Below are 57,073 nucleotides of genomic sequence, written 5' to 3' on the forward strand. Positions count from 1 at the left end.
TGGCGGCCGGGGAGATCGACTGCGTCGTCTCCGACCACTCGCCCTGCACGGCCGACCTCAAGGTCGGCGACTTCGGGCAGGCGTGGGGCGGTATCTCCTCGCTCCAGCTCGGGCTCCCCGCCGTCTGGACGGCGGCCCGGCGGCGCGGCCACACCCTCCACGACGTGGCCCGCTGGATGTCCACCGGCCCCGCCGCGCTCGTCGGTCTCGACCGTAAGGGCGCCATCGAACCCGGGCGCGACGCCGACTTCGCCGTCCTCGCCCCCGACGAGACCTTCACCGTCGACGCCGCCGCCCTCCACCACCGCAACCAGGTCACCGCCTACGCGGGCAGAACGCTGTACGGCGTCGTACGGTCCACCTGGCTGCGCGGCCGGAAGATCGCCGACCACGGCACGCCGACCGAACCCACCGGCCGACTCCTGGAAAGGCAGGCCCGCGCATGACCGCGCCGATCCCCCGCTTCACCGGCGACGCCGCCCCTTACGGCGGCGGCGACCCGTACGCCGACTACCGGACCGCCGACCTCCCCTTCACCCATCTCGTGGACCTGGCCGACCGGCGGCTCGGCGGAAGCGTGATCGCGGCCAACGACGAGTTCTTCGCCGAACGCGAGAATCTGCTGAAGCCCGAGACCCCGCGTTTCGACCCCGAGTCCTTCGGCCACAAGGGCAAGGTCATGGACGGCTGGGAGACCCGGCGGCGGCGCGGGGCCTCGGCCGACACCCCGCATCCGGCCGAGGACGACCACGACTGGGCCCTGATCCGCCTCGGCGCGCCCGGGGCCGTCCACGGCATCGTCGTCGACACCGCCCACTTCCGCGGCAACTACCCGCGCGCGGTGAGCGTCGAGGCCACGGCGGTGGACGGCACCCCGTCCCCCGAGGATCTCCTCGCCGACGACGTCGTATGGACCGAACTCGTCCCCCGTACGGCGATCGGCGGCCACGCCGCCAACGGCTTCCCGGTCTCCGTCCGCCGCCGCTTCACCCACCTGCGCCTCAAGCAGCACCCCGACGGTGGCATCGCCCGCCTCCGCGTCCACGGCGAGGCCGCCCCCGACCCGGCCTGGCTCACCGCCCTCGGCACCTTCGACCTGGTGGCGCTGGAGCACGGCGGCGCGGCCGAGGACGCCTCCGACCGCTTCTACTCCCCGCCCGCCAACTCCATCGGGCCGGGCCGCTCCCGCCGGATGGACGAGGGCTGGGAGACCCGGCGGCGCCGCGACACGGACCACGACTGGGTCCGCTACCGCCTCGCCGCCCAGGGGATCATCCGCGCCGTGGAGATCGACACCGGCTGCTACAAGGGCAACGCACCGGGCTGGGCGGCGCTCTACGGCCTCGACGCGACAACCGGCGCGGACCCGGCCGACCATACGGCCCCGGCCTGGACCGAACTCCTGCCCCGCACCCGCCTCCAGCCCGATACGGTCCACCGCTTCCTCCTGGACGCGGCCCCGCCGGTGACCCACGTCCGGATCGATATCTACCCGGACGGGGGCGTGGCCCGGCTACGGCTGCACGGCTCGCCGACCGAGGAGGGCGCGCGGCGGCTGGCCGCACGCCATGCGGAGCTGGGCGGTGGCTAGCCCTTGGCCCTCATTCCCGGCATCCGCCGCTACAGGTACCGGACCCGGATGCCGGGACCGAGATCGCGCGTACCGGTGACGACCTGCCCCCTCCCCACCTCGACGGTGAGGCGGGGCCGGGCCGGGCGGCCCGCCAGCGAGGACAGGTCCAGTGGACCGGGCACCGGGCCCTCGCACATGCCGAAGAACACCCTGCTGAGTGAGGGGAGCGCGTTGAGGGGGCTGAGGTCGGCGGGGAGGTCACAGAGGTAGAAGCCGAGATCCTTCGCCCGGAGACCGGCGGCGGGGAACGACCGAAGCTGCTCGCGCAGATCGAATCCGGCAAGCCGCAGCTGTCCGACGCCGAGGAGTGGGGCGGAATCCATGAGACCGCGTATTTCCCCCGAGCCGTCGAGCGACAGATAGTCGAGCGGCCGGAGGCGATCGAGGAATCCCAGCTCGGGATCGGCCGGGAGTTCTCCGAGTGACAGTCTGGTCAGCGACCGTGGCAGCGGGAGCTGGTCCAGCGGAGACAGGGGTGACCAGTAGTTGAGCTGCAGGTACCGCAGGCGGGTGAATTCCTCCAGCACCTCGGCACCCCTCAATGGCCCGCTTCCGTTGACCGAGAGGTTCGTCAGCTCCGCGCGGTCGGCCAGCGGGCCGAGATCGGCCCCGTCCATCAGCCGATTGATCGACAGGTGAGAAAGCGGGGGCAGCTCCTTGAGAGTGGCGAGCCCCGAAGTGAAGGGGTAGTTGATCCCCACCTTCCGAGCCGACCGCAGCCGCGTGGCCGCGGTCCACTGGCTGGGATGGGAGAGGCCGAGGTGGATGTCCGCCAGCCGAAGCCGTACCAGCACCCGCCGGGCATAGTCATCGGGGTCGAAGTACTTCCACATGTTGGCGAGCTCCTGCTGCACATCGCCGCGCCCGTCCTCCGCGTACCCGGTCAGCAGATCCAGCGCCGCCTCGCCGCCGATGAGAGCCGCGGTGCGCACCGCCGCGCGGGCGGCGGTCTGCGTGAGGTCGCCCAGCGAACGCGGCAGCCTGCCGAGCACCGGCTCACCCACGGCCGCCAGGGAGGTCGCGTCGCTTCCGCGCCGGGGCGGCACCAGCACGCCCAGGTTGTGGTCCAGCCGTCCGGCGAGCCCGGTGGGCACCGACTCCATGGTCTCCAGGCAGGAGGCGGCCAACAGCCGCAGCGCACGCGCATGACGGCGCTCGGCCTCCGCGCGGTCGAGGATGCCGGTGACCAGTTCCTCGCGCTGGCCGCGGTTGGCGTGGCCCGCGGCCATGATGATGGTCTCCCGCCAGGTGTCCAGATGGGCCCGCTCGATCAGATTGCCGACGCGGTCCTCGACCGCCGCCTCCTCGGCCGCCAGATACTCCTGGAAGCTGCGGTGCAGGAAGTCGACGCGGTCGTCGGCCGGGGCGCGCAGCACTCCGGAACGGTTCACCAGATGGTCCAGAACCGGTCCGCCCTCGACCTCCAGATGGCGCATCGACCGCAGCTTGGCCGTGACGTGGTCGAGCGCCCGCTCCCGGGCGATCTCGCTGCGGTTGTTGTCCGACAGCCGCCACGCGAGATCGCGCAGCAGGCACAGCTTGTCGGTGAGGCTCAGCGTGACGTCCATGGCGCTGGGCACCCCGCGCTCCGCGTCGCGGCGCTGCACCAGCAGCTCCAGCGCGATGCGGTACAGCTCCATGCGGTTGCGCGGCAGCCGGCTGCGCCGCCCCAGGTGCAGCGCGCACAGCAGGGCGGCCAGGAGCGGGTTGGCGGCGAGTGCGCGCAGATGGGGCCGGTCCTGGAGGCTGGTCACCAGCGCCCGCTCGTAGTGCGGCAGTTCCTCGGGCGCGCAGGGTGCCTCGCCGGAGTGCAGCTGTACGGCCTGGTGCCACTGGCGTACGAAGGCGCGCAGGTCGGCGGGGGTCATCCGGTCCAGGCCCACCGGGGCGAAGCCCTCCGACCTGAGCCAGTCGCCGTGCGCGGCCGTCGGCCGGGTCGTCACCACTGAGCGGGTGTCCGGGTAGGCGGTGAGCAGGAGCCGTAGCCAGTCGCGGACCTTGCGCCGTTCGCTCGCGACGAGCTCGTCCAGCCCGTCCACCAGGAGCAGCACCCGGCCCGCCTGGAACTGGCGGTCCGCCCAGGCGGCGGGCATATGGCCGGTCAGCGGCCCGGCGGTGACGTCCAGCAACTGCTCCAGGCGCGGCAGCTCGCGGTTGGCGTAGTGACGGAGCTTGACCAGGACGGGGACCAGGCCGTTCCAGTCGGCGAGATCACCGCCGAACGCGCCCCGCGCGGCGGTGACGGCCAGCCAGTTGAGCAGCGTCGTCTTGCCGGAGCCCGCCTCCCCGCGCAACAGGACGCGCGGCGACTGCCGCAGCGCCGCCTCGACCCGTACGCTCGCCGACGACTCCTGCTCGGCCCGGTCCCAGTCGCCGATGCCCGTCCGTATCCGGTCGGCGGACCCGTCGGCCGTCCGCCGTGCCGCCCGGCCGCCCCCGTCCGTGCTGACCCGCAGACTGATGTAGGCGACGGACAACTTGGTGCGCGGGGCCTGACCGGCCGTGAAGCTGAACAGTTCCACCTCGTCCAGGGTGCGGCTGAGGAACTCCAGGTACTCCCTGCGGAAGGCGGCGTCCTGATCCGCCCCCTGCGGCGCGTACAGCGATCTGACCGGGAGCCGCTCCAGCACCCGGCTCAGCTCGGGGCCGAGTTCGCCGACCCGCCCCAGCAGTTCGGCGATCCCGCGCTCGGTGAAGACCGGGAGCCGCTGCAGGATCCGTACATAGCAGTCGCAGCACTCGGCCAGCAGCAGCTCGTAGAAGTGCGTGGCCGCCTCGCCCAGCCCGGCGGGCGGGGGAGCGGAGGACCGCACCCGGCGGGCCAGCTCGGCGGGGTTGGCGTCGGACCCGAGGATCGCCTCGTCGGACAGGTCCGCGCGGGCGAAGGCCGCCGTCACGGCGTCGAGCGCCGCCTGCCGCCCGCCCTCCTCCAGATCGCGGAACTCATGTCCGCACATGGGCTCAAGCCGCGCCGCCACCGCGTCCGCGATCTGCTCGAACTGCCGCTCCACGCCCCGCTGCGCCCGCAGCCCCGGCACCCGCCGCCGGACCAGGGCGGACATCTCCATCCGGCTCTCCTGCTCGCGTCGGCGCGGTTCGAGCCATAACCGCACGACGCGGGTGGCGACCGTCCGCCCGAGATTGATGGCGGCTGCCTCAGCGCTCACTCCGCACATCCCTTTCCGGGTCCTGTCTGCCTGTGAGACCCATGGGGTAGTTCTCCCGGATCAGCAGGCTCAGGTGTTCCCGAGCGCTGCCGAGTTGGGCCGCCGTAGCGGCTGCCTCCTGAATCAGGTACTCCAGTCGTTCAGAACGAAGTCCCTCCCGGAGAGCTTCGTTGACTTCTTCTCGATTGGCCAGCATCCAGGAGGTCCGGGCGTCCACAGCCAGGCGTCCCGTTGGCATTGTCCGAGACGGAGAGGGGGTGCGGGTCCGGCGGCCTCGCGTGGAGCTGTGCTGCCCGGCGCCGGGCCGACGCCGCCCACGCCGATGAGTTTCACGGTCACAAGAGGTCGATACGGGTGACAGCCGACAAGCAGAGGGAGGCCCACGATGGGCAAAGTGTTCACTCACATGACGATGTCGCTGGATGGGTTCGTCGCGGATCCGAATGACCAGGTCGGGGAATTGTTCGAGTGGTACGAAGCGGGGGAGGTGACCGTGCCGAACCCGAATGAGACCGTTTCGTTCCAGGTCGACGACGCCAGTGCGGAGGCGCTACGAGAGTTGACCGGCAACTGCGGTGCACTCGTCGCCGGCCGGCGCCTGTTCGACATCGCTCGTGGTTGGGGTGACAAACACCCGGCAGGCGCCCCCGTCGTCGTGGTCACTCATCGCGAGCCCGAGGACGCCGCCACGAAGTGGCCCACAACGACGTTCGTCGATGGAGTTGAGGCCGCGATCACCCGGGCCGGACAAATCGCCGGCGATCAGGACGTCACTATCGCGAGCACGACGATCACCCAGCAGGCACTCGACCTCGGTCTGGTGGACGAGGTATGTGTCAGCCTCGTGCCGGTGCTGTTCGGCGAGGGGATCCCCTACTTCACGAAGCTGGACCGGGGCCACCAACTCCTCGACGACCCGATCGTCATCCAGGGGCGCCGTGCCCTTCACCTGCGGTACCCGGTCCGACGTTAGCCTCGCGCTGTCGCGAGGTGGGCTGTCCGAACAAGATGGCGGGTCCCTCGGGGGTGTTCGGCTTGTGGACGACGATGGCCGCCACGACGCCGATGGCCGGCCCGGCGCGCGTCCCGCTTCGGCGTGCTGCGGGCGATCAATGCGCAGTAAACCGACGAACAGGCGCAGCAATTCATCGACGTACTCGACACGGACGGCGACGGCACGATGTCGTTCGAGGAGTTCTGGGCCCCGATGCAGGGCATCGCGGACTGACCACGGGCGTTCCGGCCACCCCGCGCGGCGCCGGGGCGGCGCCGGGGCGGTGGCGGAGGCGCGGTTCAGCAGCTTTGCCGGCCTTACGGTGCCGTCGGCGGCGGCGGTGAACACGGCGGGACTCGAGTCGCCACCGCCGACTAAAAGCCGCGCCAGAGTTCAAGGAGCTTGTGAGCATCGATGCCATCGATGGAGGTCATCGACGTTATAGGGTTCCCTCGGTGCGCCGGTGCCGCCAGAATCTCTGCTGAATCGACGTGGCAAGGGCTCCGGTGTCCATCGCAGTGCCGTGCACGGCACTGCGAGCCCCGCCTTCGCCATCGGGATGCACTTTCGCTTCGGAACGTGAGTGCCGGATGCTGCACGGCGAGTACCGGCAGACGCGTCTTCCTGACAAGCCGTATGAGGGAGCCGCCATGAGTAATAGCCCAGTAGTGGACAACCGCGCTGATGTGGGTGACGCAGAACTGTCCGAAATCAGCGACGGCGTATTCGCGTACGTTCAGCCGGATGGGACCTGGTGGATCAATAATACTGGCTTCGTTGTCGCCGATGACCGGGTTGTCGCGATCGACTCCTGTGCGACGGAAAAACGCAGCAGGAGACTACTGAGCACGATTGACCACGTCACCAAAAAGCCGGTGAGAACGCTCATCAACACGCACCATCACGGTGACCATACACACGGAAATTTCGTCTTCAGGGATGCAACTGTCATCGCGCACGATGCCTGCCGCAAAGCGTTGATCAGCGAGGGCCTGCCCCATACGGCCCCGGTCGCCGGTAGCGGGGCCTGGGGGGAGCGGGAATGGGGCACGGTCCACCTGGCCCCGCCCTTCGTCACGTTTACTGACAGCGTGAACGTCTACGCCGACGACCTGCTGTGCGAGGTGCGGCATCTGGGCATGCCCGCTCACACGACCAACGACGCCGTGGTATGGATCCCTGAGCGCAAGGTTCTCTTCGCCGGGGACCTGCTGTTCAACGGCGGCACGCCGTTCCTGCTGGCCGGTTCCCTGCGCGGGGCCCTGGCCGTGGTGGGCAGACTGAAGCGGTTCGACGCCGAAGTGATCGTGCCAGGTCACGGTCCGGTCGGTGGCCCGGAGATCATCGACGAGGTGCTGGACTACCTGCGTTTTGTACAGGAAGTGGCGCAACGCGCCCACGCCGCGGGGCTGACACCCTTGCAAGCGGCCCGTGAAGCCGAACTGGGCCGGTTCGCCGCCCTCAGCGACAGTGAACGCCTCGTGGGCAATCTCCACCGCGCCTATTCCGAGCTCGACGGCGGCCCGATGGGCGCTTCGCTCGACGTCCGGGCAGCCTTGCACGACATGGTCACCTTCAACGGCGGCCGGCCCCTGACATGCCTGGCCTGACCCGGTCACCGGTTACGCGGCGGCATTCCCGTCCGGCACAGCGGCCCGCCGACACCACCCCAACCTCCGGCACGATAGAAGGTCCTCATGGAGGCGAAGGATCCGGCAGGGGCCGCATACCTGCATGGTCTGGACATCGGTCACATTCACGCCCTGTACGCCCTGCTGAGTGAGCGTTCCGTCACCGGCGCCGCACAGCGGCTCGGCCGTACCCAGCCCACGCTGTCCGCGGCGCTGGCCCGGCTGCGCCGGCACTTCTCCGACGAACTGCTGACACGGGTCGGCAACCACTACCAGCTCACGCCGTTCGCCGAGCAACTGCGTCCGCTGGTGGCCGTGGCCGTGTCCGCCGTCGAGCGGGTCTTCGCGGCCCAGTCCGAGTTCGACCCCGCCACCTCCGACCGGGTGTTCACCGTCGTTTCCTCCGACTACGGCATCAGCGTGGTCGGCGCGGCGCTGGTGGCACGCCTGCAGGAGCAGGCTCCGCGTGCCTGCGTACGCTTCGAGCCGGTCACACCCGAAGCACTCAGCCGCAACCCTGACTTCTACCGCACTCTCGACGGGGTGCTCATGCCTCACGGCTACATCGATCTGCCCCGGCAGATCGACCTGCATCGCGACCGCTGGATGTGCGTGGTCGCGGCCGGCAATCCGCTGGTCGGGGAAGAGCTGACCATGGAGGACCTGAACGCGCTGCCCTGGGTGACGACGTTCCACGACCCCTTGGGCCGCGCGCCGGCGTGGCGCCAGATGGAATTGCTCGGCGTCACACCGCGTGTGTGCGGAATCGCCGACTCCTTCCTGGCCATGCCCCAACTGGTGTGCGCCACTCAGGGCATCGCGTTGGTCCAGGAGCGACTTGTGGCACCCCTTGCCGACGCTTTGCGGGTGCGGGTACTGGAATGTCCTTTCGATGCCGTACCGCTGATCGAGGCCTTCTGGTGGCACCCGATGTATGACAGCGACAGCGGACACAGGTGGCTGCGCGACACGTTGCGTGACATTGCGCGAGAGCTCATGAACCCGGAATAGAGCGCATCTATATCCTCCATCGGAAGAACGGGCTTCCTTTGGGCTGCTGGGCGGTCCAGGCTCTTTCGTGTCGTTACCGATGTGAGAGGCCCGTTTGATGGTCAATACGAGCCGCACGTCCGCAACGGATGTGCACGCCCACGTATGGCTTCCCGAAGTTCACGACCTCGTGGAAAGCCATCCCGGATTCCTCGCTTTCACGGATCTGGAATTGTTGCGGTCCGGCCTGGAGTCCGCCGCGGTGAGTGAAAAGGCCTTCGCCGAGCGCCGGCCGCGGCTCACCGATGTCGGCGAGCGGCTGGCTGTGATGGACACCTCCGGAATCGGCGTTCAGGTCGTGTCCGTGGTGCCGACCCAGTACCACACCTGGACCCCGGCCGCACTGGCCGTGGAGGTTGCGCAGACCACCAACGAAGGTGTCGCACGGCACTGCGCACAGGAGCCGGAGCGGCTGGTCGGTCTGGGCGCGGTGCCGCTGCAGCACCCGGAGCCGGCCGTGGAGTGCCTGGAGCACGCCGTTCTCGTCTGCGGCCTGCGCGGCATCCAGATACCGTCCCACGCCTGGGACGCGCATACGCGCGCCTCCGTGGAGTTGTCGGACCCGCGTCTGGACCCGCTGTGGCGGCGGGCGGAAGAACTCGGGGCGGTCGTCTTCCTGCACCCGTGGGGGTGCACCCTGGACGAACGCCTCAACCGCTGGTACCTGTCCAACTCCGTGGGACAGCCCGTCGAACACGCGGTGGCCCTGACCCATCTGATCTTCGGCGGAGTCCTGGACCGCTTTCCACGTCTGCGGTTGATCGCGGCCCACGGCGGCGGCTATCTGCCGACCGTCCTGGGCCGCGCCGACCACGCGTGGCTGCATCGCGCCGAAGCCCGCTCCTGCGCTCAGCGGCCCAGCGCCTATCTGGAGCGCCTGTGGTTCGACTCCCTCGTCTACGCCGCCCAGGACCTGCGCAACCTGGTGGCCGCGGTGGGTGCGGAGCGGGTGCTGCTGGGCTCGGACTACCCCTTCGACATGGGCGTGACCGATCCCCTCGACCGCCTGCACGCCGCCCGGTTGAGTGCGCACCAGACCACGCGGATCGCCTCCGCCAACGCCGCCGAGCTGGACCTGATACCCCGGTCGGCCGCGGAAAGGAGCACGTCGTGAGCGCCGTCATCACCGTCGCACCGACCGGCCCCATCGCCACCAAGGCCGACCACCCGGCGCTGCCCACCCAACCCGAGGAGATCGCCGAAGCCGTTGAGCGGGCCTACGAGGACGGTGCCTCGGTCGCCCATATCCACCTGCGCGACGATCAGGACCGGCCCACCGCGGATCTGTCCGTCGCCCGCCGGACCATGGAACTCATCCGGGAACGCTGCCCGATCCTCATCCAGCTGTCCACCGGCGTCGGCCTGAGCGTTCCGTTCGAGGAACGTGCCGGCCTGGTCGAGCTGCGCCCGGAGATGGCCACCCTCAATCCGTGCAGCATGTCCTTCGGCGCCGGGGAGTTCCGCAATCCGCCCGCCGGAGTGGAGCGCCTCGCCGGCCGCATGCAGGAACTGGGTGTCAAGCCGGAACTGGAGATCTACGACACCGGCCACCTGGATGCCTGTCTGCGACTGCGCGACAAGGGACTGCTCACCGGACGCCTTCAGTTCAGCATCGTCCTCGGCGTCCGCGGAGGCATGGCCGCCACCCCCGCCAACCTGGCCCTGCTGGCCCAGCGCCTGCCCGAGGACGCCATCTGGCAGGTCATCGCCATCGGCCGACACAACCTGTCACTCACCGGAATCGGCCTGGCCCTGGGTGGCAACGCCCGCGCGGGCCTGGAGGACACCCTCCATCTGCGCAAAGGCGAACTGGCCCCGGACAACCGGCCCTTGGTCCAGCGGGCCGTACGCCTGGCCCAGGCCCTGGACCGGCCCGTCGCCGGCATCGGCCGGGCCCGCGAGGCCCTCCTTGCCACGCAGCCGTGAACCTCCGCGGCTGCACGTAACTCCGAATGGATCCGAATGGACCCGAATCCGAATGGACCCGAATGAAAGAGACCGACATGTCAACCGCTTTCGACCCGGCGGAAATCCTCCGCACCCGGTGGTCGTCCGACGACGAGGCAGACCGCTTCACCGTCGACAACCCCGCGACCGGCAGCCCGATCGTCACCATCCAGGGAGCCGGTGAGAAGGAGGTCGGTCAGGCCGTCACCACGGCCTACGACGCCCACTTCGCCTGGAAGGCGCGGACCCCCCGCGAGCGGGGCCGCTGGTTGAACAAGGTGGCCCTGGCCGTCCGTGAGCACGCGGACGAGATCGCCGCGCTGGAGTCCAGCGACAACGGCAAGCCGTTCACCCAGGCCCGTGGCTTCGACCTCGAGGCATGCATCGCCATCTTCGAACTCTTCGCAAGCCTGTGCGAAGTGATGCCCAACCAAGTGCGTGACGCGGGCGCCACGCTCGACATCACCACCCTGGAGCCGTACGGCGTCATCGCGGCCATCGTGCCGTTCAACTGGCCACCACTGCACACCGCCGGCAAGCTCGCCCCCGCCCTCGCGGCGGGCAACGCCGTCGTCATCAAGCCTCCGGAGCAGGCCCCGCTGTCGGTGATGCGCGTGATGGAGATCGCCCGGTCGGTCCTCCCGGACGACGTCATCCACATCCTTCCCGGTCTGGGCAAGGTCGGTGCCCACCTGGCGGGCCACGAGCTCGTGGGCAAGATCTCCTTCACCGGCGCCCCCGCCACCGGCTCCGCCGTGCTGAAGACGGCCGCCGACAACCTCACCCCGACCCTGATGGAGCTCGGCGGAAAGAACCCCTTCGTCATCTTCGAGGACGCCGACCTCGACTCCGCCGTGTGCTGGGCCGTCGAAGGCGGCTACTTCAACCAGGGCGAAGCCTGCACCGCGGCCTCCCGCGTGCTGGTGCAGCGCAGCATCTACGACGAGGTCGCCCGGCGCCTCGCCCAAGCCGTGACCCGGCTGCGCGTCGGCAACGGTGCCGACCACTCCACCCACGTGGGTCCGCTGGTGACCGAGGCCCAGCGCAGGCGCGTCCAGGACTACATCGACCTCGGGATCGCCGAAGGCGCCACGCTCGCCGCCCAGGCCGACCTGCCCACCGACCCGGCACTCGCCGGCGGCTACTACGTGCGTCCCACCCTGTTCGCGGACGTAACGCGCGACATGCGCATCGCCAGCGAAGAGATCTTCGGCCCGGTCGTGGCCCTCATCCCCTTCGACGACGAGGACGAAGCGGTCAGCATCGCCAACGCCACCGACTTCGGACTCGTCGCCGGCGTCTTCACCCGCGACTCCGAGCGCGCCCTGCGCGTCAGCCGCAGGATCACCGCCGGGATGGTCTTCGTCAACAACTACAACCGTGCATTCACCGGAACGCCCTTCGGCGGCGTCGGCCACAGTGGCTACGGCCGTGAGCACGCCCTGGAGACACTCCACGAGTTCGGCTACAGCAAGAGCCTGCGCCTGCCCTCCGGGCTGAGCGAGGTGGCCCGCTGGAGTCCGTCCACCGAAGTCTTCGACACCTCTCCGGCCGGGGGAGAGCAATGACGGAGAGAGCAGACGCATCGGCCACCGTAGAGGACGCATCGGCCACCGTAGAGGCAGTGCACCGGCGCGCCCTGCGCAAGGTCACCTGGCGCCTCGTGCCCCTCGTGCTGCTCATGTACACGGCTGCCTTCCTGGACCGCGTCAACATGGGTACCGCCGCCCTGACCATGAACACCGACCTCGGGCTGAGCGGCGCCGCCTTCGGCTTCGCCACCGGCATCTTCTCCGCCGGCTCCGAACGCCTCCGCGACGCACGGCTGCTCACCTTCGCGGTGGCCGTCGGACTGCTCTGGGTGGGATTCGCGGCCCTGACCGCCTTCCTGCCCCTCATCATCGCCGGTTCGCCACCCGCTACCACACCTACCTCAGCCTGGTGCAGACCGGGCTGCTCGCCTCCGTCGTCTACGTGGCCGCCGTCGCCGTCGCCCTGCTCTCCGCTCTCGGCACCGTTTGCGCGACGGCAGCGGCAACTACGACAGCGGCCTGTACTTCGTGACCGCGGCGCTCTCGTCGCATGCGCCCAGCGCTCACCCTGCTCGCCAACCGCGTCCCCGCCCCCCGGCCGGACCTGTCGAGCCCGCCACCTTCCCGTCCACGCCGAGCCGTTCCACGGAAGGCCCCTGACGTATGTCGACCCTGTGGAAGTAAGGAGCTAACCGTGATGATTCCTGATGTGATCGACGTGCACGCCCATTTCACCCCACCCACCACGCCCGAGGAACGCGAAGCGCGCTGGCATGCGATGCGTGAAGCGCGGTTCCTTGCGCCGGAGCCCTACCAATGGACGGTCGACGGGACGCTGGACTACATGGATCGCGCGGGTGTCGCGATGCAGTTGTTGAGCAACATCCCCAAGACTCCGGACGCCCTTCGGGCGTCCAACGACTACGGAGCGTCGGTCGTGGCGGACCATCCGGCGAGGTTCGGTCTGCTCGCGGCCCTGCCCACCGACGCCCCTGCCGTCGCCCTTGCCGAAATCGAGCGGGCCTCCAGTGAACTGCACGCGGACGGGTTCGCGGTGACCTGCCACTACAACGGGGTCTACCTGGGCGATGCAAGTCTGGAACCGGTCTGGGCCGAACTCGATCGCCGAGGTTCGACCGTGTTCGCCCACCCGGACGCCTACGCCCCGGCGTCCATGGGGCGGCCCAGCCCCTTGCTGGAAGTCGCCTTCGAAACCGCCCGTACGGTCATCGACATGCTCTACGCGGGCATCTTCCGCAGGTTCCCGAACATGCGGCTGATCGTTGCGCACTGCGGCGGTGCGCTGCCTGCCTTGTCCGGCCGCCTGCATCTGCTGGGCACCGAGGCATGGGTGCCGAACACGAACGGACTCACCCAGAGCGAGATACGGGACCACCTCGCCCGGCTGTATCTGGACACCGCCGCCACCGGCACCATCCACACCCTCGCACCAGCCCTGGCCATGACATCACCCGAGCACATCGTGTACGGCTCGGACTCCGGCGTTCCTTGCAGCACGGAGCACACGCTGGAAAGCAACCGGCACGCCGTGGCGGACTTCACCGGGCTACCCCGTGATCAACTCGAAGCCATCGGCCGCAATGCGCTGCCTTTGTTCCCGCGAGCCGCAGCCCGAGTCGGCCGACAGGTCACGACGGCCTGAAGATCGCTGCCTTGGAGACCCGAGCCCATGCACTGCCGGCCGCCGCAGTGCCGGCTCTGAAAGGCGCCTGTGAACAGGTCCGACGGCGGGCGGCCATCATCTGGGCCCAGGCGGGCTTGAGGGCCTGCCCCCGGACGGTCAGGTCTTTGAGGTGCCGAATTGTGGTGCACTTCGACACCGTCGTGCGACCCGCACATCTCGCAGGTGTCGGCGAGCAGGGGCGGTCCGCTCATGGCTCCGCCCGTGATCCGTCGGATGGAGCTCAGGGGTGCAATGACGATCTTTCCCACGTGCCCCCTGCGGGAGAGTTCTTCCTGCGCTTGAGCGGCCTGGTTCAGTGGGAAGGTCGCGGCGATGACGGGCTGGACCTCGGCCCGACGGGCCAACTTCATGAGGAGGTCGAAGTATGCGGCCTCGCTCGATCATGCCCAGCGCCGTGCCGTACGCGGTCGGCAACGTCGCGAGCTGGTCGTTCGTGAGCGGAGATACCGTCACGTCATGGCTCGCCCAGGTCGCCGGACACCTCGCCCGGAACGCGCGGGGTGCCGTCCCCCGGCATGACCGCTCACCCCGTCGGCTTCGGGAGCCCGATCGGGTTGGGGAAGCGGAGGGCGGTGGCGCAGGCGGTGGTCAGGGGGGTGAGGAGCTGGACCAGGGTCGTCACCTGCTCGAGGGGCAGGGGGCGCCAGGGGCGTTCCGCCGCCCGGTCCGTGGCGGTCTCGGCCGTGCGGAGGAGTTCGTGTCCGGGCTCCGTCGCGGCTCCGTCCGGGGTGAGCAGGCCGCGGTCGGTCAGGCGCTGGGCGGCGGCGTCCCACTCCTGGTCGGTCCAGCCCCGGTGGGGCTGGAGTTCGGCGCGGGGGATGTCCACGGCGGAACGGAGGACGAGGGCTTCACAGCCGTCGAGACCGGCGGCGACGAGGGCCGCGACATGGCCGTCGCCGCGATGCTCGCGCAGCAGGGTCGCCGCGTGCCATAGCCGTTCGACCGGTTTGTCGGGAAAGTCCAGTGCGCCGTTCGCGGCGGCCAGTACCCGGCCGGAGCCGTCCAGGCCCGCCGCGCGGGGGACCAGGGCCTCGGCGGCGCGCTCCACCTCGCGCTCGTGCCCGGCGAGCAGCCGGGTGAGGGCGGCCGCGGCGCCCGCGCGGCGGAGCTCCAGGGCGCGCTCGGGGGCGGTCAGGGACCAGATGTCGGGCAGGGCGCGGGCCACCATCGCGGGGGCGAAGGTGAAGAAGGACGCCACGACGGGCTCCGGCCCGACCGGTCCGAGGGGCGCGGCACGGCCGGCGAAGTAGCCGCGCCAGAAGCCGCGGAGCCCGGCGTCCTCGTACGCGGCTCGGGCCTCCGGGGCGAAGTACCCGACCGCGTGGATCGGCTCGTAGAGGGCCCACATCGTGCGGGCGGTCGTCGCGGCGCTGGTGTTCATCGCCATGCTCCCTTCTGGACCGAGCTTCAGGGCCGAGCTTCTGGACCGGCTTCAGGGGCGAGCTTCTGGACCGGCTTCAGGGGCGAGCTTCTGGGCCGAGCTTCAGGACCGACCTTCGGCGCCGACCCGGGGCCGGGCCACGACCGGCATTGTGCCAAGCTCACGGAACCGGGTGGGCCGGGTCGTACGTTGGCCCGGATGTCTGGTTATGGCACTACCTGGCACTACCTGGCACTACCTGGCACTACCTGCACCACCTGACGCGACCCTCGAGGAGAGCGGCTGTGACCCTGCGGCAAGAGATCGTCGGCAACGCCATGCAGATGGCGGTCTGCACCCTCCACCCGGGGCAGACCGTCTACTGCGAGGCCGGAAAGTTCCTGTTCAAGACGTCGAACGTGACGATGGAGACCCGGCTGTCCGGGCCCGGCGGGGGCGGCGGTCAGGCCGCCGGGGGCAATGGCGGAAGCGGCTCGGGCGGTGGCATGGGCGGGATGCTGCGCCAGGCCATGGGCACCGCCATGCAGGTGGGGCAGCGGGCACTGGCGGGGGAGTCGCTGGCGTTCCAGTACTTCACCGCCACCGGCGGCGAGGGCACCGTCGGCTTCGCCGGGGTGCTGCCCGGTGAGATGCGGGCGCTGGAGCTGGACGGGAGGCGGGCGTGGTTCGCGGAGAAGGACGCCTTCGTGGCGGCCGAGTCCACCGTGGAGTTCGGCATCGCCTTCCAGGGCGGGAAGACCGGGCGCAGCGGCGGTGAGGGGTTCATCCTCGAGAAGTTCACCGGGCACGGCACCGTGATCATCTGTGGCGCGGGCAACTTCATCGATCTCAATCCGGCCGATTTCGGCGGCCGGATCGAGGTTGACACGGGCTGCATCGTGGCCTTCGAGGAAGGCATCCAGTACGGCGTGGAGCGCATCGGCGGGCTCAACCGCCAGGGGCTGATGAACGCGGTCTTCGGCGGTGAGGGGCTGTCGCTGGCCACGCTGGAGGGCGATGGCCGGGTGATCCTCCAGTCGCTCACCATCGAGGGCCTGGCGAACGCCCTGAAGAAGGCACAGGGCGGCGACAAGCAGGGGCCGACGGGCGGGATGTTCTCCACCCACGCGGGGTGATCGGCGGCCCGGAGTTCCGGGCTCCGGCGGGGGGGCTACTTCGCGCCCGCCACATAGAAGAGGAAGAAGAGAAAAGCGGCGATGAAGTGGACGCCCACGAGGTAGATGAAGACCCGCACCGTGAAGGTCATCGGCGCCCGGTCCTCCTCGTTCGGGCCGGTCCGGGCCGGTGTCGCGGGGTTCATCGGGGCATCGGTCGCATCTGTCGCATCGGTCGCACTCAAGTCGTTCCCGTCCTTCATGGGGCACCGGGCCTTCCTCGGTGAGCGGCGTCGCCGAGGCACAGCTCGGCCGCGCCGCTCTGCAGCAGCGTGTGGACGAAGAGCAGATCCACGCCGCCGGGCGAGGCGGCGGCGATGCGGTGCGGGGTGAGCGAGTCGAAGTGGGCCGCGTCGCCCGCGGAGAGGGCGTGCACGGTCTCGCCGAGCGTCAGCCGCAGCCGGCCGCCCAGGACGTAGAGCCACTCCTCGCCGGGGTGGACCCGCACCAGGTCCTCCTGGGCGGCGGAGCGCTCCGGCACGTGCAGCCGCAGCGCCTGCATGGCCCGGCCGGAGCCGCCGGCCTGCCAGTAGGTCCAGCCGCCCGCCTCCTGTGCCGCCATGCGGTCGGCCCGTACGACCGGGTCCCGTTCCGCGGGCACCTCGCCCAGCAGGTCGGATACCGTGGTTCCGTACGTACGGGCCAGGGCCAGCAGCATCGGCAGCGAGGGCTGGCGGCGGCCGGTCTCCAGCCGGGAGAGATGCGCGGGGGAGAGCCCGACGCGATGGGCGGCGGCCTCGAGCGTCAGACCGCTGCGCCGCCGCAGGTCACGCAGGCGGGGAGCGACGGTGGGCAGCTCGGCGGACGGTCCGCCGGGGGTACCGTCGGCCGGACCGCCCGTGGGCCACTCGGCGGGCCCGTGGGGGAGCGGGTTCATGGGTCTGGTATAGCCAGCCTTGACCTCTGAGGCAAAAAGTTTGCCTCAGAGGCAAAGGTTACGCTTTCGTTACCTCCTCTGACGCTTCGCGCAGTTCCTGTGAACTCCCGGAGAACGGCGGTCACTTGGCATTGACACGACAGCGTCTACGCGCGTCATGCTATGTCTATGACAATCCCCCCACGGATCGCCCGCATCGGTGCCCTCGGCGCCCTCGTCTCGACGCTGCTCATCGGCGGCGCGGCCACCGCCGCCACCGCCGTCACCCCGCCGGCATCGCAGACCGTTGCGTCGTCGCAGGTCATCGCCGCCGTTGGCGACATTTGCTACTCGGATCTGCCCTCCCAGGCCCATGACACCCTGGACCTGATCGAGAAGGGCGGTCCCTTCCCGTTCCCGCAGGACGGCACCGTCTTCCAGAACCGTGAAGGCGTCCTTCCGTCCCAGTCCTCCGGCTACTACCACGAGTACACCGTGATCACCCCGGGCTCCGACGACCGTGGCGCCCGGCGCATCGTCACCGGCAAGCAGACGGACGAGGACTACTACACCGCGGACCACTACGCCTCGTTCGACCTGGTGGACCGCGGCTGCTGACGCGGCCCACCGAAGACCGCCACCCCCCGCGACCGCGGCCGCTGCCCCCACCGTGGGGCGGCGGCCGCAGTGCTGTGTCCGTCCGCCCCGCCCCGCCTCGCCCCGTCCTCTCGGCGCCCGCCGCCGCCCGTGTCGGCCGCATCCGCCGCCCGTGTCGGCCGCGCCCGCCGCCCGTGTCGGCCGCGGGCCCCGGGAACCCCGCGCGGGCCAATGTCGTTGCTTCCCGATACCGTCTCGGTAGCAGCGGACGTGCGGGGAGGCATGGTGGCGAAGGGTCCGGAAGTGGTCACGTGCGGGGAGGCCATGCTCCTCCTGCTCGCCGAGCCCGGGGTTCCGCTGGACCGGGCCGTGCATTTCCGCAGGTCGGTGGCGGGAGCCGAATCCAATGTGGCCGTGGGCCTCGCTCGGCTCGGCCACGGTGTGCGCTGGCTCGGCCGGGTCGGCGCCGATCCGGCGGGGGAGGCGGTGCTGCGCGAACTGCGCGCCGACTGCGTGGATGTCGCTCACGCGATCGTGGACGACCACGCCCCCACCGGGCTGTTGATGCGGGACAGCCACGCGTACCGCGCCATCGATGTGCAGTACTACCGCATGGGCTCGGCCGCCTCCCGGCTGACGCCCGAGCAGATACGCCCCGAGGCACTCGAAGGCACCCGACTGCTGCATCTGTCCGGGATCACGCCGATGCTCTCGCCGACCGCGGCGGCCGCGAGCCGCCGCCTGGTGGAGCTGGCCCGTGCGGCCGGGGCCAAGGTGTCCTTCGATCCGAACGTACGGCACAAGCTGGGTGGCGCGGCGCAATGGGCCCAGACGGCGGGCCCGTTGCTGCGCGACGCCGACATCGTCCTCGCGGGGGAGGAGGAGTTGGAGCTGCTCACCGCCCAACCCGCCGACGAGGCCGCGCGGGAGCTGCTGCGGGGCGGGGCCGACGAGGTCGTCATCAAGCGCGCCGACCACTCCTCGACCGTCCTCACCGCGGACGGCTGCTGGGACCAGTCGCCCCACTCGGTGCCGGTCGTCGACCCGATCGGCGCCGGTGACGGCTTCGCGGCCGGCTATCTGTCGGCGCGGCTGCGCGGGCTGCACGAGGACCAGGCGCTCGCCGAGGCGGCGTGCGTGGCCGCCCTGGTCGTCCAGGCCGCCACCGATACGGACGGGCTGCCCACCGCCGCCGCGCGGGACCGGGCGCTCGCCGAGCTGTCCAAGGGCGGGGACACGGTGTATCGCTGAACCGCCCGCGGCACCCGCGGCGGCCCGCCCGGAAAGCCCGGAGGCCGCGCACACCACAACACAACAACGCAGAGCAGCACCGGTGATACGGAGCAGCACCGGTAAGACGGACAACCCGGATACCGATTCATCAAGCGAGCACAGCACCGCGTATCGTCCACCGCACACCGAAACCGCCGCATATCCCGGAGGCAATCCGGGGCGGCATCGCCAGCAGCACCTGGGAGAGGAAGGCGGCGACCGCCGTGTACCGCTGGGAGATCACCCGGGCCGCGCTCGCGCAGCGCGTGCTCGCCATCGTTCGTAGCGACAGCTACGACCACGCCCACGCCACGGCGGACAGCCTGCTCTCCGCCGGTATCACCAGCCTGGAGATCTCGCTGACCACGCCCTTCGCCCTGGAGGCGGTCACCACCCTGATCCGGGAGGTCGGCGATGACGCGGTGATCGGCGCGGGCACGGTGCTCGATGGCGCCTCGGCCCGGATGGCGGTGGACGCGGGCGCCCGCTTCCTCGTCTCGCCGAGCCTGGACCCCGACGTCATCCGCACCGGCCACCGCTACGGTCTGCCGGTCTTCCCCGGCGTGGCCACGCCCACCGAGGCGGTGCACGCGATGGAGTTGGGCGCGGACGCCCTGAAGCTCTTCCCCGCCTCCGCCTACGGGCCCAGATGGGTCAGCGACGTACGGGCCGCGCTGCCGCAGGCCGCCGTGGTGCCCACGGGTGGCGTGACCCTGGCCGAGGCCCCGGACTGGATCGCGGCCGGGGCGGTCGCGTGCGGAATGGGCTCGGCACTGTCCGAGGGCGACCGGGACACCGTGGGCAAGCGCGCCGCCGAACTGCTGGCCCGGCTCGCGGATGTGGCGCCCCCGCTGGACTCGGGGCACGAGCTGTACTGACACGGCGGGGCCCGTCGGTCCCATCCCGCGCATCGCATCCGGTCCCGTCCGGTCCCGTCCGGTCCAGTCCGGTCCGGTCCGGTCCGGTCCAGTCCCGTCCCGTCCGGTCCCATCCACCGGTCAACGGCTTCCCGCGGGCCGGGACTTCTGCCACCCTGAGCGCGCTGTGATCATGCGGCTCGTAGCGGCCGCCCGCCCGCGCCCAGGAGGTGCCGTGAGACGTACCGTCACGCTGTCCGCCCTCGCCGCCGTGCTCGCCGCCACCGCCGCCGGTTCGGCGCTGGCCGTCGGCACGACCTCAAAGGTCGAGCCGAAGGCCGAGCCGAAGCTCGAGCCGAAGGCCGAGTCGGCGCGGGCGAGCGCCCACGAGCGCGCCCGGCAGCAGCGCGGCACCCTGCTGGACCGGGTGCCCGAGCGCGGGGTGCTGCGGGTGTGCACCACGGGCGACTACCGGCCGTTCAGCCATCGCGACCCCAAGTCCGGCGCCTACACCGGTATCGACATCGAGATGGCCGGGGATCTGGCCAAGAGCCTGGACGCCAAACCGACGTACGTCCTCACCACCTGGGCCACCCTGGTGGACGACCTCGCCGCCGGACGCTGCGACGTGGGCATGGGCGGGGTGTCGGTGACCCTGGCCCGCGCCCGTAAGGCGTCCTTCAGCGAGCCGTACCTGACCGACGGCAAGACGCCCATCGTGCGCTGCGAGGACAAGGACAAGTACCGGACGCTGGCGGAGATCGACCAGCCCGGCGTGCGAGTCGTGGTCAACCCGGGCGGCACCAATGAGCAGTTCGCCCGCGCCCATATCAAACAGGCCACCCTCACCGTCCATCCGGACAACACGACGATCTTCGACGAGATCATCGCGGGCCGCGCCGATGTGATGATGACGGACGCCAGCGAGACCCGCTACCAGTCCGCGATCCACCCGGAGCTGTGCGCGGTCCACCCCGACGAGCCGTTCTCCTTCTCCGAGAAGGCGTACGTACTGCCGCGCGGCGACGCCCAGTTCAAGGAGTACGTCGATCAGTGGGTCCATCTGGCCACCCACGACGGTACGTACAAGAAGTACGAGGATGAGTGGATGAAGCGATGATGCGGCGGTGACGCGGCGGTGACGTGACGCCGGACGCGAGAGCGACAGAGCGGCTGAAAATCTGGGCATCCCCGTACGACTCTCGCGTCCGTCGCCCTTCCGCCGGGCCCGGAGCGGGAAGATGGCCCCATGAGTCCCGCCCAGCCCGTGCGCCGCCGCTCGGACGCCGTCGCCAACCGCGCCGCCCTCCTCGACGCGGCCGAGCGGGTCCTGCTCCGCGACGGGCCCGCCGTGCCGCTGGACGTGGTGGCGCGCGAGGCCGGGGTCGGCATCGCCACGCTGTACCGGAACTTCGCCGACCGCGAGGAGTTGTACGCGGCCGTCGTCCACCGCTCCTACGAACTCGTGGCCGCCCTCGCCCAGGAGGCCGAGGGCAGCGCGGTACCGCCGCTGGACGCGCTGGCCGGTTTCCTGCGCGGGCTGCTCGCCGAACGGCACCATCTGGCCCTGCCGTTACTCGGCGCGCCCGGCCCGCTCTCGGCGGACGGGGCCGACCCGCTCGGTTCGCGGATCTCCCGGTCGCTGGCCGCGGTTCTGAAGCGGGGTGTCGGCGACGGCTCGATCCGCCCCGACGCCACCGCCGCCGACCTCGTGGTCACCGGCGCGATGCTCGCCCACGCCCAACTCCCGTCCGACGCCTGGGACCGCGCCGCCCGCCGTATCGCCGCGCTGGTCCTGGACGGTCTGCGCGCCCGCCCCGACACCGCCCCGCTGCCCGACGGGCTCACCGGGGCCGAGCTGGACCGGGTCATGACCCGTGGCCCGGGGGGAGCGGCGGCCTACTAACCTGTCGACGGCGGCTTACTAGCCTGACGAACACAGCGGGATGCGCATTTGCGCGAATCCGGGCGCGGTCCTCGTGCGGGTGCTACACGCTGACGGATGCCGGTTGTAATGCCCTGGACCGGTGACCGTTTCCTCGCATCCGGAGAGACGACATGAGCAGCCCTCTCAGCCACCCCCTCGTGCGGACCTTTCTGTCCACGGTCGAGCGGCGGACCGCGGCGCTTCCCGCCGCGTGGCGGGAGGAACTGCTGGAGGACCTGCGCGAGGAGATCGCGGCGGCGCTCGCCGAAGACCTCGGCGAGGATCCCGCCGAAGACCTCGCCGAGGACCTCGCCGAAGACCTCGGCGAGGATTCCGCCGGGGACGGCGATTCCGCGATCGGCGACGAGCGGGTGCGGCAGGTGCTCGACTGGATCGGCACCCCGGAGGAGATCGCGGCGGACGCGCTCGCCGAGGAGTCCGGCAGCATCCCGCCCGAGCCGGAGGACGCCGGTGCCACCTGGGTGACGCTCGGCCTCGCCATACTGCCCGTGCCGCTGTGCCTGGTCCCGGGCGTGGGCATACCCCTGGGGCTGGTCGCCGCCCTCGGCGCGCTCGTCCGGCTGTGGCGGTCCGCGCCATGGGCCCGGCGCGAGAAGCGGCAGGCCACGCTGTTCGTCCTGTCGCCCCTGGTGACGGTGCCGGTGCTGGCGGTGGCGCTGTCCCTGGCGTTCGACGGGATCAGCGCCCCCGCGTTCGTAGCCTCCCTGCTGATGGCGCTCACCCTGCCGGTGGTCGGCGCCGTACGGCTGGGCCGGTCCGCGGCCCGACTGCGCGAGCGGGCGGGCGTGTGAGGCCGCGGGGGAAGCCATGACGGGTGACAGCGTTGTCGACTCCGACTGATCACCTGTGCGTAGTTTGTCCTGACAATCGAACTTCACGACTTCCCGTCATGTGCTCATCCGGATACCCTCGGCCCGTGGCTATGGAGGAAGAAGACGCTTCGGGCGGGGCGGAGACGCTCCAGCTCAGCGTCGATCGCAGCAGTCCGGTCCCGCTGTACTTCCAGCTGTCCCAGCAGCTCGAGGCGGCGATCGAGCAGGGGCGGCTGGCACCCGGGAGCCTGCTGGGCAATGAGATCGAGCTGGCCGGGCGGCTCGGGCTGTCCCGCCCCACCGTCCGGCAGGCCATCTCGTCGCTGGTCGACAAGGGGCTGCTGGTGCGCCGCCGGGGCGTGGGCACCCAGGTCGTGCACAGCCAGGTCAAGCGCCCGCTGGAGCTGAGCAGCCTCTACGACGACCTGGAGGCGGCCGGTCAGCGCCCCGCCACCCAGGTGCTCCGGAACACCACCGAGCCCGCGACCGCCCAGGTCGCCGCCGCGCTCGGCGTCGCGGAGGGCGAAGAGGTGGTGCTGATCGAGCGGCTGCGGCTGGCGCACGGCGAGCCCATGGCCCATCTGCGCAACCACCTCCCGGTGGGCCTGCTCAAGCTGGACAGCGCCGAGCTGGAGGACACCGGGCTCTACCGGCTGATGCGCGCGGCCGGGATCACCCTGCACAGCGCCCGCCAGGCGGTCGGCGCCCGCGCGGCCACCGCCGACGAGGGGGAGCAGCTCGGCGAGCCCGAGGGCGCGCCGCTGCTGACCATGGAGCGCACGACCTTCGACGACACCGGCCGCGCCGTGGAGTTCGGCTCCCACACCTACCGGGCCTCGCGCTACGCCTTCGAGTTCCAGCTTCTCGTACGCCCCTGAGCCCTGCCCCGGGCCATGTGTCGCGCCCTTCGTCCTTGACGTGTCCCGCGTCCCCGGCTACAAGTCCTCAAGCCGCACGGGCGCCGGGCCCCGCCCACCCCGGCGGCCCCGGCGACGACCGGTGACGGATACTTGGGCGGCGGCCGGGACCGATCATGCGGTGCCCGGCCGCGAAGGTGACAGCGGGACGAACACACAGTGAGAAGGGCGGGTCTTCGTGGCGACGGTGCGGAGAGGGGCACGCGCTATGACCGCCGCCGTGCTCGCGGCGGTGCTGGGTACGGCGTTGGCGGGCTGCAGCGATACGGGCGGCAAGCGGGCCGAGGAGCGGGCCGCCCGGGAGGCGGCCGCCGGGGGACGGGCGGCGGTCAACACCCCGAAGTGGACCTTCGCGATGGTCACCCACTCCGGAGACGGGGACACCTTCTGGGACATCGTGCAGAGCGGCGCCAAGCAGGCCGCGGTCAAGGACAACATCAAGTTCCTCTACGCCCACAACGAGGAGGGCAAGGAGCAGGCCCAACTGGTCCAGTCCTACATCGACCAGAAGGTCGACGGCCTGATCGTCACCCTCGCCAAGCCCGACGCCATGAAGTCCGTGGTGCGGAAGGCCCACAAGGCCGGGATACCGGTGATCACCGTCAACTCCGGTGCCGAGGTGTCCAAGGCGTTCGGCGCGCTCACCCACGTCGGCCAGGACGAGACCATCGCGGGCGAGGCCGTCGGCGACGAGCTCGACAAGCGGGGCCAGAAGAAGGCGCTGTGCGTGATCCACGAGCAGGGCAACGTCGGCCTCGAGCAGCGCTGCGACGGCGCGGCCAAGACCTTCGACGGCAAGATGGAGAAGATCTACGTCGAGGGCACCAACATGCCCGATGTGCAGTCCTCGATCGAGGCCAAGCTCCAGTCGGACAAGGGCATCGACACCGTGCTCACCCTCGGCGCGCCCTTCGCGGACACCGCCGCCAAGGCCGCCGACCAGGCGGGCAGCAAGGCCGAGATCGACACCTTCGACCTCAACGCCAAGGTGGCCGCCTCGCTGCAGAGCGGCAAGCTGGGCTTCGCCGTGGACCAGCAGCCGTACCTCCAGGGCTATGAGGCCGTGGACCTGCTGTGGCTCAACCGCTACAACGCCGATGTGCTCGGTGGCGGCAAGCCGGTGCTCACCGGTCCGCAGATCATCACCAAGGACGACGCCGCCGAGCTCGCCTCGTACACGAAGCGGGGGACCCGATGAGCGCGGAGGCACCGCCCGCCGAGGAGACGCTCTCGAGCCCGCGGCCGGCGCGCGGCTCGCTGCCGCGCCGGCTGGCCGGCCGTCCGGAGCTGGGCGCGGTCGTCGGCGCCGTCGCCGTCTTCGTCTTCTTCTCGGTCGTCGCCGACGCCTTCCTGCAGTGGTCCAGCTTCAGCACCGTGCTGTACGCCTCCTCGACCATCGGGATCATGGCGGTGCCGGTGGCGCTGCTGATGATCGGCGGGGAGTTCGACCTCTCGACCGGGGTCCTGGTGACCAGCTCGGCGCTGATCTCCTCGATGTTCTCGTACCAGATGACGGCGAACGTCTGGGTCGGCGCCGGGGTGTCCCTGCTGGCCACCCTGGCGATCGGCTTCTTCAACGGCTATCTGCTGGTCCGCACCAATCTGCCGAGCTTCATCATCACGCTCGGCACCTTCCTGATCCTCCAGGGCTGCAATCTCGGCTTCACCAAGCTGATCAGCGACACCGTCTCCACCAAGAGCATCTCCGACATGGAGGGCTTCCCCTCCGCCCACAAGGTCTTCGCCTCGCAGCTGACCATCGGGGACGTCGAGGTGCAGATCACCGTCCTGTGGTGGTTCGCCCTGATCGCGCTCGCCACCTGGATCCTGCTGCGCACCCGCGCCGGGAACTGGATCTTCGCGGTGGGCGGCGCCAAGGAGGCGGCCCGCGCGGTCGGCGTGCCCGTGGAGCGCACCAAGATCGGCCTCTATCTGGGCGTCGCGCTGGCCGCCTGGATCTCCGGTCAGCATCTGCTGTTCAACTACGACGTGGTCCAGTCCGGCGAGGGCGTCGGAAACGAGCTGCTCTACATCATCGCGGCCGTCATCGGCGGCTGTCTGCTGACCGGCGGCTACGGTTCGGCGGTCGGCGCGGCCGTCGGCGCGTTCATCTTCGGCATGACCAACAAGGGCATCGTCTACGCGCAGTGGGGCGCCGACTGGTTCAAGTTCTTCCTCGGGGCGATGCTGCTGCTCGCCACGCTGCTCAACTGGTGGGTCCGCAAGCGGGCGGAGGAGAGCAAATGAGTGCGTCCAAGACATCCGGGGCATCGCAGACATCTCCGGCATCCCGGGCGGCCCTGGTCGCGCTGAGCGACATCAGCAAGTACTACGGCAACGTCAAGGCACTGGAGGGCGTCTCCCTCGAGGTGCACGCCGGGGAGATCACCTGCGTCCTCGGGGACAACGGCGCGGGCAAGTCCACCCTCATCAAGATCGTCGCGGGACTGCACCAGCACGACGGCGGCACCCTCGCCATCGAGGGGGAGGAGACCCGGCTCGGCTCCCCGCGCGAGGCCCTCGACCGCGGGATCGCCACGGTCTACCAGGACCTCGCGGTGGTCCCGCTGATGCCGGTGTGGCGGAACTTCTTCCTGGGCTCGGAGATCCACAAGGGCCGCGGACCGCTCCGCCGCCTCGATGTGCAGGCGATGCGCACCACGACCCACCGCGAACTGCTGCGCATGGGCATCGATCTGCGCGATGTCGACCAGCCCATCGGCACCCTCTCCGGCGGCCAGCGCCAGTGCGTGGCCATCGCCCGCGCCGTCCACTTCGGCGCGAAGGTGCTCATCCTGGACGAGCCCACGGCGGCGCTGGGCGTCAAGCAGTCCGGGGTCGTGCTCAAGTACGTCGCGGCCGCCCGGGACGCGGGCCTGGGCGTGGTCCTCATCACCCACAATCCGCACCACGCCTATCTCGTCGGCGACCGTTTCGTGCTGCTCAAGCGCGGCGCCATGGCGGGCAGCCACACCAAGGACGGGATCGCCCTGGAGGAGCTCACCCGGCAGATGGCGGGCGGCAGCGAGCTGGAGCAGCTCAGCCATGAGCTGGCCCGCACCCCCGCCCCCGATCTGTCCGGAGGGGTCGCCAAGGGTTGAGACGGTTCGCCGAGGGCTGAGCGGCCGGGCCGTCGGCCGTGTTCCGATGCTTACCGGGGGCCGCGCGCCGTAGGCTCGCCATGCGGCATGAGGCGCGGGTGAGGCACAATCGCACGGCGGGCCACACCCGCCACGACCGACGCACCCGAGGCCCCGCGGCCTCCCGAGACCCCCGCAGGGACGACGAACTCTTGCGAGCACGTACCCGCAGCGACCGCACCCCCCACACCGGTGAGGGGGCCGGCCGATGAGCATCTACCGCGAACGAGTGCACCGGGGCTCGGCCCGGGCCACCGTGCTGCGCACCGTCGGCACCCGTGAGCGCCGCTCGCACCTCAGCGCGCCCCGGGTGCCCACGGTCGGCATCGACATCGGCGGCACCAAGGTGATGGCCGGGGTCGTCGACGCCGACGGCAACATCCTCGAGAAGCTGCGCACCGAGACGCCGGACAAGTCCAAGAGCCCCAAGGTCGTCGAGGACACCATCACCGAGCTGGTGCTGGACCTCTCCGACCGGCACGATGTGCACGCCGTGGGCATCGGCGCCGCGGGCTGGGTGGACGCCGACCGCAACCGCGTGCTGTTCGCCCCGCACCTGTCCTGGCGCAATGAACCGCTGCGCGACCGGCTCGCGGAGCGGCTCGCCGTCCCGGTCATGGTCGACAACGACGCCAACGCCGCCGCGTGGGCGGAGTGGCGGTTCGGCGCCGGGCGCGACGAGGACCACCTCGTCATGATCACCCTCGGCACCGGGATCGGCGGCGCGATCCTGGAGGACGGCCAGGTCAAGCGCGGCAAGTACGGGGTCGCCGGGGAGTTCGGCCATATGCAGGTCGTCCCGGCCGGCCACCGCTGCCCGTGCGGCAACCGCGGCTGCTGGGAGCAGTACAGCTCCGGCAACGCCCTGGTCCGCGAGGCCCGTGAACTGGCCGCCGCCGAATCGCCGGTGGCGTACGGGATCAACGACCGGGTCGGCGGCAACATCCAGGAGATCACCGGGCCGCTGATCACCGAGCTGGCCCGCCAGGGCGACGCCATGTGCGTCGAACTGCTCCAGGACATCGGCCAGTGGCTCGGCGTGGGCATCGCCAATCTCGCCGCCGCCCTCGACCCCTCCTGCTTCGTGATCGGCGGCGGCGTCAGCGCCGCCGACGACCTGCTGATCTGCCCCGCCCGGGACGCCTTCCGGCGCACCCTCACCGGCCGCGGCTACCGGCCGGAGGCCCGGATCGTCAAGGCGCAGCTGGGCCCCGAGGCCGGGATGGTCGGCGCCGCCGACCTCGCCCGGCTGGTCGCCCGCCGCTTCCGCCGCGCCAACCGCCGCCGCGTCGAGCGGTACGAGCGCGCCGGGTCCTCCTCCCCGCTGCGGCTGGCGCCGCGCGGTCAGGCAGGCGGCGAATGACCGCCGCCGACCAGCGGCCCGGCGCCGTGACGCCCCCGGCCGACGGAATGCGCCCCGGCGGGGCCACACCGGGTGGACCCACACCGGGCGGGCCCACGTCCGGCGGGCCCACGTCCGGTGGCGGCCGTACGCCCCGCCGCTGGCTCAAGATCGTTGTTGTCTTCCTGCTGATCGCGATCCCGGCGGGCTATCTGGTGATCTCCGCCATCCAGAGCCGCAACGGCGGTGAGGACAAGGCGGAGGCGGCGTCGGCCAAGGGCCTCAGCGCGGGCTACCCGAGCCGGGTGCAGCGGCGCATATACGACGTGCCGGTGCCGCCCTACTCCAAGAAGGTCGCCTACTACGAGACCAACTCCTGGAAGGTCAGCTCGCTGTACGTGCAGTTCGTCACGGACCGCGATGGCCTCGACTCCTTCCTGCACAAGCTCGGCACCGGCCGCTCCGCCCTGGCCGAGGACGAGGTGACCATCACCAAGGAGCAGGCCGAGAAGGTCGGTTGGCAGGTCGGAGCGCCCGGTCACGACTGGGCCGGGATGGTCATCAAGCAGAAGGATCCGCAACCCAAGCTGAGGATCACGGTCAAGTTCGACAACCCGACGCATCCGAAGGTTTACGTGGTCTCCACGGTCACGCCGTAAGTCCTTCACATTCTGGGCGCATCGCGCCCGAAAGCCCCGCCACTCGGGTCGGATACCGTTTTCGGGTGAGCGAGACGAAGACACTTCAGTACCGGACCGACGGCCCCGAGGACGGGCCCGTGCTCGTCCTCGGACCGTCGCTGGGCACCACCTGGCACATGTGGGATCGCCAGATACCCGAGCTCTCCCGCCACTGGCGCGTCCTCCGCTTCGACCTCCCCGGCCACGGCGGCGCCCCCGCCCATCCGGCCCCCTCGGTGGCCGAGCTCGCCGCCCGGCTGCTGGCCACCCTCGACGAGCTCGGCGTCGAGCGCTTCGGCTACGCGGGCTGCTCGATCGGCGGGGCCATCGGCGCCGAACTCGCCCTGCGGCATCCCCATAGAGTGGGCTCACTCGCCCTCGTCTCCGCCTCCCCGCGCTTCGGCACCGCCGACTCCTACCGGCAGCGCGGCGTAGTGGTCCGCACCAACGGCCTCGACCCGATCGCCCGCGCCACCCCCGAGCGCTGGTTCACCCCCGGCTTCGCCGCCGCCCAGCCCGCCATCGTCGAGTGGGCCGTCCAGATGGTCCGCACCACCGACCCCGGCTGCTACATCGCCGCCTGCGAGGCCCTCGCCGCCTTCGACATCCGCGCCGAGCTCAGCCGGATCGGCATCCCCACCCTCGTGGTGGTCGGCGCCGACGACCAGGTCACCCCGGCCGCCGACGCCCGCGTCCTGGTCGCCGGGATCGCCGACGCACGGCTCGCCCTGGTCCCCGGCGCCTCCCATCTCACCCCCGTCGAGCAGCCGATGGCCGTCACCGATCTGCTGGTCCGCCACTTCTCCAGCTCCTGGCAGACCCCGGACCACCCGACCGGGATGACCGCGATCCCCGCGCCCCCGCACAAGCCCGTCCTCTCGCCCGTGCCGCCCGGCGCCGCGGTCGTCGAGTACGGCCACAATGTGCCCGAGTCGCTGCTCGACGCCCGCGCCGCCGCGTACGACCAGGGCATCAAGGTGCGCCGCGAGGTGCTCGGCGACGCCCATGTGGACCGGGCGCAGTCCCTGGCCGACGAGTTCACCGACGACTTCCAGGACTTCATCACCCGCTACGCCTGGGGCGAGGTGTGGACCCGGCCCGGAATCGACCGGCGGATCCGCAGCGTGGTCACCCTCACCGCCCTCGCCGCCCGCGGCCACCTCGACGAACTCGCCTTCCACACCCGGGCCGCGCTGCGCAACGGGCTCACCCCCACCGAGATCAAGGAGGTGCTGCTGCACACCGGCGTCTACTGCGGGGTGCCGACGGCGAACTCCGCCTTCGCCGTGGCCCAGCGGATCATCCGCGAGGAGACGAGCCCGGACGGCTGATCGGAAAGGCACCGAAGGCCAGTGCGGTCAACGGGGGGTCGCGGTAGCACAATGATCTCCATGAAGCTCACCAAGAAGGGCCATGCCTGCGTCCGGATCGAGAAGGACGAGCAGACGCTCGTCATCGACCCCGGGACCTTCAGCGAAGAGGACGCCGCGGTCGGCGCGGACGCGATCCTGGTCACCCACGAGCACTTCGACCACTTCAACGAGGAGCGGCTGCGCACGGCGCTCGACGATAACCCCGGCGCCCAGATCTGGACGCTCCACAGCGTCGCCCACCACATCTCCGCGGCGTTCCCCGGGCGGGTGAACACCATCGGGGAGGGCGACACCTTCAGCGCGGCGGGATTCGACATCGAGGTGCACGGCCAGTTGCACGCCGTCATCCACCCCGACATCCCCCGGATCACCAATGTCGGCTATCTGCTGGACGGGGCGCTCTTCCACCCCGGCGACGCCCTTACCGTGCCCGCCGGGCGGCGGGTGGACACACTGATGCTGCCGGTGCACGCCCCCTGGAACAAGTTCGCCGAGATCCTCGACTACGTCCGCGCGGTCGGCCCGCGCCGGGCCATCGACATCCACGACGCCCTGCTGTCCGACGTCGCGCACACGGTCTACGGCCGGATGCTCGGCCCCGAGGGCCCCGGTACGGAAGGCGCCGAGCACCTGCGGCTGACCCCGGGCGAATCCGTCACCCTCTGAGGGCCGGGCCGGCTGTCGGACCCGGGATGTAGGTTGTGCCCTATGCGCATCGCGACCTGGAACGTCAATTCGATCACCGCCCGGCTGCCCCGGCTGCTGGCCTGGCTGGAGAGCAGCGGCACGGACGTCCTGTGCGTCCAGGAGACCAAGTGCGCCGAGTCCGCCTTTCCGTACGAGCCGCTGCGCGAGCTCGGCTACGAGGCCGCGGTCAACGCCACCGGCCGGTGGAACGGAGTGGCGCTGCTCTCCAAGGCCGGGCTCGCCGACGTCACCGTGGGTCTCCCCGGCGGCCCGGACTACGACGGCGGCCAGGAGCCGCGGGCGATAGGTGCCACCTGCGGCCCGGTCCGCCTCTGGTCGGTCTATGTGCCCAACGGCCGGGAGATCGGCCACCCCCACTACGACTACAAGCTGCGCTGGCTGGAGGCGCTGCGCACGGCCGTCGCCGGGGACGCGGCCGGTGAGCGCCCCTTCGCCGTCCTCGGCGACTTCAATGTGGCGCCGACCGACGAGGACGTCTGGGACCGCTCCGCCTTCGACGGACTGACCCATGTGACCGACCTGGAGCGCGAGGCCCTGGCGGCGCTGCGCGAGTCCGGTCTTTCGGACGTGGTGCCCCGGCCGCTGAAGTACGACCGCCCCTTCACCTACTGGGACTACCGCGAGCTGGGCTTCCCCAAGAACCGCGGCATGCGCATCGACCTGGTCTACGGGAACGAGACGTTCGCCAAGGCGGTCGGCGACGCGTATGTGGACCGCGAGGAGCGCAAGGGCAAGGGCGCCTCCGACCACGCCCCGGTCGTCGTCGACCTGGAGGTCTGACCCCGCGGCGGGATGCCCTGGTGAGGAGGGGGAGCCCCGGAGGCTCCCCCCGCCCGATCACCCGGTCAGCTTCCGCAGGTCGATCGACTCCGCCATCGCCCGCAACCCCGCGTCGCCCGGGTGGAGATGGTCCCCGCTGTCGTAGGCGGGCAGGATCCGTGCCGGGTGCCCGGGGTCCCGCACCACCGCGTCGAAGTCCAGCACGGCGTCGAACACCCCGCCGCTGTCCCGGATGAAGGCGTTGACGGCTGAGCGCCGCGCGTCCGCGTCCGCCGTGCACAGCGACTCGCCCTCGCACGGGGCGATGGTCGCCCCGACCACCCGCAGCCCGCGCTCCCGCACCCGCGCCGCGACCGACCGCAGACCCGCGATCAGCTCCTCGGCCGAGCTGCCCCACCGCAGATCGTTGATGCCCTGGAAGACGACGACCGTACGGGCCCCGGTCTGGGCGAGCACATCCCGCTCCAGCCGGTGCAGGGTGCTGACCCCGCCGGTGTCCGTGGAGACGCCCTCGCCCGGATAGCGGTCGGCCACCACGCGGTTGGCGGAGATGCCCGCGTTGAGCACCCCGTACGCCGGGACCTCGGACTGGCCGCGCAGCCGCCGCGCCAGCACATCGGGCCAGCGGCGATTGGCGTCATTGGTGGACTTGGTGCCGTCGGTGATCGAGTCGCCGAGCGCCACCACCGAACCCGGCCCGCCCCGCACATCGACCCCGGTCAGGAACGGCCAGGTGGTCAGGGTGCCGGTGTAGGACTCAGCCCCCGGCTCGGCGGTCCGGTCACCGCTGCCCGCCGCGCTCAGATACGACCGCTGGGTGGCCTGGCTGTGCACCGGCACCGCCGCGACCGGACCCGGCAGATGGATGCTCACCAGCAGATTGGCGTCCGCCGGGACCGGGAAGTCCACCGGATCGCTGAACGCCTGAGCGCCCGCGGGGATCGAGGTCCCCGGCCGCCCGCCGAACGTCAGCGGCACCGGTGACCCCTGCGCCGCCGCGCCGCTCGCCTGGAGCGCGACCGTCGCGTGCCCGATCCCCACGGGCGCCGCGGCGAAGGTGTTCTCCAGCCGGACCCGGGCCCTCGGCCCGCCCGCGCTGGTGTGCACCACCAGCCGCAGCGTCTGATCGGTCCACGGCCCGACCTTGGTGTACCCGGCGGTGCTCGCCGCCCAGCTCCCGGTCCAGCCGTACGCGGGCCGCCGCAGCGACGCGGCGAAGACATGCAGATCGGCCGCCGGGCCCGGGTCCCTCGGCAGCACCACCGACGCGACCTCGTGGCCGCGCTCCAACGGCACCGTCACCGCGTACAGCCGTGCCGTCTCCTGCCGCTGCCCGCCGGCGGTGTTGAGATGGGGGAGGCCCACGGCCTTGGTGGTGGCGGGGCCCGCCCGCCAGTCCGGCGCGCTCAGCGTGTACGGATGGCTCGACCCGTCGCGGTAGCGCACCGTTCCGACACCGCTCGCCCCGGCGCCGGGCCCGTTCGGCGAACTGCTCGCCACCAGGAAGGTCAGCGCCTCGCCCCGGCCGCGCAGTCGCACCGTCTGGCCGTCGGCGATCACATTGTCCGGCCGCGCCCCCGCGCTCCTCGGCCAGGTCAGCCGCGCCGCGTCCAGGTCGATATCGCGCCCCGGCGTCCAGCCGGCGGCCCGCAGATCCTGCGCGGAGAGCGAGGCGCCCGCGCCGTCGAAGTCGGCGTCACCCGGGCGGGCGTCATCGCTGACCGCCCGGTTGTCGAAAAGCCGCTCCAGAGGGAGCGGCTTGTGGGTCGGCACGGTGGCCGGTGCGGCGTAGGAGGGTGCGAGAAGTGAGAGGGTGACACCTCCCGCGACGATCCCGGCGGTTGTCCACGGTCTCGCTACGCGCATATGTGTCCCCTCTCGCAACCAACCCGACCGGCGATTGCACAGGTGCCCGGAGAACGTATGGAGGCAGGTGGGTGTCGTCAAGACGAGCATCGGGTCACAGCTCACGACGAGCATCGGGTCACAGCTCATACCGCGCGCCCTGTGGTGCGCCGGTGACCTGGATGCCACGCTGAGCGGTATGAACATCTCCTTCTTGGGCAACTGGCGCAAGCGACGTGGCCCCGCCTCGGGCGCGGCCCTGATGGGTGCCCAGGAGGAGGACCCCCAGGGCATCGCCCAACTGCTCTCCGAATGCGAACTCCTGCGTGCGCGGGCCTCCGCCGCGGGCATCGGGCTCGATGACTCCACGGCCTCCCTGGAGGCGCTGGACCAGATGGCGCCCCGCTGGCGCGACGACCCGGACGAACTCCCCTGGCTCGGTAACGACGCGGGTCTCTACCTGGGCACGGTCATCGTCCGCACCGTCCCCGGGGCCGTCTGGCAGGTGTGGCCCAACGGCCGACCCGTCGTCAGGCTGGCCTCCGGCCGGGAGGTCGACGTCGTGGAGGCCGGTCAGCAGTGGGCCGCGGATGGTGCTCCCGAGCTCTGCCAGCGGTACGCCGAGGTCGCGGAGGCGTAGGGGGCGTCCGGCGGATGGTGACGCCTGCGGCGAGCTGTTCCCCACCCCGCCCCGTCCCGAAACCGGGGCTCCGCCCCAGGCCCCGTTCGGGGCTTCGCCCCTGGACCCCGGGGCCTGGGGCGTAGCGCCGGACACGCGTTAGGGCGGCGGGACCGGGGGCTTTCCCCTCCCCGCCCCTTCCCGATACCAGGGGGCTTCGCCCCTGGACCCCGGGGGGAGCCGCCGTGCACACCCGCACCGGCGGGCCGATCGCGGTCGGTACGTCGGCGCGGCGGATGAGCGGGCGGACGCCCGCGCACAGCCGGGTCGTCCGGTCGGGGTCTGGGGCGGAGCCTCAGTTTCGGGAAGGGGCGGGTAGGGGAGAGATCCCCCGCCCCCGTAGACCCTGTCGAGCGGTATCCGCCCACCGATGCGTGTCCGTACCCAAAGCTCCCCAGTTGCCCGGATAGCTTGCGCTGACCAGGGACACAGCGGGAAGGTGGGTGGGGCCGGGTATGGCCGTCGGCGAGCCGTTGATCGAGCTGCACGGCGTCAACAAGCACTTCGGCGCGCTGCACGTTCTGCGGGACATCGACCTCACCGTCGGCCGCGGCGAAGTCGTCGTGATCATCGGCCCCTCCGGCGGCGGCAAGTCCACCCTGATCCGGACCATCAACCGGCTGGAGACCGTCCAGTCCGGCTCCATCGTCGTCGACGGCCGTCCGCTGCCCGAGGAGGGCAGGGAACTGGCGCGGCTGCGCGCCGAGGTCGGCATGGTCTTCCAGTCGTTCAACCTCTTCGCCCACCGCACCGTGCTGGCCAATGTGATGCTCGGTCAGACCAAGGTCCGCCGCCGTGCCAAGGAGGACGCCGAGCGGCGCGCCCACGAGCTGCTGGGCCGGGTCGGACTGGCCGACCAGGCCGGGAAGTTCCCCGCCCAGCTCTCCGGCGGCCAGCAGCAGCGGGTGGCCATCGCCCGCGCGCTGGCGATGGACCCCCAGGTGATGCTCTTCGACGAGCCGACCTCCGCCCTCGACCCCGAGATGATCAACGAGGTGCTGGAGGTGATGCGCCAGCTCGCCCGGGACGGCATGACGATGGTCGTGGTCACCCATGAGATGGGCTTCGCCCGCTCCGCCGCGAACCGGTTGGTCTTCATGGCAGACGGCGCGATCGTCGAGGACCGTACGCCGGAGGAGTTCTTCCGCGCCCCCGAGAGCGAGCGCGCCCGGGACTTCCTGTCCAAGATCCTCAAGCACTGAGCCGGGTGATGACGGACATGAGGCGTCTGCGCCGCGCGACCGCCGCCCTCACCACGGCCCTGGTCCTGCTGCTCACGCCCGGCTGCGGCAAGGAGGGCAGCCCGCCCGCCAAGGGCCCCCGGGCCGAGAAGCTGCCCACCTACAAGGTGGACAAGGAGTTCCGGCTGCCCGCCTCGCCCACGTGGCGCCGGGCCGAGCGCCGTGGCCATCTCACCGTCGGGGTCAAGGAGGACCAGCCCTATCTGGGTGAACGGGACCCGGCCACCGGCCGCTACTCGGGCTTCGACATCGAGATCGCCCGCATGATGTCCGCCTCCCTCGGCTTCGCCCCGAGCACCCTCCGGTACCAGACCATCGCCTCCGCCAACCGCGAGACCGCCCTCCAGAGCGGCCAGATCGACTACTACGTCGGCACCTACACCATCAATCCGCTGCGCAAACGGCTGGTCGGCTTCGCCGGGCCGTACTTCATCGCCGGTCAGGCGCTGCTGGTGCGCACCGACGAGAACGACATCCACGGCCCCCGGGACCTCGCGGGCAGGACCGTCTGCTCGGTGGCCGGCTCCACCCCGCTGCAGCGCATCCGGGCCGACTACCCCAAGGCGCACGCGGTCGCGTACGACACGTACTCGGTGTGCGTGGACAACCTGCTCAGCTTCCAGGTGGACGCGGTGACCACCGACAACACCATCCTGCTCGGCTACGCGGCCAAGGCCCCCAAGGAGCTGAAGGTGGTGGGCCGGCCCTTCTCCAAGGAGCCGTACGGCATCGGCGTGCCCAAGCCGGACAACGCGCTGCGCTTCGCGCTGGACGACGCGATCCTCTTCCACGAGCGCAACGGCGACTGGAAGAAGGCGTACGACGCGACCCTCGGCCTCTCGGGTGTGCCCGCCCCCAAGCCGCCCCCCATCAACCGCTACCGCACCGGCTGAAGGCCATCCCATGGACGTGCTCACCCAGAATTTCTCGCTCTACGGCAAGGGCTTCCTCGGCACCGTGCAGCTGACCGTCTACGCCTCGCTGCTCGCCCTCGCGCTCGGTGTCCTGATGGCCGCCTTCCGGGTGGCGCCGGTCGCCTCGCTGCGCGCGTTCGGCACCGTCTGGGTGACGGTGCTCCGCAACACCCCGCTGACGCTGCTGTTCTTCGCGGTGATGCTGGGGCTGCCGCGCTTCGGTCTCGTACTGCCGTTCACCGTCTTCGCGGTGATCGCGCTCGGCTGCTACACCTCGGCCTTCATCTGCGAGGCGGTGCGGGCGGGCATCAACACGGTGCCGGTGGGACAGGGCGAGGCGGCCCGCAGCCTGGGCATGACGTTCGACCAGACGCTGAGCGCGGTGGTGCTGCCGCAGGCGTTCCGCACGGTCATCCCGCCGATCGGCTCGACCCTGATCGCGCTCGCCAAGAACTCGGCCATCGCCGGGTCGTTCAGCGTCACCGAACTGCTCGGCACCTACAAGCCGCTCAACGAGCTGGGCTACAGCATCGTCTGGTCCTTCGTCTGGATCGCCGTCGGATACCTGATCATCACCCTCGCCATCAGCGCGATCTTCGCCCTGCTGGAGCGGCGCTGGGGAGTGCCGCGATGACCGCCCCCTCGACCACCAGCGCCCTCTACGACGTCCCGGGGCCGCACACCCGGCGCCGGCACCGGACGTATGGGCTGGTCGGGACGGTCGTGCTGGTGGTCCTGCTCGGCTGGATCGGCTATCTCCTCATCCACACCGGCCAGTTCGCCTACCGCAAATGGATGCCGTTCGAGTACAAGGGCATCCAGGAGCTGCTGCTCAACGGGCTCGCGGGCACCCTCAAAGCGTTCGGCATGGCCGCGGTCCTCTCGCTCGCCCTCGGCGGGGTGCTCGCCGCCGGGCGGCTCTCCGAGCACCGCCCGCTGCGCTGGGTGGCCACGCTGGTGGTGGAGTTCTTCCGGGCGATGCCCGTACTGGTGATGATCTTCTTCGTCTTCGTGGCGCTGCGGGTCCAGCCGCTGCCCGCCCTGGTCACCGGGCTGACGCTGTACAACGGCTCGGTGCTGGCCGAGGTGTTCCGGGCCGGGGTGAACTCGGTGGACCGCGGCCAGCGCGAGGCGGCGTACTCGCTCGGCCTGCGGAAGACCCAGGTCATGATGTCCGTGCTGGTGCCACAGGGGGTGCGGGCGATGCTCCCGGCCATCATCAGCCAGCTGGTGGTGGCCCTGAAGGACACCTCGCTCGGGTTCCTGATCACCTATGAGGAGTTTCTGCACGCCGGAAAGCTGATCGCGTCCAATCTCGACTACGACCTGCCGTTCATCCCGGTGGTCATGGTGATCTCACCGATCTACATCGGGATGTGCATGTTGCTGTCGTGGTTCGCCAACTGGGTGGCCAAGCTGGAGCGGCGCAGTGTGAAGACCCGTCAGGTCGAGGTCGCCGCCGCGGAACCGGCCGCCCCGATGCCGGGGGACACCCGCGGCTGAGCCGGGGCGGCCGGAGGGTGTCTCGGCCCTTCAGTCGCGGACCGGGATCGTGAGGTGGGACGGGTCGGCGTCCGGGGACGAGAAGGTGAGATGGGCGCCGTCGGGGTTGTGCTCGATGTAGAGCGGGTCGACGGTGTCCACGACCAGCGCCAGCCGGTGACCGGCCGGGACGTCGTACGCGGTGGAGAACAGCTCCAGGTCCACGCCGAAGGGCGTGCCCGGGGTGCGGTCGTGGAAGGTGAACGGGGCGTGGGTGATCAGCTTGCCGACGCCCAGCGGGCCCACGTCGTACAGATACGCCACCGCCGTACCTTCCGAGCGGTCGCTGGTCACGGTGGTGTGGAGCTTCACGGTGCCGCGGACGCGCTGCTCGCGGGCGTGGGCCCCGGTCTGCCAGACGGCCGCGTAGGACCGGGGCAGCAGCGGGATCGAGGCGAGCGGCGGAAGCTTCAGGAACTGGTCCAGGGCGCCGCCGAGCAGCACGGTTCCGGCGTTGGCGCCGGAGTCATGGTTGGCGGTGACCTTCTCGGTGGCGGCGAGCGGGACGCGGAGCTGCCCGGAGGGGACGGCCGACCAGCTGGGGTAGCCCTCGTAGCCGTCGCCGTCCCCCGTACGGGACGTCAGCTGCACCGGCTGCTCGGCGTCGATGCCGTTGCGCTCGCCCCTGAGATAGCGGTCGAGCCACTGCCGGGCGTGGGTCCAGGTGGTGTTGGGCAGTCCGAGCAGCCCGGTCAGCTCGGCGGTGGCGTGGTCGCCGGGCCGCAGCTCCAGCCGCTTGGGGCCGGTGAGCTTCTCGAAGAAGTCGGCGTAGCTGTTGGGCGGGAAGATCGAGTCGCCCCAGGAGTTGCCCAGCATGATGGCCGCGCCATTGGCGTTGATCCGGTCGAGGTAGGTGGTGGCGGAGCGCTTCTTGCCCCAGGCGATCAGATCCTTCTCCTTGGCGAGGTTGGAGGAGAAGAAGTCATCGAGGATCTGCTGGAACTCCTCGCTCGGCCGGCCGGTCAGCGCCCCGGCCCCGGCGAGCAGCCCGGCGGCCTGGGAGTGCTGGGTGCGCTCGCCGTAGATCGAGCCGACCAGGTCCGCCCAGCCGCTCATGGCCACCACGGCCTTGATCCGCGGGTCGGCACCGGCCGCGAGCAGGCTGATCCCGGCGCCGTAGGAGAGCCCGGCCATGCCGATGTGGTCGGGGTCGGTGGGGGTGTTGGCGAGCGCCCAGTCGATGACCTTGGACGCGTCGGCGACATCGGGCGGCCCGGCCGTCTCGATCCTCCCGCCGGACTGCCAGAAGCCGCGGGTGTTGTAGGTCAGTACCACATAGCCGGTTTCGGCGAGCTTCTTGGCCTGGGCGAGATATTCGACCTGGGGCAGCGACCAGCTGGTGGGCAGGACGACGAGGGGGAGGCGGTGGGAGGCGTCGGCGTTCGCGGGAGCCACGATGTTGGCGGCCAGGTTGACGCCGCCGTCGCCGGGGATGTCGACGAAGCGGACGGAGACGCCGGAGGTGGCGGTGGTCGGGGCGGTGGTCGGGGCCGGTGCCGCGGCGGCGGTGGCGGGGGCGAGGCCGAAGGCCGCACCGGCCATGACGGTGAGGGAGAGGGCGACGGTGGTCGTGGGGCGGAGGGCTTTTCGGGCAGGGGTCACGATGGCTCCTGGTGGGGGATGCCGTGGGGGGCAGGGGAGCACCGGTGCTTGTGACCTGACGGTAACTCGGGTGTTTACCGGCGGTAATACCGCGGTAAGTTACGCATGGGTAACGATAGAGAGCCGAGGTCGGCTGCCGGGGCCGGCCCGGCCCGGGGCGCTATCCGGGGGCCGGGCCCGTATGGGTCCGGCCCCATCTGCGCGGAGTCCCGTACGCCGCTGAAGTGCCGCCCGCTTCGCGGGAGTTCAGCGGCGTCCGCCCTTGCGGCGGATCTTGATGGTTCGCATGTCCGTCACGCCGATCCGCAGGATCCGATGCGGGTAACCATGCGCGGTCAGCGCCGCGATGGCCCGTTCGGCCGCCTCCTGCTCACCGTCATCCGGCTCCGCCGGAACCTCGCAGCGGAAGGTGAACGCCGAAAGGGTCCGGTCGCAGGTGAAGGTGCCCGCCTCGGTGAAGGCGACCTGGAGGGAGTCGACCACACCGCGCAGCGCCTCGCGATCGTCCTCGCCCAACTCCTCGAAGGCGCCCCGGATCGTCACTCGGAACACGATCGCTCCTCCCGTCCCTCGCGTACGGCGTAGCCGAGCATCGGTGCGCCGACCATCTCCTCGATGGCGTCGAGGAGTTCGGTCACGGCCTCGGCGATGGCGTCCGGGCGGTCGCCCGCCGTGACGCGCCGTCCGATCTCGCCGAAGATCAGTGAGTGGTAGCCGCTGATCTGGGCGGCCACCACGCGCGGCAGTGGATCCTCCGGCGCCGCGCCGGTCTCTTCGGCGAGCACGGCGGCCAGTTCGCCGTTCATCCGGTGGCCGAGCTCCTCCAGCCGGGCCACCAGCGTGGGGGCGGCCCGCATCATCGCGAAGAACGGGCCGAAGCCCTCGGTCAGCCCCAGTGAGCGGTCGCGCCGCTCCACCTCCTCGCGCAGCCGGTCCAGCACCGCCTGGGCGGCGGACCGGCCGGGCGGGCGCTCGCGCACGATGTCGGCGAGCCGCCGCGGGGACGCCTGATCGGGCGGCAGGACCAGATCCTCCTTGGCCGGGAAGTAGTTGTAGACGGTGTTGACGGACACCTCCGCGGCCTCGGCGACCTCGGCGACCGTGACCCGGTCGAAGCCGCGCTCCAGGAACAGACCGGTGGCCACGTCCGCGATCCGCCGGCGCGTACGGCGCTTGTGCTTCTCCCGCAATCCTTCGCTCATGGGCCTCAGTGTAGCCCGTTGCAAACTTGGACTTGTCTTAAAGCTTTAAGTCGATTGCAAGTTTGTGGTGCGTTGTGCTCTGATCGGGGCATGTCCTCATCCGTCATCCGCGTTCGCGGCCTCACCCGGACGTTCTCGCTGGGCAGCGGCCCCGTGCACGCCGTCCGCGGGATCGATCTGACCGTCGGCCGCGGCGAGATCCTCGGCTTCCTGGGCCCCAACGGGGCCGGTAAGACCACGACCCTGCGCATGCTCACCACCCTGCTGCCACCCACCGGCGGCGAAGCCGAGATCGCCGGGCGCGATCTGCTCCGCGATCCGGCGGGGGTACGCCGGCGGATCGGCTACGTGGCCCAGTCGGGCGGCCTGGACCCCGGGTGCTCCGTACGCGAGGAACTGGTCACCCAGGGGCGGCTGCATCTGATGTCCAGGGGCGCGGCGGCCGGGCGTGCCGATGAACTCGCCGGTGAGCTGGGCCTGTCGGGGCTGATGGACCGCCCGACCGCCGCCCTGTCCGGCGGTCAGCGCCGCCGGGTGGAGATCGCGCTGGGCCTGGTGAACCGGCCCGAGGTGCTCTTCCTCGACGAGCCCACGACCGGTCTCGACCCGGGGAGCCGCGCCGAACTGTGGGACCTGGTGCGGCGCGTCCGCGCCGAGCACGGCACGACGGTTTTCCTCACCACCCACTACCTGGACGAGGCCGACGCGCTCGCCGACCGGATCGTGGTCGTGGACGCCGGGCGGATCGTCGCCGAGGGCACTTCCGCCGAGCTCAAGGGCCGCTATGCGGGCGATCCGGCCGCGAGTCTCCAGGACGCCTTCCTGGCCATCACCGGCCGGGGCACGGCCGAGCAACCCCTCGCCATCTAGGCGGTGTTCGGCGGGTCTTGCCGCCTGGGAAGGACCCGCCGGACACCCCTGGCGCCATCCCGAACACCCGACCCACCCAAGGGCCTCTTATGACTCTTCTCGCCCACACCGGCATCGTCTTCGGCCGCTGTCTGCGCTCAACGCTTCGCTCGAAGACCAATCTCTTCTTCGGAATGCTTCAGCCGCTGCTCTTCCTCGCCCTCTTCGGCCCGCTGCTGACCGAACTCGACATGGGCGTCAGCGGATCGTCCTGGCAGACGCTGGTCCCCGGTGTGCTCGTGCAGCTCGCCCTGCTCGGCGGGTCGTACGTCGGGCTCGGTCTGCTGATGGACCGCAACCTCGGCGTGCTGGACCGGATGCGGGTCACCCCGGTCAGCCCGCTGGCGCTGCTGCTCGGCCGCACCCTGCGCGATGTCGTCCAGCTGGTGGCCCAGTCGGTGCTGCTGGTGCTGCTCGGCCTGGCCTTCGGGCTGCGTGCGCCGCTCCTCGGCGTGCTGCTCGGGCTGCTGTTCGTGGCCGTGCTCGCGGCGGCCCTGTCCGCGCTCTCCTACGGGCTGGCCATGAACGTCCGTACGCCCCCGGAGTTCGCCGCCATCGCCAATACGGCGGGCATGCCGCTGATGCTGCTCTCCGGACTGCTGCTGCCGATGACCCTGGCCCCCGGATGGCTCGCGGGCGCCTCGCGCGCCGTGCCGTTCCGCTACACCGTCGACGCGGTGCGCCAGGTGTTCCTGGGGCACTACGCCAACACCACGGTCGCCGTCGGGGCGGCCGTCACCCTGGCCCTGGCGGCGCTGTGCCTGCTGGGCGGGGTGCGGCTGTTCGGCCGGGTCCGCGGCTGACCGAGTCGTCCTCGGCCGCCTCGGCCGCCTCAGTCCTCCTTCGTGGCCGCCTTCGCGGCGACGCGCGGGCCGGCCGAGGTGGTCGCGGGCTTGGTCACATCCGCGACCAGCTCGACCAGATCCGGGCCGTACGCCTGCGAGTTGACCACCTTCAGCAGCAGGCAGAAGGAGCCCTGCGCGCCGTACTTCCGGGCCAGCCGGACGCGGTTGCGGACGAGGTGGCGGACGGCGGCGCGATGCGTGACCGGCCGCTGACCGGCGGCCAGGAAGACCGGGCGGCTGTCGTCGCCCGCCGTCAGCCGGGCCAGCAGCACATGCTCGACCGCGCCCGGATCCGGGCGGTAGTGGGTACCGGCGATGGTGAACATCCCCCGGTCCGTGCCGGAGTCGTCCCCCGGGTGCACGGTGACGCCCGGCAGCAGATTGGCCATATGGGCGGCGAGCCTGCGGTGCGCGGTCGGATCGCCGACGCAGAACTCGGTGCGCGCCCCGAAGCCCTGCAGACCCGTGTCGTGCGGGGCCACCTCGGCGTGCGCCCCGCAGTTCTCCACGACCGACGCCAGCCCCAGCAGCGCCAGCGCGTCATGGCGGGGGATGCTCCAGTGGGCCGAGGTGCTGTCCCGATGGGTGACCATCACACACTCCGAACCGTCCGGCAGACCGAAGAAGCGCTGCTCGCGGGCGCGCTTGCGGCGCGCGAACGCGGAGTGCACGGCCCAGCCGGCGGCCAGGCCCACGATCAGGGCGGCCGCGGAGGCGATCAGGTCCTGCAGCGTGTCTGTCATGGCCGCGCATCGTAGCGGCCGACCGGGTACACGTTCGAGCGTACGGATGAACGAACGCCGAAACGGACACCTGAACGGATGGGGGACCGATCCACCCCTGTTGGGGGTGCGTGGCTCGCGGGTAGGCTCCGGCCCCTGTCGTTTCGCTTGGAGGTCACGGATGGGGCACGCCGCACGACCAGCCACAACGTCAACCAGGTCCACCACCGTCACATCCGCCGGGTCCGCCGGGTCCGCCGGATCCGCCGGGTCCGCCGGATCCGCGGCGGCCGTCCGGCGCCGGTTGCCCGCGCTCGCGGCCGCGGCCGGAATGGTCGCCGTGCTGGGCGTCGCCCCGGCCGGGGCCGCCGGGCACGAGAGCGCGGGCAAGGGCGCTCCGGCCAAGACACCCGTGGCCGTCGGCTACGGCGGCGCGGTCTCCAGCGTGGACCCCGACGCCTCGGCGGCCGGGATCGACGTACTGCGGCACGGGGGCAACGCGGTGGACGCGGCGGTGGCGACCGCCGCCGCGCTCGGGGTCACCGAGCCGTACTCGGCCGGTGTCGGCGGCGGCGGATACTTCGTCTACTACGACGCCAAGCGGCACAAGGTCTCCACGCTCGACGGCCGCGAGACCGCGCCCCGCAGCGCGGACCAGAAGCTCTTCCTCGGCAGAGACGGCAAACCCCTGCCGTTCGCCGACGCCGTCACCAGCGGGCTGAGCGTCGGCACCCCGGGCACCCCCGCCACCTGGAACGACGCCCTGAAGGACTGGGGCACCCGATCGCTGGGGCAGGTGCTGAAGCCCGCCGAGCGGCTGGCCCGCGACGGATTCACCGTCGACTCCACGTTCCGTCAGCAGACCGCCGACAACCAGGCCCGCTTCAAGGACTTCCCGGCCACCGCCAAGCTCTTCCTGCCCGGCGGCGAGCCCCCGGCGGTCGGCTCGACCTTCCGCAACCCCGACCTCGCCCGTACCTACGCGCTGCTGGCCAAGGAGGGCGTCGGCGCCGTCTACAAGGGCGAGCTGGGCCGCGACATCGTCGACACCGTGCGCAAGCCGCCCGTCGACCCGAAGGCGCAGCGCGTCGTTCGCGCGGGCGATCTGACCGCCGAGGACCTGCGGTCCTACGGAACGAAGCGGCAGGCCCCGACCCGGACCGACTACCGCGGTCTGGACGTGTACGGCATGGCGCCCTCGTCCTCCGGCGGCACGAGCGTCGCCGAGGCGCTCAACATCCTGGAGAAGACCGACCTCTCCAAGCTCAGCGACGTCGAATATCTGCACCGCTATATCGAGGCCAGCCGGATAGCCTTCGCCGACCGGGGCCGCTGGGTCGGCGACCCCGCCGCCGAGGACGTCCCCACCAAGGGGCTCACCTCACAGCGGTTCGCCGACTCCCGGGCCTGCCTGATCAAGGACGACGCGGTGCTCAAGAGCCCCGTACCGCCCGGCGACCCGAACAACCCGTCCGGGCCCGGCTCCTGCGACACCCGGGGCCACGCCGCCCCGACCACGTACGAGGGCGAGAACACCACGCATCTCACGGTCGCCGACAAGTGGGGCAACGTGGTGGCCTACACCCTCACCATCGAACAGACCGGCGGCAGCGGGATCACCGTCCCCGGCCGTGGCTTCCTGCTCAACAACGAGCTGACCGACTTCTCCTTCGCGCCCGCCGACCCCGCCGTCCACGACCCGAACCTGCCGGGCCCGGGGAAGCGGCCGCGCTCGTCCATGTCGCCGACGATCGTGCTGGACGGCCACAAGCCGGTGCTGGCGCTGGGCTCCCCGGGCGGGGCGACCATCATCACCACCGTGCTGCAGACCCTGCTGAACCATCTCGACCGGGGCATGCCGCTGGTCGACGCGATCGCCGCACCGCGCGCCAGCCAGCGCAACGCGGCCCAGACGGAACTGGAACCGGCGCTGTGGAACGGCCCGGAGCGCGCCAAGCTCGAGGCGCTCGGCCACTCCTTCAAGCAGAACCCCGAGATCGGCGCGGCCACCGGGGTGCAGCGGCTGTCCGGCGGACGGTGGCTGGCGGCCGCCGAGACCGAACGGCGGGGCGGCGGCTCGGCGATGGTGGTGAGCCCGAAGCGCTGACCACTGACCAGGTACGGCGGGCTCCGGTTCCGGAGCCCGCCGTGTTGCGGTGCGCTTGGGCGTCCATGTCGGTCATGGCGTCGGGGTCGAGTACGCCGGGGACCAGTACGCCCAAAACCGTTCGGGGCGTGCCAGTGCGACGTGGTGGCGGGCACGGTGCCTCCTGGGGCGGGTCTGCGGGGCGTACGAGGGAACGGAGGGTGGTCGGTCAGGTGCGGGCACGGGCGCGGCCGCGCAGGGCCCGGTCGGTGGCGGTCAGCGCCAGCACCGCGAGGCTGAGCGCACCCGCCACCATGGCGATGCCGTGCAGTCCGGCTGCGGTCGCCCGCTGTCCGTAGAAGAGCCCGATCAGCCCGGCGGCGGTGATCGCGCCCAGGTACTGCGAGGTGCGCTGGAGCCCGGCCGCCGCGCCGACGCTGTCCCGCGGGGCCTGGGTGTAGACGGCGGCCTGGTTGCCGGTCGAGGACAGCCCCTGCGGCAGCCCGAAGAGGACCGCGGCCAGCAGCAGCGCGACCAGCGGGGTGGACTCGTCGGCGAGCAGCAGCACCCCGCTCCCGGCGGCGAGCAGCACGGCCGCGAGGACGAGCGGTGCGTAGATGCCCTTCGTACGGGCGCCGAGCAGTGAGCACACGGCGGCCGCGCCCGACATGGGCAGCATGATCAGACCGGCGCGGGAGGCGGAGTAGCCGTGCCCCTCCTCCAGCCACTGCGCGTATCCGTACATGACCATGTAGATGACCAGGTACGCCGTGCCGTGGCGGAGGTAGGTGAGGGCGAGGGAGCGGTTGCGGCCGATCATCCGCAGATCGATGAACGGGCGGGGGCGGCGCAGCTGCCACCAGGCCAGGACGCCCGCGAGCACCAGGACGACGGGCAGCAGCGCCCAGTTGGGCCGCGCCAGGTCCATCAGGAAGATCATGAGGGTGGTGATGGTGGCGGTGAACAGCGCGATCCCGAGCGGATCGAACCCCGCGCCCGCCGTCCGGGCCCCGGAGCCCGCCTCGCCGCCGTCCTCCCCGCTCGTCATACGGGTCCTGGGGAGCCAGAGCAGCGCGAGCGTGATGCCGATCAGCGCCAGCGGCACATTGACCGCGAAGATCGCCCGCCAGCCGGCCGTCGCGGTGAGCAACCCGCCCAGCACCGGTCCGACCGCCGCGCTGCCGAGCGAGGCGAGCGAGAGCCGGCCGAGCACGGGACGCGGGGTCTCGCGTCCCGTGGCGGAGGACTGGGCGCGCAGCAGCGCCATCGCCGCCGGGTACGCCGCTGACGTGCCGATGCCGAGCAGCACCCGCGAGGCGATCAGCCAGCCGAACGCGGGCGCGAGCGCGCCCACCAGCCCGGCGGCGCACACCACGAGCAGCCCGGAGAGGAAGACCCGGCGCGGGCCGAGCAGATCCGCGAGCCGCCCCATCGCGGGCTGCGCCACGGCGCTGGCGAGGTACAGGGAGGCCACCAGCCAGGCCGTCCGGGCGGCCCCGACCCCGAAGTCATGGCCGATGGCCACCAGGCCGGTGGCGATCATCGTCGAGTTGACGGGATTGAGGACCGAGCCGATGAGCAGCGGGGCCATCAGCCGGGGGCCGAAGGGATCGGCGGAGGCCTGGCCCTCGCCCGCAGCCCCTGCCGCCGGTATGGCGGACTTTCCCGTGGTGTCGGTCATTCCTGGACCAGTCGCTTCAGGAGTTCGGTGGCCTCGGCGAGGGTGCGGCGCTCATCGGCGTCGAGCCGGGTGTCGATCGCGTCCAGCAGCCAGCTCTGCTTGGCCTGCCGTACGGAGGTGATCGCCTGCCGCCCCCGCTCGGTGCTCGAGAAGACCACCTGCCGTCCGTCGGTCGGATGCGGGGCCCGCTCCACCAGCTCCTGCTCCTCCAGCGCCGCCAGGATCATGCGCATCGACTGCGGCCGGACCAGCTCGGCGCGGGCCAGCGCGGCGGTGGTGGTCGGCCCTTCGTTGTAGAGCCGGCTGAGCACGGCGCGCTGGGAGGGGGTGAGCGCCCCCTGCGAGGAGGCCGCCCGCATACGGCGCATCAGCTGGGTGACGACGCCGGCGAGGTCGACGGCGAGGTGCGTTTGATCATGCGCGGCCATGGCTCGAGCATAAGAAATCGACAGCAAAACTTGCAAGTTTGCCTGTCGTGTGCGGAGCCGGAAAAGCGCCCGTAGCACAGCCGTAACCGGTCCCGTAACACACAGGGTGTCGAATGCGTGGCCTCGGGTTGTGCATCGTCCATCGTCCGAGGGGGAGGGGTGGCCATGGCGAGCGGGCAACTCCCGGCCGAGGTCGAGGAGTTCGCGACGTATCTGCGGGTGCTGACGAGGCGGCTGGACGCGGGGGCCGGCTGGTACGGCGTCTTCGCCCTGCGTGATCCGGACGGGCTGCGAGCCTGTCTCGACGGCCTCGAGGTGCCGCCGTGGGACCTCGTCCAGTCCCTGCTGCAGGACCTCTCCGCGCAGCACGGCCCCGGGGCCGCCCAGGAGGCCGCGTCCCGCGCGGCGACCCTCTACCGAGCCTCGGTCGCGGCCCACGACGCCGGGCCCGGCCGCCGCGAGGCCCTCCAGGACCGGCTGAACGGCATGCTCCGCCAACGCCGGAACGCCGCCCGACGCGCGGCCGACCTCCGGTCGGCCCTGTCCACCGCCGAGGACCCGGCCGCCCGGAACAGCCTCGCCGCGGAGCTGGCCTGGGCCCACGACGACCATCAGCGCGCCACCGCCCGCACGGAAGAACTCCAGGCCCGCCTGGCCGCGCTTCCGGGTGTGTCCCGTCTCGCGCAGGTCGCGGAAGCCGGGGCGGCGAGTACCCCGGACACCCTCACGAGTGCCGCCGCGCCCGCCTGGGGCGTGGCTGGTGGGGCAGGGCATCCGCGCGGGGCGCGGTTCGCGGGGGTGGGGGAGGCGGGCGCGGTGCCGCGACCTCGCGGGGCGCGGTTCGCCGGGGCCGGGGACGGGGATGACGGCGCCGCGGGGGTGCCGACGCCGGACTCGCCCACACCTTCCCCGGCGGAGAGCGGAGCCGGGGGCCGTGCGACCCCGCGGGGTGCGCGGTTCGCCGGGGCCTACGACGACGAGGACGGTGGCAAGCGCCGTAAGCGGGACAGGGCCGCGGACGACGGGCGGCGGCTTGCCCGTGCGGCGGCGGAGCGCACGGCGGCGCGGCGCGCCGCCCAGGAGGCGGTCGCGCGGCTGGGCCGGCTCCGGGCGGAGGGCCGCTCCGGCGAGGCCCATGTCGTGCTGTACGAGGCCGCCGTCTGGCCCGCCGCGCGGCTGCCGGTGCTCGCGGAGGAGTTGGAGCGGGCCGGATTCGGGGCCGATGTGTCCACGCTGCTGTGGGAGGCGGCGTGTCTGCCGCCCGCACAGCTCGCCGCGGCCGCCGAGGCGCTGTGCGCGGCGGACCGCGAGGCCGACGGCGAGGGGCTGTTGCGGCAGAGCGTCTCGCGCCCCGTTCCCGAGGTGGCCCACACCGCGAAGGCGCTCCTCGCGGCGGGCGCTCCGAGCAGGGCCGCGTTCCTGCTGGAGGCGCTCGTACGGGCACGTACGCCCGAGGACGCGGCGCGAGCGGCGGCCGAGGACCCCGCCACGCTGGTGCCCCTGCTGCTCGCAGCGGCCGCCGGGGTCTCCTCCAGCACCCAGCACGACCTGGCCCATGCCCTCCGTACCGCGCGCCTGCCGGGCGTCCCCGGCCTCGCCTGACGCGGTGGCGGTGGCGTTGGCGGTTCGGGCTTCTCGGCTCGGTCGGGTGCGGGTTTCGTCTCGCGCCTTCGGCGCATTTGAGCAGCGGCGGCGGGGGTGGGGGGCGCGGCGCCGCCGCCGGGCGCCGGGCCGGTGGGTGTGGTCGCCGGTGGCGGCTTCCCCGGCCGAGGGCTGGGGCGGTGCCGGACAGCGGGAGGGGTTGGGGTACCCCTCTCGAAAACGTTTGACAAATTAGTTGCTCCAGATCAAGTGTTTTTTCGAGGGGTACCCGAAGGGGCCGTCAGCCCGGCGCGGCCCGTGACCCACAAGTGCCGAAGCCGCCACCGGGCCCCGCGCCGCACCGGCCCGGCGCCCGGCGACGCGGCCCGCGCCCCCCACCCCCTGCCCCGCTGCTCAAATGCGCCGAAGGCGCGAAACGAAACCCGCACCCGACCGAGCCGAGAAGCACATCCCACCCAAACCCCGGACCCGACAAAACACGAAACGTGATCGTCTTCGTTGAGTAACGGCGGCGGTATTGCCAGAGTGGTGAGTGCGCTCTTACGTTCTTCACAGCCCGGAATCTACGTGCGTAGACACAGGTTGAGGAGCTGATCATGGCCAACCTCGTACGTGCCGCCCTCGTCCAGGCCACCTGGACCGGCGATACCGAATCGATGATCGCGAAGCATGAGGAATACGCCCGGCAGGCGGCCGCTCAGGGCGTCAAGGTGATCGGCTTCCAGGAGGTGTTCAACGCGCCGTACTTCTGCCAGGTGCAGGAGGCCGAACACTACCGGTGGGCGGAGGCGGTGCCGGACGGGCCGACCGTGGAGCGGATGCGGGAGCTGGCCCGGGAGACCGGGATGGTGATCGTCGTCCCCGTCTTCGAGCTCGAGCAGTCCGGCTTCTACTACAACACCGCCGCCGTGATCGACGCGGACGGCAGCTACCTCGGCAAGTACCGCAAGCACCACATCCCGCAGGTCAAGGGGTTCTGGGAGAAGTACTACTTCAAGCCGGGGAACCTGGGCTGGCCGGTGTTCGAGACCGCGGTGGGCAAGGTCGGCGTGTACATCTGCTACGACCGCCACTTCCCCGAGGGCTGGCGCGAGCTGGGCCTGGCGGGGGCGCAACTGGTCTACAACCCCTCGGCCACCTCCCGCGGCCTGTCGGCCTACCTCTGGCAGTTGGAGCAGCCCGCCGCGGCCGTCGCCAACGAGTACTTCATCGCGGCGATCAACCGCGTCGGCACCGAGGAGTACGGCGACAACGACTTCTACGGCACCAGCTACTTCGTCGATCCGCGCGGTCAGTTCGTCGGCGATGTGGCCAGTGACAAGAAGGAGGAGCTGATCGTCCGCGACCTCGACTTCGGCCTGATCGACGAGGTGCGCCAGCAGTGGGCGTTCTACCGCGACCGGCGCCCCGACGCCTACGAGGGGCTGGTGCAGCCGTGAGCGGAGACACCAACGACATCAACGGCGGCAACGACATCAACGGCACCAACGACGTCAGCGGCGGCCTCCATGCCACCCTCCACGCCCGCCACCAGGCCGTACTCCCCGACTGGCTCGCCGTCTACTACCAGCGCCCCATCGAGATCACCCACGGCGAGGGACGCCATGTGTGGGACGCCGAGGGCAACCGCTACCTCGACTTCTTCGGCGGCATCCTCACCACCATGACCGCCCACGCCCTCCCCGAGGTCACCAAGGCGATCAGCGAACAGGCCGGCCGGATCCTGCACACCTCCACGCTCTACCTCGACCGGCCCATGGTCGACCTGGCCGAGCGGGTCGCCACGCTGTCCGGCATCCCGGACGCGCGGGTCTTCTTCACCACCTCCGGCACCGAGGCCAATGACACGGCCCTGTTGCTCGCCACGGTCCACCGCCGCTCCAACCAGATCCTGGCGATGCGCAACAGCTACCACGGCCGCTCCTTCTCGGCCGTCGGCATCACCGGCAATCGCGGCTGGTCGCCGACCAGCCTGTCCCCGCTGCAGACGCTGTACGTACACGGCGGGGTGCGCACCCGGGGCCCGTTCGCCGGGCTGTCCGACGGTGAGTTCATCAAGGCGTGCGTGGCCGACCTCGAGGACGTCCTCGGCCAGGCGCACGGCAATGTCGCCGCGCTGATCGCCGAGCCGATCCAGGGCGTCGGCGGCTTCACCTCCCCGCCCGACGGGCTGTTCGCCGCCTTCCGCGAGGTGCTCGACCGGCACGGCATCCTGTGGATCTCCGATGAGGTGCAGACCGGCTGGGGCCGCACCGGCGACCACTTCTGGGGCTGGCAGGCGCACGACGGCTCCGGGCCGCCCGACATCCTCACCTTCGCCAAGGGCATCGGCAACGGCATGTCGATCGGCGGGGTCGTCGCCCGCGCCGAGGTCATGAATTGCCTGGGCGCCAACTCCATCTCCACCTTCGGCGGCAGCCCCATCACCATGGCCGCCGGTCTGGCCAACCTCAACCACTTGGTCGAACACGATCTCCAGGGCAACGCCCGCCGGGTCGGCGGGCTGCTGATCGAGCGGCTGCGCGCCGCCTGCGCCGGTCTGGACGGCGTACGCGAGGTCCGCGGCCGGGGGCTGATGATCGGCATCGAGCTGGTGGACCCCACCACCGGTGGCCCGTCGCCCGAGGGCGCGTCCGCCGTGCTGGAGGCCGCCCGGGAGGGCGGGCTGCTCATCGGCAAGGGCGGCGGGCACAACAGCAGCGTGCTGCGGATCGCCCCGCCGCTCAGCCTCACCGTCGCCGAGGCCGAGGAGGGCGCGGAGATCCTCGAGGCCGCCCTCAAGACCGCCCTGGAGACCGCCGGGTCCGGAAGGAGCGCGAGCTGATGTCCCGTACCGTGATCCGCGGCGGGCTGGTCGTCACCGCCGCCGAGGAGACCCCGGCCGATGTGCTGATCGAGGACGGCAAGGTCGCCGCCCTCGCCGCGCCCGGCAGCGAGTGGTCCCAGGGCTGGACCGCCGACCGTACGATCGACGCCACGGGTAAGTACGTCGTCCCGGGCGGGGTCGACGGGCACACCCATATGGAGATGCCGTTCGGCGGCACCTTCGCCTCCGACACCTTCGAGACCGGTACCCGGGCGGCGGCCTGGGGCGGCACCACCACCATCGTGGACTTCGCCGTCCAGAGCATGGGTCACGCCCTGCGCGAGGGGCTGGACGCCTGGCACCTCAAGGCGCGCGGCAACTGCGCCATCGACTACGGCTTCCACATGATCCTCTCCGATGTGAACGAGAGCTCGCTCAAGGAGATGGATCTCCTGGTGGGGGAGGGCGTGACCAGCTTCAAGCTGTTCATGGCCTATCCGGGGGTCTTCTACAGCGACGACGGGCAGATCCTGCGGGCCATGCAGCGCGCCTCCGGCAACGGCGGGCTGATCATGATGCACGCCGAGAACGGCATCGCCATCGACGTCCTGGTGGAGCAGGCCCTGGCCGAGGGCAGGACCGACCCCCGCTACCACGGTGAGGTCCGCAAGGCGCTGCTTGAGTCGGAGGCGACCCATCGCGCCATCCAGCTCGCCAGGGTGGCCGGCGCCCCGCTGTACGTGGTCCACGTATCGGCCGAGGAGGCCGTCGCGGAGCTGACCCACGCCCGTGACCTGGGGCTTCCGGTGTTCGGCGAGACCTGTCCGCAGTATCTGTTCCTGTCCACGGACAACCTCGCAGAACCGGACTTCGAGGGCGCCAAGTACGTCTGCTCCACCCCGCTCCGGCCCGTCGAGCACCAGGCCGCGCTGTGGCGGGGGCTGCGGACCAACGACCTCCAGGTGGTCTCCACCGACCACTGCCCGTTCTGCTTCACCGGGCAGAAGGAACTGGGCCGGGGTGACTTCTCCAAGATTCCCAACGGAATGCCGGGCGTGGAGCACCGGATGGACCTGCTCCACCAGGCCGTGGTGGACGGCCATATCTCCCGCCGCCGCTGGATCGAGATCGCCTGCGCCACCCCGGCCAGGATGTTCGGCCTCTACCCGCGCAAGGGCACCATCGCGCCCGGGGCCGACGCCGACATCGTCGTCTACGATCCGCTGGCCCAGCAGACCCTGTCCGCCGAGACCCACCATATGAACGTCGACTACTCGGCGTACGAGGGCAAGCAGATCACCGGGCAGGTCGAGACCGTGCTCTCGCGCGGTGTCCCCGTCATCGACCAGCGGGAGTACACCGGACGTGCCGGGCACGGCCAGTTCCTCTCCCGTGACACCTGTCAGTACCTGAGCTGACCCAGGGAGCGAGCATGGACTTCGGACTCGTGCTGCAGACCGATCCACCCGCCTCGGCCGTTGTCGAGCTGATGCGCCGCGCCGAGCGCAATGGCTTCGGCTACGGCTGGACGTTTGACTCCGCCGTGCTGTGGCAGGAGCCGTTCGTCATCTACAGCCAGATCCTGGCCCGGACCGAGCGGCTGATCGTCGGCCCCATGGTCACCAATCCGGGTACCCGCACCTGGGAGGTGACCGCCTCCACCTTCGCCACCCTCAACGAGATGTACGGCAACCGCACGGTCTGCGGGATCGGGCGTGGCGACTCCGCGCTGCGGGTGGCGGGGCGCAGGCCCAACACCCTCGCCCGGCTCGAGGACGCCATCGAGGCCATCCGCGATCTGGCGGAGGGCCGGGAGGCCGTCGTGGACGGCAGCCCGATGCGCATCCCGTGGATCGAGGACGGCAGGCTGCCGGTGTGGATGGCGGCGTACGGCCCCAAGGCGCTCGCGCTGGCCGGGCGGAAGGCCGACGGCTTCATCCTCCAGCTCGCCGACCCGTTCCTGACGGAGTGGATGGTCAAGGCGGTGCGCTCCGCCGCCGCCGAGGCCGGGCGCGATCCGGACGCGGTCACCATCTGCGTCGCCGCCCCCGCGTATGTCGGGGACGACCTGGACCACGCCCGTGAGCAGTGCCGCTGGTTCGGCGGCATGGTCGGCAACCACGTGGCCGACCTGGTCTCCCGCTACGGCGAGCACTCCGGTGCCGTGCCCGAGTCCCTGACCGCGTACATCAAGGAGCGGCAGGGGTACGACTACGCCCACCACGGCCGGGCCGGCAACCCGGACACGGCATTCGTGCCCGACGAGATCGTGGACCGGTTCTGTCTGCTCGGCCCGGCCGAGGCGCATATCGAGAAGCTGGAGCGGCTGCGCGAGCTGGGGGTCGGCCAGTTCGCGGTCTATGCGATGCATGACGCGAAGGAGCGCACGCTCGACGCGTACGGCGAGCACGTCATCCCCGCGTTCACCGGCTGACCCGGCTCGGGCCGAGCCGCGCACCGGCAAGGCATCGTCCCTTTTCCCAAGGAGGGGTCAATTCCGTTTTCGCGGCCGCTCGTCGGCTATCGGCGGGCGGCCGCGGAGAACAAAAAGCGGACCCCCGGAAACCTTCGAACATGGTTACAATCACCTCGGTTTTTGTGCTCTGATGTGCGGTCGGCTGAACGACTCCTTGCCACAGAAGGGTTGGGCATGACGCAAACCGAGATACCGATAGATGTGGAGCTCCGGGGGCTCTACAAGGCCCACTATCGGTTTCAGTTCCTGAGCGCGGCATTCCAGTTAGGGCTCTTCGCGTTGGTGGAGAAGGAGCCCGGCCTGGCCGTGGGTGAGATGGCCCCCCGGCTGGGCCTCAAGGAGCAGCCCACCCGCATCCTCCTTCTCGGCTGTACGGTATTCGGGCTTTTGGACAAGAAGGGCGACGGCTACCACACCACCCCGCTCTCGAAGCCGCTGACCGCCGACTTCGACGAGGCGCCCGCCGCCAACATTCCCTGGGAGCAACACGGTATCTACCGGGCGATGGCCTGGTTCTGTGAATCCCTCAAGGAAGACACCAATATCGGTCTGCGGCAGGAGATTCCGGGAACGGCACCCACCCTCTACGGGCGGCTCGCCGAAAATCCCGAACTGGAAGCCACATTCCACACCATGATGTCCTCGGTGAGCAGGCTCGTGGGCGCGGAACTGGGAGAGAAGCTCGACCTCTCCGGGTGCTCCCACCTCCTCGACATCGGCGGCGGAACAGCCATCAACGCCTCCAATTTCGCCGCCCGCCGGCCGGATCTGCGCATCACCATCGCGGATCTGCCCTCGGTGGCGGCGGCCGCCACCGAGAAGATCGAGAAGCTGGGGCTGGCCGACCGGGTGCGGGCGGTGAGCCTCGACGCCTTCCACGACGAGTTCCCGACCGGCTGCGACGGCGTGCTCTTCGCCCACTTCCTGGAGATCTGGTCCCCCGAGCGGGTCCGGGAACTCCTCGCCAAGGCCGCCCGCGCCCTCCCGTCCGGCGGCGCGATCTACGTGGTCACCCCGCGCCAGGACGACGACGGCACCGGGCCCGAGCGGGCGGCGCTGCTGTCCGCGTACTTCCACACCATCGCCTCCGGCGAGGGCATGGTCTACACGGGCGCCGAGTACGAGGAGTGGTTCCGCGCGGTGGGCGTCGAGCCCGCCGGACGGGTGCCGCTCGGCGCGGACACCGTCGTGATCACCGGCCGCAAGGCGTAGGCCGCAAGGCATAGTCCGGAACCAGGCGAGGACACCCCCGGCGGGCGCGCCGTGCGATGCGGAGGTCGCGACGGCCCGTGTGCCGGGGGCACGACCCGCCCCGATCGGGAGGCGAACCATGGCCGGTGCCACGAGCCCAGCCACCCCTGGCCACGCGGACGGCGAGGGCGACCGTCCGCCGCCGCACCACCGCCACAAGTGGCTGATCCTGGGGATCTGCTGCATCAGCCTGTTCATGGTGGGCCTCGACACCACCATCGTGAACCTCGCCCTGCCGTCCATCCAGGAGGATCTGGACGCCACGCCCTCGGGGCTCCAGTGGACGGTGGACGCCTACACCGTGGTGCTCGCCAGTCTGCTGATGCTCTCCGGCTCGATGGCCGACCGGTTCGGCAGGCGCAGAACGTTCCAGACCGGGCTGCTGCTGTTCAGTCTGGGGTCGCTGCTGTGCGGGCTGGCCTCCGACACCGGTTCACTGATCGCCTTCCGGATGGTGCAGGCCATGGGCGGCGCCATGCTCAACCCGGTCGCGGTCTCGATCATCGCCAACACCTTCACCGACCTGAGAGAGCGGGCCAGGGCGATCGGGCTGTGGGGCGCGGTCGCGGGCGTGAGCATCGCGCTGGGGCCCGTCGTCGGCGGCGCTCTGGTGGACTCCACCGGCTGGCAGGCCGTCTTCTGGGTCAACCTCCCGGTGGCCGCCCTCGCCCTGGCCCTCACCGCGCTGTTCGTCCCCGAGTCCAAGGCCCCCCGGCCGCGCGGGCTCGATCCGGTGGGGCAGCTGCTGGTGATCGTGGCGCTGGCGACGCTCACGTTCGGCATCATCGAGGGCCCGGTCAAGGGCTGGGACTCGGCGCCCATCGTCGGCTGCTTCACGGTCGCCGTGGCCGCCGCCGTCTCGCTCATCCGCTATGAACTCCGCCGCGCCGAACCGCTGCTGGACGTCCGCTTCTTCCGCAGTCCCTCCTTCAGCGGTGCCATCGCCTCGGCGGTGTGCGGCTTCGCCGCGCTCGCCGGGTTCCTCTTCCTCAACGCCCTGTACCTCCAGGACGTCAAGGACTTCTCCCCGCTGCACACCGGGCTGCTCACGCTGCCGATGGCGGCCATGACCCTGGTCTCCTCACCGATCGCGGGCCGTATCGTCGGCGCCCGCGGTCCGCGTATCCCGATGGTGATCGCCGGGGCCGGTACGGCGGTGTGCGGACTGCTGCTGACCCAGGTGCGGGCGGACACCCCGATCTGGTACCTCGTCATCGCCTATGTGGCGTTCGGCATCGGTTTCGGCATGCTCGACGCCCCGCTCACCTACTCGGCCGTCTCCGGGATGCCGCGCTCCCAGGCGGGGGTGGCCGCCGCGGTCACCTCCACCGGCCGCCAGGTGGGGGCGGCCCTCGGTGTCGCCGTGCTCGGCTCGGTCTCCACCGCCCGGGTGCACGGCCCGTTCAGCTCCGGGTTCCCCGGGGCCAGCCATCTGGGCTGGGCGATCATGGCCGGGTGCGGGCTCGCCATCGTGACGCTGGGCCTGCTCACCACCGGCGCCCTGACCCGCCGCCCGGCGGAGCCCAGCCCCGAACCGGCCCCCGGCCGGCCCGCCGAACGCGTGCCGTGACCCCGCGCCCGTTCCCGCATATCGCCGGGGTGGGCCGTGATGCCGGTCAAAAGGGGGATCCGCACCTTTCGGGGCGGTCCATCCCTTCACCTCGATGACACCTTCCCGCAGTCGCCGTGCCACTCGCTGTCGCGGAGACATGGTTCGATGAACACATGATCGATGAATTTCTCGCCGGTGATCTCGGCGCGGTGGA

General features: G+C 71.1%; 53 protein-coding genes (2 of these 53 only partly in view). 41 read left to right on the top strand and 12 right to left on the bottom strand.

What is annotated here, in order from left to right; all coding sequences use genetic code 11:
* Together allB and alc are read left to right on the top strand one after the other, a co-directional pair.
* Positions 1–446, top strand: the final stretch of a protein-coding gene (gene allB, locus NP777_RS30445; RefSeq protein WP_256653447.1) for an allantoinase AllB. It extends 886 nt beyond the left edge of the window; only the last 446 of its 1,332 coding nucleotides appear in the window; its start codon lies beyond the left edge, outside the window; the stop codon is at positions 444–446.
* Positions 443–1,591 (top strand): allantoicase, encoded by a 1,149-nt coding sequence (gene alc, locus NP777_RS30450; protein ID WP_256653382.1) that lies wholly within the window; start codon positions 443–445, stop codon positions 1,589–1,591. Before allB ends, alc begins: the two co-directional genes overlap by 4 nt.
* A gap of 29 nt (positions 1,592–1,620) precedes the next feature.
* Here the strand turns inward: alc and NP777_RS30455 are convergent, their stop codons facing one another.
* Positions 1,621–4,800: an NACHT domain-containing protein gene (locus tag NP777_RS30455; protein ID WP_256653383.1), complete on the bottom strand. Its 3,180-nt coding sequence runs from the start codon at positions 4,798–4,800 to the stop codon at positions 1,621–1,623.
* Between the two features lie 385 nt (positions 4,801–5,185).
* Here NP777_RS30455 and NP777_RS30460 point away from each other — a divergent pair, with 385 nt between their 5' ends.
* From NP777_RS30460 to NP777_RS30490, 7 genes are all read left to right on the top strand, one after another.
* Positions 5,186–5,773 carry a dihydrofolate reductase family protein gene (locus tag NP777_RS30460; protein WP_256653384.1) on the top strand — a complete coding sequence of 196 codons (588 nt, stop codon included), beginning with the start codon at positions 5,186–5,188 and terminating at the stop codon, positions 5,771–5,773.
* A gap of 611 nt (positions 5,774–6,384) precedes the next feature.
* On the top strand, positions 6,385–7,404 hold the full coding sequence (locus NP777_RS30465; protein ID WP_256653385.1) for an MBL fold metallo-hydrolase: 1,020 nt from the start codon (positions 6,385–6,387) through the stop codon (positions 7,402–7,404).
* Positions 7,405–7,491: 87 nt separating this feature from the next.
* Entirely contained in the window at positions 7,492–8,436 is a 945-nt protein-coding gene (locus tag NP777_RS30470) for a LysR family transcriptional regulator (RefSeq protein WP_256653386.1), read from the top strand.
* A gap of 97 nt (positions 8,437–8,533) precedes the next feature.
* Positions 8,534–9,589 (top strand): amidohydrolase family protein, encoded by a 1,056-nt coding sequence (locus tag NP777_RS30475; RefSeq protein ID WP_256653387.1) that lies wholly within the window; start codon positions 8,534–8,536, stop codon positions 9,587–9,589.
* Positions 9,586–10,401 (top strand): BKACE family enzyme, encoded by an 816-nt coding sequence (locus NP777_RS30480; RefSeq protein ID WP_256653388.1) that lies wholly within the window; start codon positions 9,586–9,588, stop codon positions 10,399–10,401. The genes NP777_RS30475 and NP777_RS30480 overlap by 4 nt, the downstream gene beginning before the upstream one ends.
* A 77-nt stretch (positions 10,402–10,478) precedes the next feature.
* A complete protein-coding gene (locus tag NP777_RS30485; protein ID WP_256653389.1) occupies positions 10,479–11,990 on the top strand; it encodes an aldehyde dehydrogenase family protein in 1,512 nt (503 codons plus the stop codon).
* 661 nt (positions 11,991–12,651) lie between these two features.
* Positions 12,652–13,617, top strand: a complete 966-nt coding sequence (locus NP777_RS30490; RefSeq protein ID WP_256653390.1) for an amidohydrolase family protein — start codon at positions 12,652–12,654, stop codon at positions 13,615–13,617.
* On the opposite strand, the gene NP777_RS48590 is transcribed toward NP777_RS30490, so the two are convergent.
* Together NP777_RS48590 and NP777_RS30500 are read right to left on the bottom strand one after the other, a co-directional pair.
* Positions 13,533–14,009 (bottom strand): zinc-binding dehydrogenase, encoded by a 477-nt coding sequence (locus NP777_RS48590; RefSeq protein WP_391858605.1) that lies wholly within the window; start codon positions 14,007–14,009, stop codon positions 13,533–13,535. The genes NP777_RS30490 and NP777_RS48590 overlap by 85 nt on opposite strands.
* A 173-nt stretch (positions 14,010–14,182) precedes the next feature.
* Positions 14,183–15,040: an SCO6745 family protein gene (locus NP777_RS30500; RefSeq protein WP_256653391.1), complete on the bottom strand. Its 858-nt coding sequence runs from the start codon at positions 15,038–15,040 to the stop codon at positions 14,183–14,185.
* Between the two features lie 284 nt (positions 15,041–15,324).
* Here NP777_RS30500 and NP777_RS30505 point away from each other — a divergent pair, with 284 nt between their 5' ends.
* Positions 15,325–16,155 (top strand): AIM24 family protein, encoded by an 831-nt coding sequence (locus NP777_RS30505; protein ID WP_256653392.1) that lies wholly within the window; start codon positions 15,325–15,327, stop codon positions 16,153–16,155.
* Positions 16,156–16,190: 35 nt separating this feature from the next.
* Here the strand turns inward: NP777_RS30505 and NP777_RS30510 are convergent, their stop codons facing one another.
* Both NP777_RS30510 and NP777_RS30515 read right to left on the bottom strand, forming a co-directional pair.
* Positions 16,191–16,379, bottom strand: coding sequence for a DUF6126 family protein (locus NP777_RS30510; protein ID WP_256653393.1), 189 nt, complete (start codon positions 16,377–16,379; stop codon positions 16,191–16,193).
* A gap of 14 nt (positions 16,380–16,393) precedes the next feature.
* Positions 16,394–17,071 carry a helix-turn-helix domain-containing protein gene (locus tag NP777_RS30515; protein WP_256653394.1) on the bottom strand — a complete coding sequence of 226 codons (678 nt, stop codon included), beginning with the start codon at positions 17,069–17,071 and terminating at the stop codon, positions 16,394–16,396.
* Between the two features lie 168 nt (positions 17,072–17,239).
* Here NP777_RS30515 and NP777_RS30520 point away from each other — a divergent pair, with 168 nt between their 5' ends.
* The 15 genes from NP777_RS30520 (at position 17,240) to NP777_RS30590 (ending at position 31,476) form a co-directional block, all read left to right on the top strand.
* On the top strand, positions 17,240–17,668 hold the full coding sequence (locus NP777_RS30520) for a ribonuclease (RefSeq protein ID WP_256653395.1): 429 nt from the start codon (positions 17,240–17,242) through the stop codon (positions 17,666–17,668).
* A gap of 261 nt (positions 17,669–17,929) precedes the next feature.
* Positions 17,930–18,898: a sugar kinase gene (locus NP777_RS30525; RefSeq protein WP_256653396.1), complete on the top strand. Its 969-nt coding sequence runs from the start codon at positions 17,930–17,932 to the stop codon at positions 18,896–18,898.
* Between the two features lie 245 nt (positions 18,899–19,143).
* Positions 19,144–19,797, top strand: a complete 654-nt coding sequence (locus tag NP777_RS30530) for a bifunctional 4-hydroxy-2-oxoglutarate aldolase/2-dehydro-3-deoxy-phosphogluconate aldolase (RefSeq protein ID WP_256653397.1) — start codon at positions 19,144–19,146, stop codon at positions 19,795–19,797.
* Between the two features lie 214 nt (positions 19,798–20,011).
* Positions 20,012–20,896, top strand: coding sequence for a transporter substrate-binding domain-containing protein (locus NP777_RS30535; protein ID WP_256653398.1), 885 nt, complete (start codon positions 20,012–20,014; stop codon positions 20,894–20,896).
* A 129-nt stretch (positions 20,897–21,025) separates the two neighbouring features.
* On the top strand, positions 21,026–21,682 hold the full coding sequence (locus NP777_RS30540) for a TetR/AcrR family transcriptional regulator (protein ID WP_256653399.1): 657 nt from the start codon (positions 21,026–21,028) through the stop codon (positions 21,680–21,682).
* Between the two features lie 152 nt (positions 21,683–21,834).
* Positions 21,835–22,515 (top strand): hypothetical protein, encoded by a 681-nt coding sequence (locus NP777_RS30545; protein WP_256653400.1) that lies wholly within the window; start codon positions 21,835–21,837, stop codon positions 22,513–22,515.
* Positions 22,516–22,646: 131 nt separating this feature from the next.
* Entirely contained in the window at positions 22,647–23,414 is a 768-nt protein-coding gene (locus tag NP777_RS30550; protein WP_256653448.1) for a GntR family transcriptional regulator, read from the top strand.
* 247 nt (positions 23,415–23,661) lie between these two features.
* The gene (locus tag NP777_RS30555) at positions 23,662–24,651 is read left to right on the top strand and encodes a sugar ABC transporter substrate-binding protein (RefSeq protein ID WP_256653401.1); all 990 of its coding nucleotides are present in this window, start codon (positions 23,662–23,664) and stop codon (positions 24,649–24,651) included.
* Positions 24,648–25,700, top strand: coding sequence for an ABC transporter permease (locus tag NP777_RS30560; RefSeq protein WP_256653402.1), 1,053 nt, complete (start codon positions 24,648–24,650; stop codon positions 25,698–25,700). Before NP777_RS30555 ends, NP777_RS30560 begins: the two co-directional genes overlap by 4 nt.
* Positions 25,697–26,554: an ATP-binding cassette domain-containing protein gene (locus NP777_RS30565; protein ID WP_256653403.1), complete on the top strand. Its 858-nt coding sequence runs from the start codon at positions 25,697–25,699 to the stop codon at positions 26,552–26,554. Before NP777_RS30560 ends, NP777_RS30565 begins: the two co-directional genes overlap by 4 nt.
* Positions 26,555–26,801: 247 nt before the next feature.
* Entirely contained in the window at positions 26,802–27,956 is a 1,155-nt protein-coding gene (locus NP777_RS30570) for an ROK family glucokinase (RefSeq protein ID WP_256653404.1), read from the top strand.
* A complete protein-coding gene (locus NP777_RS30575; protein WP_256653405.1) occupies positions 27,953–28,594 on the top strand; it encodes a hypothetical protein in 642 nt (213 codons plus the stop codon). The genes NP777_RS30570 and NP777_RS30575 overlap by 4 nt, the downstream gene beginning before the upstream one ends.
* A 65-nt stretch (positions 28,595–28,659) precedes the next feature.
* Entirely contained in the window at positions 28,660–29,946 is a 1,287-nt protein-coding gene (gene pcaDC / locus NP777_RS30580) for a bifunctional 3-oxoadipate enol-lactonase/4-carboxymuconolactone decarboxylase PcaDC (protein WP_256653406.1), read from the top strand.
* A 60-nt stretch (positions 29,947–30,006) separates the two neighbouring features.
* A complete protein-coding gene (locus NP777_RS30585) occupies positions 30,007–30,654 on the top strand; it encodes an MBL fold metallo-hydrolase (RefSeq protein ID WP_256653407.1) in 648 nt (215 codons plus the stop codon).
* 42 nt (positions 30,655–30,696) lie between these two features.
* The gene (locus NP777_RS30590; protein WP_256653408.1) at positions 30,697–31,476 is read left to right on the top strand and encodes an exodeoxyribonuclease III; all 780 of its coding nucleotides are present in this window, start codon (positions 30,697–30,699) and stop codon (positions 31,474–31,476) included.
* A 57-nt stretch (positions 31,477–31,533) separates the two neighbouring features.
* On the opposite strand, the gene NP777_RS30595 is transcribed toward NP777_RS30590, so the two are convergent.
* Positions 31,534–33,342, bottom strand: coding sequence for an SGNH/GDSL hydrolase family protein (locus tag NP777_RS30595; RefSeq protein WP_256653409.1), 1,809 nt, complete (start codon positions 33,340–33,342; stop codon positions 31,534–31,536).
* A gap of 178 nt (positions 33,343–33,520) precedes the next feature.
* Here NP777_RS30595 and NP777_RS30600 point away from each other — a divergent pair, with 178 nt between their 5' ends.
* The 5 genes from NP777_RS30600 to NP777_RS30625 all read left to right on the top strand — a co-directional run bounded on the left by NP777_RS30600 (position 33,521) and on the right by NP777_RS30625 (position 37,658).
* Positions 33,521–33,961, top strand: a complete 441-nt coding sequence (locus NP777_RS30600) for a DUF6278 family protein (protein ID WP_256653410.1) — start codon at positions 33,521–33,523, stop codon at positions 33,959–33,961.
* Between the two features lie 494 nt (positions 33,962–34,455).
* Positions 34,456–35,202: an amino acid ABC transporter ATP-binding protein gene (locus NP777_RS30610; protein ID WP_305890297.1), complete on the top strand. Its 747-nt coding sequence runs from the start codon at positions 34,456–34,458 to the stop codon at positions 35,200–35,202.
* A 17-nt stretch (positions 35,203–35,219) separates the two neighbouring features.
* Positions 35,220–36,134, top strand: coding sequence for a glutamate ABC transporter substrate-binding protein (locus NP777_RS30615; protein WP_391858607.1), 915 nt, complete (start codon positions 35,220–35,222; stop codon positions 36,132–36,134).
* Positions 36,135–36,144: 10 nt separating this feature from the next.
* Positions 36,145–36,789, top strand: a complete 645-nt coding sequence (locus tag NP777_RS30620; protein WP_256653412.1) for an amino acid ABC transporter permease — start codon at positions 36,145–36,147, stop codon at positions 36,787–36,789.
* Positions 36,786–37,658: an amino acid ABC transporter permease gene (locus NP777_RS30625; protein ID WP_256653413.1), complete on the top strand. Its 873-nt coding sequence runs from the start codon at positions 36,786–36,788 to the stop codon at positions 37,656–37,658. Before NP777_RS30620 ends, NP777_RS30625 begins: the two co-directional genes overlap by 4 nt.
* A 30-nt stretch (positions 37,659–37,688) precedes the next feature.
* On the opposite strand, the gene NP777_RS30630 is transcribed toward NP777_RS30625, so the two are convergent.
* The 3 genes from NP777_RS30630 to NP777_RS30640 all read right to left on the bottom strand — a co-directional run bounded on the left by NP777_RS30630 (position 37,689) and on the right by NP777_RS30640 (position 40,501).
* Positions 37,689–39,299 carry an alpha/beta fold hydrolase gene (locus tag NP777_RS30630; protein WP_256653414.1) on the bottom strand — a complete coding sequence of 537 codons (1,611 nt, stop codon included), beginning with the start codon at positions 39,297–39,299 and terminating at the stop codon, positions 37,689–37,691.
* Between the two features lie 246 nt (positions 39,300–39,545).
* Positions 39,546–39,851 (bottom strand): DUF6204 family protein, encoded by a 306-nt coding sequence (locus tag NP777_RS30635; protein WP_256653415.1) that lies wholly within the window; start codon positions 39,849–39,851, stop codon positions 39,546–39,548.
* Positions 39,839–40,501, bottom strand: coding sequence for a TetR/AcrR family transcriptional regulator (locus NP777_RS30640; RefSeq protein WP_256653416.1), 663 nt, complete (start codon positions 40,499–40,501; stop codon positions 39,839–39,841). Before NP777_RS30640 ends, NP777_RS30635 begins: the two co-directional genes overlap by 13 nt.
* A gap of 90 nt (positions 40,502–40,591) precedes the next feature.
* Between NP777_RS30640 and NP777_RS30645 the strand changes: the two genes are divergently transcribed.
* A complete protein-coding gene (locus tag NP777_RS30645; RefSeq protein WP_256653417.1) occupies positions 40,592–41,371 on the top strand; it encodes an ABC transporter ATP-binding protein in 780 nt (259 codons plus the stop codon).
* Between the two features lie 89 nt (positions 41,372–41,460).
* Positions 41,461–42,213 carry an ABC transporter permease gene (locus NP777_RS30650; protein WP_256653418.1) on the top strand — a complete coding sequence of 251 codons (753 nt, stop codon included), beginning with the start codon at positions 41,461–41,463 and terminating at the stop codon, positions 42,211–42,213.
* 29 nt (positions 42,214–42,242) lie between these two features.
* Here NP777_RS30650 and NP777_RS30655 read toward each other — a convergent pair whose 3' ends face one another.
* A complete protein-coding gene (locus NP777_RS30655) occupies positions 42,243–42,998 on the bottom strand; it encodes a hypothetical protein (RefSeq protein ID WP_256653419.1) in 756 nt (251 codons plus the stop codon).
* A 310-nt stretch (positions 42,999–43,308) separates the two neighbouring features.
* On the opposite strand from NP777_RS30655, the gene ggt reads away from it, so the two are divergent.
* Positions 43,309–45,084 carry a gamma-glutamyltransferase gene (gene ggt / locus NP777_RS30660; protein ID WP_256653450.1) on the top strand — a complete coding sequence of 592 codons (1,776 nt, stop codon included), beginning with the start codon at positions 43,309–43,311 and terminating at the stop codon, positions 45,082–45,084.
* A gap of 208 nt (positions 45,085–45,292) precedes the next feature.
* Here ggt and NP777_RS30665 read toward each other — a convergent pair whose 3' ends face one another.
* Both NP777_RS30665 and NP777_RS30670 read right to left on the bottom strand, forming a co-directional pair.
* Positions 45,293–46,744, bottom strand: a complete 1,452-nt coding sequence (locus NP777_RS30665; protein ID WP_256653420.1) for an MFS transporter — start codon at positions 46,742–46,744, stop codon at positions 45,293–45,295.
* On the bottom strand, positions 46,741–47,172 hold the full coding sequence (locus tag NP777_RS30670; RefSeq protein WP_256653421.1) for a MarR family transcriptional regulator: 432 nt from the start codon (positions 47,170–47,172) through the stop codon (positions 46,741–46,743). The genes NP777_RS30665 and NP777_RS30670 overlap by 4 nt, the downstream gene beginning before the upstream one ends.
* 165 nt (positions 47,173–47,337) lie before the next feature.
* Here NP777_RS30670 and NP777_RS30675 point away from each other — a divergent pair, with 165 nt between their 5' ends.
* The 8 genes from NP777_RS30675 to NP777_RS30710 form a co-directional block, all read left to right on the top strand.
* Positions 47,338–48,774 (top strand): hypothetical protein, encoded by a 1,437-nt coding sequence (locus NP777_RS30675; protein WP_256653422.1) that lies wholly within the window; start codon positions 47,338–47,340, stop codon positions 48,772–48,774.
* A gap of 596 nt (positions 48,775–49,370) precedes the next feature.
* Positions 49,371–50,213, top strand: a complete 843-nt coding sequence (locus tag NP777_RS30680; protein WP_256653423.1) for a nitrilase-related carbon-nitrogen hydrolase — start codon at positions 49,371–49,373, stop codon at positions 50,211–50,213.
* A 35-nt stretch (positions 50,214–50,248) separates the two neighbouring features.
* Entirely contained in the window at positions 50,249–51,598 is a 1,350-nt protein-coding gene (locus NP777_RS30685; RefSeq protein WP_256653451.1) for an aspartate aminotransferase family protein, read from the top strand.
* Positions 51,595–52,998 (top strand): dihydropyrimidinase, encoded by a 1,404-nt coding sequence (gene hydA / locus NP777_RS30690; protein WP_256653452.1) that lies wholly within the window; start codon positions 51,595–51,597, stop codon positions 52,996–52,998. The genes NP777_RS30685 and hydA overlap by 4 nt, the downstream gene beginning before the upstream one ends.
* Positions 52,999–53,012: 14 nt before the next feature.
* Positions 53,013–54,014: a TIGR03842 family LLM class F420-dependent oxidoreductase gene (locus NP777_RS30695; RefSeq protein ID WP_256653424.1), complete on the top strand. Its 1,002-nt coding sequence runs from the start codon at positions 53,013–53,015 to the stop codon at positions 54,012–54,014.
* 216 nt (positions 54,015–54,230) lie between these two features.
* The gene (locus NP777_RS30700) at positions 54,231–55,268 is read left to right on the top strand and encodes an acetylserotonin O-methyltransferase (RefSeq protein ID WP_256653425.1); all 1,038 of its coding nucleotides are present in this window, start codon (positions 54,231–54,233) and stop codon (positions 55,266–55,268) included.
* Positions 55,269–55,386: 118 nt separating this feature from the next.
* Positions 55,387–56,877 carry an MFS transporter gene (locus tag NP777_RS30705; RefSeq protein ID WP_256653426.1) on the top strand — a complete coding sequence of 497 codons (1,491 nt, stop codon included), beginning with the start codon at positions 55,387–55,389 and terminating at the stop codon, positions 56,875–56,877.
* A gap of 155 nt (positions 56,878–57,032) precedes the next feature.
* Positions 57,033–57,073 carry the beginning of an inositol monophosphatase family protein gene (locus NP777_RS30710; protein WP_256653427.1) on the top strand. 787 nt of this gene lie beyond the right edge of the window, so the window shows 41 of its 828 coding nt (coding positions 1–41); the start codon lies at positions 57,033–57,035; its stop codon lies off the right edge, out of view.

Source organism: Streptomyces rugosispiralis (genome assembly GCF_024505145.1).
Taxonomy (GTDB): domain Bacteria; phylum Actinomycetota; class Actinomycetes; order Streptomycetales; family Streptomycetaceae; genus Streptomyces; species Streptomyces rugosispiralis.

Bases quoted from the DNA above. Each gene is read 5' to 3' on its own strand.
- alc (WP_256653382.1), top strand. From the start codon at position 443: ATGACCGCGCCGATCCCCCGCTTCACCGGCGACGCCGCCCCTTACGGC.
- NP777_RS30460 (WP_256653384.1), top strand. From the start codon at position 5,186: ATGGGCAAAGTGTTCACTCACATGACGATGTCGCTGGATGGGTTCGTC.
- NP777_RS30465 (WP_256653385.1), top strand. From the start codon at position 6,385: ATGCTGCACGGCGAGTACCGGCAGACGCGTCTTCCTGACAAGCCGTAT.
- NP777_RS30470 (WP_256653386.1), top strand. From the start codon at position 7,492: ATGGAGGCGAAGGATCCGGCAGGGGCCGCATACCTGCATGGTCTGGAC.
- NP777_RS30475 (WP_256653387.1), top strand. From the start codon at position 8,534: ATGGTCAATACGAGCCGCACGTCCGCAACGGATGTGCACGCCCACGTA.
- NP777_RS30485 (WP_256653389.1), top strand. From the start codon at position 10,479: ATGTCAACCGCTTTCGACCCGGCGGAAATCCTCCGCACCCGGTGGTCG.
- NP777_RS30490 (WP_256653390.1), top strand. From the start codon at position 12,652: ATGATTCCTGATGTGATCGACGTGCACGCCCATTTCACCCCACCCACC.
- NP777_RS48590 (WP_391858605.1), bottom strand. From the start codon at position 14,009: ATGAAGTTGGCCCGTCGGGCCGAGGTCCAGCCCGTCATCGCCGCGACC.
- NP777_RS30500 (WP_256653391.1), bottom strand. From the start codon at position 15,040: ATGAACACCAGCGCCGCGACGACCGCCCGCACGATGTGGGCCCTCTAC.
- NP777_RS30515 (WP_256653394.1), bottom strand. From the start codon at position 17,071: ATGAACCCGCTCCCCCACGGGCCCGCCGAGTGGCCCACGGGCGGTCCG.
- NP777_RS30520 (WP_256653395.1), top strand. From the start codon at position 17,240: ATGACAATCCCCCCACGGATCGCCCGCATCGGTGCCCTCGGCGCCCTC.
- NP777_RS30525 (WP_256653396.1), top strand. From the start codon at position 17,930: ATGGTGGCGAAGGGTCCGGAAGTGGTCACGTGCGGGGAGGCCATGCTC.
- NP777_RS30540 (WP_256653399.1), top strand. From the start codon at position 21,026: ATGAGTCCCGCCCAGCCCGTGCGCCGCCGCTCGGACGCCGTCGCCAAC.
- NP777_RS30545 (WP_256653400.1), top strand. From the start codon at position 21,835: ATGAGCAGCCCTCTCAGCCACCCCCTCGTGCGGACCTTTCTGTCCACG.
- NP777_RS30550 (WP_256653448.1), top strand. From the start codon at position 22,647: ATGGAGGAAGAAGACGCTTCGGGCGGGGCGGAGACGCTCCAGCTCAGC.
- NP777_RS30555 (WP_256653401.1), top strand. From the start codon at position 23,662: ATGACCGCCGCCGTGCTCGCGGCGGTGCTGGGTACGGCGTTGGCGGGC.
- NP777_RS30560 (WP_256653402.1), top strand. From the start codon at position 24,648: ATGAGCGCGGAGGCACCGCCCGCCGAGGAGACGCTCTCGAGCCCGCGG.
- NP777_RS30565 (WP_256653403.1), top strand. From the start codon at position 25,697: ATGAGTGCGTCCAAGACATCCGGGGCATCGCAGACATCTCCGGCATCC.
- NP777_RS30570 (WP_256653404.1), top strand. From the start codon at position 26,802: ATGAGCATCTACCGCGAACGAGTGCACCGGGGCTCGGCCCGGGCCACC.
- NP777_RS30575 (WP_256653405.1), top strand. From the start codon at position 27,953: ATGACCGCCGCCGACCAGCGGCCCGGCGCCGTGACGCCCCCGGCCGAC.
- NP777_RS30585 (WP_256653407.1), top strand. From the start codon at position 30,007: ATGAAGCTCACCAAGAAGGGCCATGCCTGCGTCCGGATCGAGAAGGAC.
- NP777_RS30590 (WP_256653408.1), top strand. From the start codon at position 30,697: ATGCGCATCGCGACCTGGAACGTCAATTCGATCACCGCCCGGCTGCCC.
- NP777_RS30595 (WP_256653409.1), bottom strand. From the start codon at position 33,342: ATGCGCGTAGCGAGACCGTGGACAACCGCCGGGATCGTCGCGGGAGGT.
- NP777_RS30600 (WP_256653410.1), top strand. From the start codon at position 33,521: ATGAACATCTCCTTCTTGGGCAACTGGCGCAAGCGACGTGGCCCCGCC.
- NP777_RS30610 (WP_305890297.1), top strand. From the start codon at position 34,456: ATGGCCGTCGGCGAGCCGTTGATCGAGCTGCACGGCGTCAACAAGCAC.
- NP777_RS30615 (WP_391858607.1), top strand. From the start codon at position 35,220: ATGAGGCGTCTGCGCCGCGCGACCGCCGCCCTCACCACGGCCCTGGTC.
- NP777_RS30620 (WP_256653412.1), top strand. From the start codon at position 36,145: ATGGACGTGCTCACCCAGAATTTCTCGCTCTACGGCAAGGGCTTCCTC.
- NP777_RS30625 (WP_256653413.1), top strand. From the start codon at position 36,786: ATGACCGCCCCCTCGACCACCAGCGCCCTCTACGACGTCCCGGGGCCG.
- NP777_RS30640 (WP_256653416.1), bottom strand. From the start codon at position 40,501: ATGAGCGAAGGATTGCGGGAGAAGCACAAGCGCCGTACGCGCCGGCGG.
- NP777_RS30645 (WP_256653417.1), top strand. From the start codon at position 40,592: ATGTCCTCATCCGTCATCCGCGTTCGCGGCCTCACCCGGACGTTCTCG.
- NP777_RS30650 (WP_256653418.1), top strand. From the start codon at position 41,461: ATGACTCTTCTCGCCCACACCGGCATCGTCTTCGGCCGCTGTCTGCGC.
- NP777_RS30655 (WP_256653419.1), bottom strand. From the start codon at position 42,998: ATGACAGACACGCTGCAGGACCTGATCGCCTCCGCGGCCGCCCTGATC.
- ggt (WP_256653450.1), top strand. From the start codon at position 43,309: ATGGTCGCCGTGCTGGGCGTCGCCCCGGCCGGGGCCGCCGGGCACGAG.
- NP777_RS30665 (WP_256653420.1), bottom strand. From the start codon at position 46,744: ATGACCGACACCACGGGAAAGTCCGCCATACCGGCGGCAGGGGCTGCG.
- NP777_RS30670 (WP_256653421.1), bottom strand. From the start codon at position 47,172: ATGGCCGCGCATGATCAAACGCACCTCGCCGTCGACCTCGCCGGCGTC.
- NP777_RS30675 (WP_256653422.1), top strand. From the start codon at position 47,338: ATGGCGAGCGGGCAACTCCCGGCCGAGGTCGAGGAGTTCGCGACGTAT.
- NP777_RS30680 (WP_256653423.1), top strand. From the start codon at position 49,371: ATGGCCAACCTCGTACGTGCCGCCCTCGTCCAGGCCACCTGGACCGGC.
- NP777_RS30695 (WP_256653424.1), top strand. From the start codon at position 53,013: ATGGACTTCGGACTCGTGCTGCAGACCGATCCACCCGCCTCGGCCGTT.
- NP777_RS30700 (WP_256653425.1), top strand. From the start codon at position 54,231: ATGACGCAAACCGAGATACCGATAGATGTGGAGCTCCGGGGGCTCTAC.
- NP777_RS30705 (WP_256653426.1), top strand. From the start codon at position 55,387: ATGGCCGGTGCCACGAGCCCAGCCACCCCTGGCCACGCGGACGGCGAG.